The organism is Streptomyces sp. OR43, from assembly GCF_008042275.1.
Classification (GTDB): Bacteria; Actinomycetota; Actinomycetes; order Streptomycetales; family Streptomycetaceae; genus Streptomyces.
The window spans coordinates 4262127-4319797 of the sequence record NZ_RDBK01000043.1; the positions used below are offsets into that span (position 1 = coordinate 4262127).

The window sequence follows — 57671 nt, forward strand, 5'->3', positions numbered from 1 at the left end:
TGGTCGACGAAGGCGGCCTTCTCCTGCGCCGCGACCTCGCCCATGACCCGCGCGTACTGCGAGAGGTTCACCCGGCCCGGCCACTTCGCCGGATCCACCGGGTTGGGCGACTGGAGCACCGGCACGGGGGAGCCGGGCAGAGCGCGTACGGAGCGAACGAGCGAGACGAGGTTGGCCCGGTAGGCGTCGAGGCCCAGTCCGGACGTCGCGATGTCGTTCGTGCCGATCATGATCGAGACGACGTGCGGCGAGAAGGTGGTGACCCGCTCCCCGAACTGCGCCACGAGTTCGGCGCTGGTCGCGCCGCTCACCCCGGAATCGACCATGAAATCGCGGTTCTTCGGCTTGCCCAGCTCCCAGCGCACCCGCTCCATCCAGTGCTCCGGGTAGCTGCGCCAGCCATGGGTGTGCAGCGCCCCGTGGGTGATGCTGTCGCCGGTGACGACCCAGGTGGCCGGGGTGTTGCCGTTGAGGATCGTGGAGATCCGGCCCAGGTCGGCGAGATCGGGGCGGGGGCTCTGCGCGACCAGTTCGGACTCGCTCAGCACCCGGTCCCAGACGGCGGCCCGCTCGATGGTGCCGGTACAGAACCACTCGCCGCCGGGGTGGTCGCTGTCGGTGTTGCGCCCCAGCGCGAGGGCGCTCAACCGGGAGACGTTCCCGAAGAAGGAGTGCTGCGCCGTCTCGAACACGGTGCGCCCGCCCGCGGACAGCCTGGTGCCCGACCCGTCGACGGTGACGGCGACGGTGTGGCGCAGCCCGTCGTCGTACCGTGTCCTGGTCATGACATTAATAAGGACCGCGCCCTTCTCGCGCACGGAGAACTGAAGGGCGCCGCCGCTCAGGTTCAGCGTGATGTTCGAGGAGGGAGCGGTGGGATCCGAGGCGCTGAGCAGCGTCATCGCCTGGTTGTGGCTGGTGGTGCGGAAGGTGACGACGATGGTTCCCGTGGTGAGCGGGGTGAGTGCGCCGACCTGGTTCGACAGATCGACGTACCCGCTGCCGTCCAGGTCCACCGGGGTGTCGTGGTCCAGGACCGGGCCGCTGCCCGGGGTGGCGGCGAAGGCGCGGCCACCGAGCTGGGTGCTCAGGACTGCCGCGCCTGCGGCGAAAAGCATGGATCGTCTGCGCACGGAAGGTGCCTCCGGTCAGGAGTGGCCGGCCTGCCCCGACGGCAGGCCTGCGAACAGTGAGGCCACCCAGGCCAGTTGCTCCCGCTGCTGGTACTCGGCGCCGCCTTCGTGCCCGTTGAACGCGTAGACCGTCACGTCCTTGGGTCCGGCGTAGCCGTTGTAGGCGGTGAAGCAGGTGGAAGGCGGGCAGATGTCGTCCATCATCGCGATGGAGAACAGTGCGGGGGCCGTGGCCCGGGTGGCGAGCAGTGCGGCGTCGAAGTACGACAGGGTGGCGAAGACCGACTCGGTCCGGTCGCGGTGGAGCTTGAGGTATTCGGCGATCTCGGTGAACGGCGGCCGCCCGGAGACCTCGGCCCCACGGCGGAAGTTGCAGAGGAACGGCACGTCCGGCATCACCCCCGCCAGCCCGGGCACGAGCCCCGAGACGGCCAGCGCGATCCCGCCGCCCTGGCTGACTCCGGTCACCACGATCCGCTCCGGATCGATCTCCGGCCGGTCGCGCACCGCGTCGACGCAGCGCACCGCGTCGGTGAACAGCCGCCGGTAGTAGTACGTTTCGGGGCTCTCGATGCCCCGGGTGAGGAAGCCGGGTACGACTCCGGCCGCGCCGCCGTCCGGATCGGCGGTGTCGCCGCCCGCGGCCGACCAGCCCTGGCCGCGGGTGTCCATCAGCAGATGCGCGTAACCGGCCGACGCCCAGAGCAGGTTCTCGTGTGCCAGGCCCCGTCCGCGGCCGTACCCCAGGAACTCCACGACGCAGCCGAGCGGTTCGCTCGCCCCGGCCGGCACCCGCAGCCAGCCGCGCACCGGCTGCCCGGCGAAGCCGGGGACCGTCACGTCGTATGTACGGACCTGGGTGAGCCCGGTGTCCACCGCCGTGAACGAGGGCTTGTCCGCCGCACAGGACCGGGCCTCGTCCAGGGTCCGCGACCAGAAGGCGTCGAAGTCCGCCGGAACGGGAAGCGTGGGCCGGTAGTCGCGGCAGTCCGCGAGCGAGAGGTCCGTGAACGGCATGGAGGTGCCCTCCTGGGGGCGCAGCGGGAAGTGCCGGGTGCGAGGGGGTGCACCGGCCATCAGACAGAAGACGTCAGATGTCCTGTCGGCACACGGACCCTAGGCACCCACCCAGGTGGGCGTCAAGGGTCCGTTCCGCCGGTCCTGCCGACTCCGGATCGTCCGGGCGGGCGGCTCCGGATGGTCCGGGCGGGCGGCTCAGCCCCGGGCGCGGGCCTCGGAGATCCGGCGCCTGACCGGGGCGTAGTGCTCGCCGAGCGCCTTGATGAACCCGTCGATGTCGCCGGCCCGGGCGGCGTCCACGATGGCCTGGTGGGCGGCGATCGTCTCCGTCTCGTCGCTGTGCGTGAAGCCGTCCAGGTGCGGTGCGACGATCGCGTACACGTCCCAGAAGGCCATCGACAGCTGGCCGATCAGATCGTTGTCGAGCGGCGCCACGAGCAGGGCGTGGAAGGCGCGGTCGGCGGCGACGAAGCCGTGCCCGTCCTGGGCCCCGGTCGCCCGCATCGTGGCCACCAGGCCGTCCAGGGCGTCCAGCTGTTCCGCGGTGAGCAGCGAGACGATCCGGTCGGCCCGCCCGCGCTCGAAGAGCTCGCGCACGTCGACCAGGTCGGACATCACCTGGAAGTCGTCGTCGGGCGAGAGCAGCCCGCGGAAGGTGAGGCTCTCCACCAGGGCGGACAGGCTCAGCCGGCCGACGTAGGTGCCGTGTCCGTGCCTGACCTCCACGATGTCCAGCGCGTTGAGGATCTTGACGGCCTCGCGGACGCTGGAGCGGCTGGCGCCGAGCGCCTCGCAGAGGGCGGGCTCCGTGGGCAGCGGGTCTCCGGGACGAAGTCTCTTCTCGAGGATGTACCGCTTGATGCCGTCGACGACTTCCTGCCGGAGCAGCTGTCGCCCGGGCCTCGTTCCGGACATATGTGAACTCCCCACCTCTTGACCCCCATCGATTGTCAAGCTACGTTCCCACGCTATCAAGGCATCAGACATCTGACGTCTGATGCGTAAGGATCCACGGTCTCCCGTGGGCCTGTGCCGGACCCACCGTTCTTACCCCTGACGCCCCACCTCAAGTCCCTGGAGGACCCGTGCCCGAGCTGAGATCAGCCGGTGTCGAGCGCCGCACCTTCCTGCGTTACACCAGTGCCGTCGGTGCCGCGGCCGCCCTCACGGCGGGCCTTTCCGCGTGCGGAGGCCCGTCCTCGACCTCCGACGGCTCGACGGGCGGGGGCGGCGACACCGGTCTCATCGAGGCCGGTATGTCCTACCCGCTGTCGACGGGCTTCGACCCGATGATCACGTCGGGTGCGACGCCGTACGCCGCCAATATGCACATCTTCGAGGGTCTGGTGGATCTCGATCCGGCAACACTCGTGGCACGGCCCGCGCTCGCCACCGAGATGCCGAAGAAGATCAACGCGACCACCTACCGCGCCACGCTGCGCAAGGGCGCGACCTTCCACGACGGCTCGGCCGTCACCGCCGACGACGTCGTGTTCAGCTTCGAACGCATCCTGGACCCGAAGAACGCCTCGCTGATGGCACAGTTCGTGCCCTTCATCGACACCGTCAAGGCCGTCGACGCCGGCACGGTCGAGTTCAAGCTCAAGTACCCCTTCGCGCTCTTCCCGTCCCGCATCGCCGTGGCCCGGATCGTGCCGAAGAAGATCGTCGAGGCGGACGTCAAGGCGTTCGACGCCAAGCCCGTCGGCTCGGGGCCGTACAAGTTCATCTCGGCGACCCGCGAGGACAAGATCGTCTTCGAGAAGTACGAGAAGTACAACGGCGCCCACCCCGCCAAGGCCAAGAAGATGATCTGGCGCCTCATATCCGACCAGTCGGCCCGGGTCAGCGCCATGCAGTCCGGCCGCGTCCAGGCCATCGAGGACGTCCCCTACATCGACGTGAAGGGGCTCTCCGGCTCGGCGAAGACCGAGTCCGTGCAGTCCTTCGGCCTGCTCTTCCTGATGTTCAACACCGCCGACAAGCGGTTCGCCGACAAGCGGGTCCGTCAGGCCCTGCACTACGCGCTCGACACCGAGAAGATCATCAAGACCGCCATGGTCGGCAACGCCGCGGCCGCCACGGGCTACGTCCCCACGACGCACCCGGACTACCACAAGGCCGCCACCGTCTACACGCACGACGTGGCCAAGGCGAAGAAGCTGCTCGCCGAGGCCGGGGTGAAGGACCTCAAGTTCACCGTCCTGACCACCGACACCGGCTGGGTCAAGGACATCGCCCCGCTGATCAAGGAGAGCTGGGCCGCGGCCGGCATCGAGGCCACCCTCGGCATCGCCCAGTCCGCCGCCCAGTACGCCAAGGTCGACAGCGGTGACTTCGAGGTACTCGTCGCCCCCGGCGACCCCTCCGTCTTCGGCAACGACGTGGACCTGCTGATGCGCTGGTTCTACTACGGCTTCTGGCCGGAGAACCGCTACGGCTGGTCCAAGACCGCCGAGTACAAGAAGGTCAAGCAGCTCCTCGACAAGGCCGCCCAGTCCGGCGACGAGGCGACCCGCAAGCAGCTGTGGGGCCAGATCACCGACGTCCTCTCCGACGAGGTCCCGCTCTATCCGGTCCTGCACCGCAAGCTGCCCACCGCCTGGAACGAGAAGGGCCTCACCGGCTTCAAGCCGCTCCCGACCACCGGACTCTCCTTCCTGGACGTGGCCCGCGCCTGACCCGCGGCCGCCGGATGGTACCCACCCACCACCCGGTACCCCCGCACCTCCCGTCCGGACCGGCACAGGCCTACCACCCGGTCCGGTCCGGACGGGAGACCACAGACCGGCGCCGCTCGCCGCGCGCGCCCGATAACCCGGTCCGGGACACCGAGCACCCCCGGTGCCCCGGACCGGATGACCGCCCAACCGCAAGGAACCCGACGATGGTTGCTTTTCTCCGGCTCGCGCTGCGCCGCGTCGCGATGATGCCGGTGATGATCCTCGGTATCGCGTTGCTCGTCTTCGTGGTGCTGCAGTTCTCGCCGGTCGACCCGGCCTACAACGCGCTCGGGGAGAGCGCCAGCCCTGAGGCCCGGGAGGCCTTCGCCGAGGCCAACGGGCTCAACGACCCGTTGATCGTGCGCTACTTCCACTTCCTCGGCCAACTGATCCACCTCGATCTCGGGTCGACCGTCCCGCCGAGCCAGCCCGTGATCGACCGGATCACCGCCGCCTTCCCGCTCACCCTCCAGCTCACCATCCTCGGGCTCGTCATCGCCATCGTCCTCGCCGTCCTCGGCGGCGTTTTGGGCGCGATGTACCGGGACCGCTGGCCCGACCAGCTCTTCCGGGTCCTGTCGATGGCCGGGGTCGCCATCCCGTCCTTCTGGCTCGGCGTCCTGCTCATCCAGCAGTTCGCCCTGAACACCCAGATCTTCCCGACCGGCGGATACACCAACATCGCCGACTCGTTCGGCGGCTGGCTCAAGACGATGATCCTGCCCGCCGTCTCGCTCGCGGTGCCCGTCGCCGCCTCGCTCGCCCGCCTGATCCGCACGTCGATGGTCACCGAACTGGACCGGGACTACGTGCGCACCGCCCAGGGCAACGGCCTGCCGGTGTTCCTGGTCATCCGCTCCGTCCTGCGCAACGCGCTCGTCACCCCGCTCACCGTGCTCGGCGTCAAGGTCGGCTACCTGCTCAGCGGTGCCGTCGTCATCGAAGCGATCTTCGACCTGCCCGGCATGGGCAAACTCATCCTCGAAGGTGTCACCGGAGGCGACATGGCCCTGGTCCAGGGCACCGTACTGACCATCGCCATCGCGTTCCTGGTGGTCAACGTCATCGTCGACCTGCTCTACCTGCTGGTCAACCCGCGCATCAGGACGGTGTGACATGTTCGCCACGGGCCGTCTGGCCAAGAAGCTCTCCCGACCGGGCGTCGCCTTCCGCGCCCTCCCGGTCACCTCCCGCGTCGCCCTCGGCGTCCTGATCGTCGTCATCCTCGGCGCCGTTCTCGCCCCCCTGCTCACCCAGGACCCCCTGACCACGGGCACCCCGGTCCAGGCCCCGAGCGGCGAGCACTGGTTCGGCACCGACCGGGCCGGACGCGACGTGTTCGCCCGTGTCCTGCACGGCTCGCGCTACTCGCTGGTCATCGGCCTCGGCGCGACCGCGTGCGCCCTGGTGGCCGGGTCCCTGCTCGGCTCGTTCGCCGCCACCTCGCGCAAGCTCGGCGACGAATCCGTCATGCGCACCCTCGACGTCGTCATGTCGTTCCCGCCGATCGCGCTCGCGGCCGTCCTCGTCGCCGTGTTCGGCACCAGCATCCCGGTGATCATCTTCACGATCGCCTTCGTGTACACCCCGTCGCTGGCCCGAGTGGTCCGCGCCAATGTCCTCTCTCAGTACGGCGAGGACTACGTCGCCGCGGAGAAGGTCATCGGCGCCCGGCGCGGCTACATCGTGCTCAAGCACGTCGCCGTCAACTGCATGGCCCCGGTCATGGTCTTCGCGACCGTCATGGTCGCCGAGGCCATCATCTTCGAGGCCAGCCTCTCCTTCATCGGCGCCGGTGTGCAGGACCCCGACCCCAGCTGGGGCAGCGTCCTCGCGTACGGCCGGCAGATCCTGCTGGCCGGTGGCTGGTGGGCCACGTTCTTCCCCGGCCTCGCCCTGCTGATCACCGTCCTCGCGCTGAACATCCTCTCCGAGGGCCTCACCGACGCCTCCGCCGCGCCCAAGAGCGCCCGCGCCGCCGTCGACCCCACCGCCGCCACCGCGCCGGACCCGGTCGAGGCCGCCGCCACCGTCGACATCGACGCCGCGCTCACCAAGCTCGCGGAGCACATCAACGCCACCGAGCCCACCATCACCCCGGTCCGCGCCGACGCCGACGAACTCCTCGTCGTCCGCGACCTGGCGATCCGCTTCCCGGACCGCTACGGCGAGATACCCGTCGTGGACAAGCTGAACTTCACCGTCCACGAGGGCGAGACCCTCGGCCTGGTCGGCGAGTCCGGCTGCGGCAAGTCCATCACCAGCCTCGCCGTCATGGGCCTCCTCGCCCGCAACGCCGAGGTCAGCGGCGAGATCCTCTACCGAGGCCGGGACCTGCTGAAGCTCCCGCCCAAGGAACGCCGCGCCCTGATGGGCCCCGAGATCGCGATGGTCTACCAGGACGCGCTCTCCTCCCTCAACCCCTCCGTGCTTGTCGGCACCCAGCTCAAGCAGCTGACCTCGCGCGGCGGCACGAAGACGCCCGCCGAGCTCCTGGAGCTCGTCGGCCTCTCGCCCGAGCGGACCCTGCGCAGCTACCCGCACGAGCTCTCCGGCGGCCAGCGCCAGCGCGTGCTCATCGCCATGGCCCTGTCCCGCAGCCCGCGCCTCCTGATCGCGGACGAGCCGACCACCGCCCTGGACGTCACCGTCCAGGCCCAGGTCGTCGAACTCCTCATCCGGCTCCGCGACGAGCTCGGCTTCGCCATGGTGCTGGTCTCGCACGACCTCGCCCTCGTCGGCGACCTCTCCCACCGGGTCGCCGTCATGTACGCGGGACGGCTCGCCGAGGTCGGCGACACCCGGTCGGTCCTCACCGACCCCACCCACCACTACAGCCGCGGACTTCTCGGCTCCGTGGTCTCCCTGGAGGCCGGCGCCGAGCGGCTCCACCAGATCCGCGGCGTCGTGCCCGCACCCCAGGGCTTCGGCGCGGGATGCCGCTTCGCCGGCCGTTGCGGTGCGGCGACCGACCTCTGCCGCACCACCACCCCCGCACTCACCGCGCGCGGCACGGCGAAGGACCACGGCTTCGCCTGCCACCACCCGGCCGAGGCGGCCGCGAAGAAGCTGGAAGGGAGCGCCCTGTGATCAGGCTCAACGGCGTTCACGTACGCCACAAGGCACGCAGCGGAGGTCTCTTCAGCCGCGACGCCGTGCACGCGCTGACGGACGCCACGCTGGAGGTCAAGCGCGGCGAGATCGTCGGCCTGGTCGGCGAGTCGGGCTGCGGCAAGTCGACGATGGCGCGGGTGCTGACCGGCCTCCAGAAGCCGACCGAGGGCGAGGTCCTCTTCCACGGCCGCGACCTGTGGGAGATGTCGGGCGCCGAGCGCCGGAAGGACTTCGGCTCCGCCGTCGGCGTCGTCTTCCAGGACCCGTCCACCGCCCTCAACCCCCGGCTCACGGTCCGCCAGATCCTGCGCGACCCGCTCGACGTGCACCGCCGAGGCACCCGCGAGGAGCGCGAGGCCCGCGTCGAGGAACTCCTCGACCTGGTCGGCCTCCCCGCCCACACCATGGCCGCGCTGCCCGGACAGCTCTCCGGCGGCCAGCGCCAGCGCGTCGCCATCGCCCGCGCCCTGGCCCTGGAACCCGAGCTGATCGTCGCCGACGAACCCACCTCCGCGCTCGACGTCTCGGTCCGCGCCCAGGTCCTCAACCTTCTCGTGGACCTGCGTGAACGCCTGGGCCTCGGCATGGTGTTCATCTCGCACGACATCCAGACCGTGCGCTACCTCGCCGACCGCATCGCCGTCCTCTACCTCGGCCGCATCGTCGAGGAGGGGCGCGCCGCCGACGTGGCGGGCAGCCCCCGCCACCCGTACACCGAGGCCCTGCTCTCCGCCACGCCCAGCCTGCTGGAGACGACGGAGCGCATCGTGCTCWCCGGCCCGGTGCCCTCCGCCACCAACCCGCCGCCCGGCTGCCCCTTCAGCACCCGTTGCTGGAAGGCCGACGACGCGTGCTCCACGGTCTTCCCGGCGGAGACCTTCGGGTCCGGCGAACACCGCTGGCACTGCGTCCACCCCCAGACCCCCGCGTCCCTCCCACGGCCTCGTCGGGCTCGACCGGCGGCCGGACCGCGACGGCGGGTGTCTCGGCCGCCACCTCGGCGGCGGCGGCCGGACCGCTCTCGCCGATCCCCGCATCGCCCAGCGCCTCCCGGTAGCGGCAGAGCCGGAGCCGGTGCCATCGCCCCCCGCCGCGCCGCCCGCGCCTCCTGAGCCGCCGGCGCCCGCCGAGACACCCGCCGATGCGGCCGCCGAGACACCCGCCGAGGCGCCCGCCGAGGTGGCGGCCGAGACACCCGCCGTCGCGGTCCGGCCGCCGGTCGAGCCCGACGAGGCCGTGCCGCCGCTGCCCCGGCGCCCGGTCGTCGAGCGGACCTCCGACACGGCTCCGCCCGAACCCGACCCGGAGCCGGCCCCCGTCCCCGAGGCGCCGGCGCCTCGCCCGCCGGCCGGCCACGTGGGCGCACGACCGCCCACGTACGACGCCGAGCCCACCGCGCTGCCCGAGAGCGACCCGCGCGCACTGGACGGCCTCGTCGCCGACACGGTGCTCGACGGCGCCCGGTACGGCACGTACACCCTGCGGGCCGCCTCCGTGCGGGGCGACTCCGCCCGCTTCCGGGGCGAACCCCGGCGCGACGCGCTGCTGACCGCACGGTTCGGCACCGCGGAGGCCGCGCTCGTCCTGGTCGCCGTCGCGGGCGGTGCCCGGTCCGCCGAGAACGGGCATCTGGCCGCGGCCGACGCCTGCCGCTGGATCGCCGAAGCCGTCGGACGCAGCCACGCCCGCCTCTCCGACGACATAAGAGCGGGCCGTCGCGCCGACCTCAAATCGGGGCTGCACCGGCTGACCGACCGCGGTTACGGCAAGCTGCGTGCCCGCGCCGCCGAACTCGGCCGTGAACCGCACGAGTACACGGTGGGGCTGCGCTGTCTCCTGCTGTCCGCCGACCCCGAATGCCGCACCCGGGTCTTCTTCGGGGTGGGCGGCGGCGGGCTGTTCCGGCTGCGGGACGGCAGTTGGCACGACCTCGAACCGATCGTGCCGCAGGCGGGCGCGGTCACCGGTGAGGCCGTGGTCGGCTTCGGTTCGCCGGTGCCCGAGAGCGGGCCCGAGGGCGACCGGCTGACCATGGACCTGGGGGTCACCACGGCCCCGGCCCCGTACATCGAGGAACCGGTCCCGCCGCCCGCCGAGCCGTTCCGCTTCCGTGCGTCGGTCGCCCGGCCGGGCGACACCCTGTTGCTGTGCAGCCCGGGTCTCGCCGAGCCGATGCGCGGCGAGCCGGCCCTCGCCGCGGAACTCGCCGAGCGCTGGTCACCGGCCGGTGCGCCCGGCCTCGGGGCGTTCCTCGCCGACACCCAGTTGCGGGTGAAGGGGTACGCCGACGACCGGACGGCGGTCGGCGTCTGGGAGGCGTAACCGCCCGGGCCATGGGTTGATGGACTCCGGAGAACCCGGCCGGCGGGGGTTTCGCGCCACGGGATCCGGACAGCCGATCGTGCACGGAGCACAGGCAGAGGGAGTGCGCACCCATGGCCAAGCAGAACGTGTCGGAGCAGTTCGTCGACATCCTCGCCCGGGCGGGCGTCAAACGCCTGTACGGGGTGGTCGGCGACAGCCTCAACCCGGTCGTCGACGCGATCCGCCGCAATCCCGCCATGGACTGGATCCAGGTGCGGCACGAGGAGACGGCCGCGTTCGCCGCCGGTGCCGAGGCGCAGATCACCGGGGAGCTGGCGGCCTGCGCAGGGTCGTGCGGACCGGGCAACCTGCACCTCATCAACGGCCTCTACGACGCCCACCGCTCCATGGCTCCCGTCCTCGCGCTCGCCTCGCACATCCCGTCGGGCGAGATCGGCCTCGGCTACTTCCAGGAGACCCATCCGGAGCTCCTCTTCCAGGAGTGCAGCCACTACAACGAGATGATCTCCAACCCGCAGCAGATGCCGAGGCTGCTCCAGACGGCGATCCAGCACGCGATCGGGCGGGGCGGCGTCGCCGTCGTCTCGATGCCGGGCGACGTGGCCTCCCGGCCCGCGCCGGAGAAGTCCGTCGAGCACGCCCTGGTCACCTCGCGGCCCTCCGTGCGTCCGGGCGACGCGGAGATCGAGAAGCTCTGCCGGATGGTCGACGAGGCCAAACGGGTGACGCTGTTCTGCGGCAGCGGTACGGCGGGCGCGCACGCCGAGGTGATGGAGTTCGCCGAGCGGGTGAAGGCCCCGGTGGGCCACGCGCTGCGTGGCAAGGAGTGGATCCAGTACGACAACCCGTACGACGTCGGCATGAGCGGACTGCTCGGCTACGGCGCCGCGTACGAGGCCACGAACGAGTGCGATCTGCTGATCCTGCTCGGCACGGACTTCCCGTACAACGCCTTCCTGCCCACCGACGTGAAGATCGTCCAGGTCGATGTGCGCCCCGAACACCTGGGCCGCCGCTCCAAGCTCGATCTCGCGGTCTGGGGCGATGTCCGCGAGACGCTGCGCTGTCTGACGCCGCGGGTGAAGGCCAAGAGCGACCGCAAGTTCCTCGACCGGATGCTCAAGAAGCACGCGGACGCGCTGGAGGGTGTGATCAGCGCGTACACCCGCAAGGTCGACAAGCACGTTCCGATCCATCCGGAGTACGTGGCCTCGGTCCTGGACGAACTCGCGGACGAGGACGCGGTGTTCACTGTCGACACCGGCATGTGCAACGTCTGGGCCGCCCGCTATCTGACGCCGAACGGCAAGCGGCGGGTGATCGGCTCGTTCAGCCACGGCTCGATGGCGAACGCGCTGCCGCAGGCGATCGGCGCCCAGTTCACCGACCGGAACCGGCAGGTCGTGTCGATGTCCGGGGACGGCGGGTTCACCATGCTGATGGGGGACTTCCTGACCCTCGTCCAGTACGACCTGCCGGTGAAGGTCGTTCTGTTCAACAACTCCTCGCTGGGCATGGTCGAGCTGGAGATGCTGGTCGGAGGGCTGCCGTCGTTCGGCACGACCAACAAGAACCCGGACTTCGCGGCCGTCGCGCGGGCCTCGGGGGCGTACGGCGTCCGCGTCGAGAAGCCCAAGCAGCTGGAGAGCGCCCTCAAGGACGCCTTCAAGCACAAGGGCCCGGCCCTCGTCGACATCGTCACCGATCCGAACGCGCTCTCCATCCCGCCGAAGATCAGCGCCGACATGGTGACCGGCTTCGCGCTCTCTGCCAGCAAGATCGTGCTGGACGGCGGCGTGGGCAGGATGGTCCAGATGGCCCGGTCCAACCTGCGCAACGTGCCCCGCCCGTAGGGCGCCGGGACGGCCAGCTGACGGAGCGTCAAAGGACGGTCCTTGACGTCCCCTTGGCGACCTCAGAGCAATGTGACATATTACTGACGTGTTCACGAGACAGCCTTTGGATGTGGTCGTCGTCGGCGCCGGAGTGGTCGGTGCCGCCTGCGCGTACTACGCCGCCCGGTCCGGACTCAACGTCGCCGTGGTGGACGGCGGACCGGTCGCCGGCGGCACCACCGGAGCGGGTGAGGGCAACCTCCTCGTCTCCGACAAGGTGCCCGGGCCGGAGCTGGACCTTGCGCTCCTGTCCGCCGCGCTCTGGCGCGAACTGGCGCAGGAACTGCCCCGCGCGATCGAGTTCGAGCAGAAGGGCGGCCTGGTCGTCGCGGCGGGTCCCGAGTCGCTGGCCACCCTGACCGCGACCGCTGCCGGGCAACTGGCGGCAGGGGTACGGGCCACCGCCGTGGCGGCGGACGAACTCGGCTCACTCGAACCGCACTTGGCGCCTGGCCTCGCCGGCGGCTTCCTCTATCCGCAGGATGCCCAGGTCCAGCCGGCCCTGGCGGCGGCCCATCTCGTCCGCGCGGCCCGCGACGCCGGAGCGAGCCTCCACTCCGGACAGGCGGTCACGGCCGTGCTCAGGAGGCCGACGGGCGCGGTGCGCGGCGTACGGACCGCCGCGGGCGATCTGCTCGCCCCGGCGGTGGTCAACGCGACGGGCGTACGGGGCGGCGAACTGGCGGCCCTGGCAGGCGTGGAGCTGCCCGTGCTTCCCCGGCGCGGCTTCGTCCTGGTGACCGAGCCGCTGCCCCGGCTGATCCGGCACAAGGTGTACGCGGCGGAGTACGTGGCCGACGTGTCGAGCACATCGGCCGCCCTGCAGACCTCACCCGTGGTGGAAGGCACACCGGCAGGCCCCGTCCTCATCGGCGCCAGCCGCGAACGGGTGGGATTCGACCGGACGTTGTCCGTTCCGGTGGTCAGCCGGCTGGCCGCGGCGGCGGCCGCGCTCTTCCCGGTGCTGGCCGACGCCCGGGTACTGCGGACCTACCACGGCTTCCGCCCTTACCTGCCCGACCACCTGCCCGCGATCGGGCCCGACCGCCGGGTGCCCGGCCTCTTCCACGCCTGCGGTCACGAGGGCGCGGGGATCGGACTCGCACCCGCCACCGCCGCGCTGGTCACCGCCGCGATCCGGGGCGAGGAACCAGCCCTGGACCCGGAGCCGTTCCGCCCGGACCGGTTCGACGCGGCGCCCCGGACCGGCACCGGCGGCTGAGGCCGCCGCCGTGCCGCCGTACGCCCCGAGATGCCCGCTGACGGGCCGGACCGACCGGCCGACGACTGAGCAGGAGCCCTGGTGAGACGTCCCCGCATACGCCCGGCCGGACGGACCCCGGCCACCCTGGCCGGAGCCGGCCCCGGCCCCGCCTTCGAGTTCACCTTCGACGGACGACCCGTCCGGGCCCTGCCCGGCCAGAGCATCGCGGCCGCCCTCTGGGCCGCCTCCGTCCTCACCTGGCGCACCACCCGGGTGAACGGACGGCCACGGGGCGCCTTCTGCGGGATCGGCTCCTGCTTCGACTGCCTGGCCACCGTCAACGGTGAGCCCAACCGGCGCGCCTGCCTGCTCCCCGCCCGCCCCGGCGACGTCGTCACCCCGCAGGAAGGGAACGGACATGCCGGCCCCGTCCGCTGACCGGCCCGCCGCCCGGCCGGAGCGCACCGAACTCGCCGTCGTGGGCGCCGGACCCGCCGGTCTCGCCGCTGCCGTCACCGCGGCCGACGGCGGACTCGACGTGGTCCTGCTCGACGCCGCGGACGCACCGGGCGGCCAGTACTACCGCGCCCCCGCACCCGGCCTCGGCGCCACCCGGCCCGAGGCGCTGCACCACGGCTGGGCGCAGTTCGCCGCCCTCGCCGCGCGGCTCGACCGGCACCGCACGGCGGGCCGGATCCGCCACCTCACCGGACACCACGTCTGGGCCGTGGAGCGGAGCGGGGCGGACCGGACGCTGCACGCCGTCACCGGACCCGACGGACGCGACGGCGCCACCACCCTCGACGCACGCCGCCTGCTGATCGCGACCGGCTCCCACGAGCGCCAACTCCCGTTCCCGGGCTGGACTCTGCCCGGCGTCGTCGGAGCCGCCGGGGCCCAGGCCATGCTGAAGTCGGGCCTGGTGCTCCCGGGCCGCCGCATCGTCGTCGCCGGCAGCGGCCCCCTGCTCCAGGCCGTCGCCGTCTCCCTCGCCAGGGCGGGCGCCCGGGTCCCCGCCCTGGTCGAGGCCTCCGGCTACGGGGCGTACGGGCGGGCACCGCTGGTGCTGGCCGCCAACCCCGGCCGGCTCGCGGAAGGCGCCCGCCACGGCGCCGCGCTGGCCCGCCACCGGATCCGGCCGCTGACGCACCGGGCGGTCACCGCCGTGCACGGCACCGACCGGGTGGAGGGGGTCACGGTCAGCCGGCTGGACCGCGACTGGCGCCCGCTGCCCGGGACCGGGCGCCGCATCGACTGCGACGTCCTGGCCGTCGGGCACGGTCTGGTGCCCCAGCTCGACCTCGCGGTGGGGATCGGGTGCGCCACCCGGTGCGGCGCGGACGGTTCGGCAGCGCTGGCGCTCGACGACGAACTGCGCACCACCGTGCCCGGAGTCTGGGCCGCCGGCGAGACCGGCGGCATCGGCGGCGTCCATCTCGCCCTGACCGAGGGCGAACTCGCCGCCCGCTCCGTGATCGCGGACGCCCGCGGCGGCCCGGGCACGGCCCGTACCGCGGCGCTGCTCCGGTCCCGGCGCCGGATGCGCGCCTTCGCCGCACTCATGGGCGCCGTCCACCGGCCCGGCCCCGGCTGGGCCGACTGGACGGCGGCCGACACCGAGGTCTGCCGGTGCGAGGAGGTCACCGCCGGCGCGATCCGCACCGCTGTCGGGGAACTCGGTGCGGGGGACAGCCGCACGGTCAAACTCCTCACCCGGGCCGGCATGGGCTGGTGCCAGGGCCGGACGTGCGGATTCGCCGTGCGCGAACTCGCCGGCTGCGCCACGGACACCGGGGCCCCCGACCGCCGGCCGCTCGCCTGCCCCGTTCCCCTGTCCGTACTCGCCCGTGCCGACCGCCCCGAGGACGCGTGAGCACGCACACCGCGCCCGCGCCCTCGCCGCCCCCTTCCTTCGTCCCACCTATCGAGGAGCTTTCATGACCACGAACACGCCCGCACGCACCAGCCCCTGGCGGGGCGTCATGGTCGCCACCCCGCTCACCCTGCGCGAGGACCGGTCGATCGACTTCGACGCGTACGCCGCACATGTGCGCGACCTCGTCGCCGCGGGCTGCGACGGCGTGGTGCCCAACGGCTCACTGGGGGAGTACCAGACGCTCACGGACCGGGAGCGCGACGAGGTCGTCCGGGTCGCCGTCGAGGCGGCCGGGGACGGGGCCAGGGTGATGCCGGGGGTCTCCGCGTACGACAGCACCCAGTCGCGGCGCCGCGCCGAACAGGCGGCCGAGGCGGGCGCCGGCTCCGTCCTGCTCCTGCCGCCCAACGGATACGCCTGCGACGACGAGGCGGTCCGCGCGCACTACGCGGAGGTCGCCTCGGCGGGCCTGCCGGTCGTCGCGTACAACAACCCGTACGACACCAAGGTCGACCTGACACCGCGGCTGCTCGCCCGGCTCCACGCGGAGGGTTCCATCGTGGCCGTCAAGGAGTTCAGCGGGGACGTCCGCAGAGCCTACGAGATCGCCGAGGAGGCGCCGGGGCTCGACCTTCTGGTCGGCGCCGACGACGTGCTGCTGGAGCTCGCGCTCGCCGGGGCCGTCGGCTGGATCGCGGGCTGCCCCAACATGCTGCCCGCCGGCTGCGTCGCGCTGTACCGGGCCGCCGTGTCCGGGGACCTGGATACGGCGCTGCCGCTGTACCGACGGCTGCACCCGCTGCTGCGCTGGGACTCCAAGCCCGAGTTCGTCCAGGCCATCAAGGCGTCGATGGACATCGTCGGCCGGCACGGCGGCCCCACCCGGCCGCCGCGCACGCCGCTCGACGCCGCCTCCCTGGCCGCCGTGCGGGCGGCCACCGAGAAGGCCCTCGCCGAGGGCCTCGACTGAACCTCCCGCCCTGCCCTTCCCCGCCTTCCGCACCACTCGTCCGAACCTTCCGAACCTCCCGCGCCATCCGTCCGAACCTTCCGAACCTCCCGCACCACCCATCGCCACAGCAGAAGCCGGCCGGCCGCAGTGTCGTCGCGGACCGGCCGGACGACCGAGGGGGACCCATGCGCACGCGTCACATCTTCCACGCCGTCGACTCGCACACCGAGGGCATGCCGACCCGGGTGATCACCGGCGGCATCGGCACGCTGCCCGGCGCCACCATGGCCGAGCGCCGTGCCCACTTCATGGCGCACCGGGACGCGGTGCGCACCCTGCTGATGTACGAGCCGCGCGGTCACGCCGCCATGAGCGGGGCGGTGCTCCAGCCACCGACGCGCCCCGACGCCGACTTCGGGGTCCTGTTCATGGAGGTCTCCGGCTGTCTGCCGATGTGCGGGCACGGCACCATCGGGGTGGCCACCGTCCTGGTCGAGACCGGCATGGTGGAGGTCACCGAACCGGTCACCACCGTGCGGCTGGACACCCCCGCCGGACTGGTGAGCGTCGATGTGCGGGTGGAGGACGGGGCCGCCACCTCCGTCACGCTCACCAACGTGCCGGCCTTCAGCGCCGGCCTCGGGCTCACGGCGAAGGTCCCGGGATACGGCACCGTGCCGTACGACCTCGCGTACGGCGGCAACTTCTACGCGATGGTCCATCTGGACGACCTGGGCCTGCCGTTCGACCGGTCGCGCAAGGGCGACCTGCTGGCCGCCGGGCTGGCCCTGATGGACGCGGTCAACGCCGCCGACCGCCCGGTCCACCCGCTCGACCCGGACATCCACGGCCTCAAGCACGTCCAGCTGATCGCCCCGGGCTCGGACGCCGCCCGCTCGCGGCACGCCATGGCCATCCACCCCGGCTGGTTCGACCGCTCGCCGTGCGGCACCGGTACCTCCGCGCGCATGGCCCAGCTGCACGCGCGCGGGGAACTGCCCCTGGAGACCGACTTCGTCAACGAGTCCTTCATCGGCACGGAGTTCACCGGCCGACTGGTCGCCGAGACCACCGTGGGACCGCTGCCCGCCGTCGTGCCCACCGTCACGGGCCGCGCCTGGATCACCGGGACCGCGCAGTACTTCCTCGACCCGGCCGACCCGTTCCCCGAGGGGTTCCTGTTGTGACCCGTCAAGTCCGGGGGCGGACAACGTCACCTGATTCCTTCGAGGATGCCCGGCCTTCAGGCTGGGGGAATCGGAGTCCTGCGGAGCAGGGCAGAAGAACCGAATCGCCGTCAGGGCGATTCGGCGCCCGCCACGGCGGCGTCACGCTCGACCTCCAGGCGGTAGACGATCTCGGAGTTGAGGGACCGGCGGGCGGACTTGGCCTGAGCGGCCAGCCACTCATGCAGGTCGGCGGGCAGGCGGAGAGCCGGCGTGAAGCTGGCCCGGTACCAGAAGCAGATGGCGAGGCGGAAGCCGGCACGGGGGAAGGCCGCGTCGAAGGGCTACCGGACGGCGTCCCGCGCGGCGGCCAAGGTGCACAAGAAGGTTGCCCGGCAGCGGCAGGACACCGGCCGGAAGTGGGCCAAGACGGTCGTGCGTGACTTCGACCAGCTGGCCGTCGAGGACTTCAAGCCGAAGTTCCTCGCGAAGTCCACGATGGCCCGCAAGGCTGCCGACGCCGCGATCGGCGCGACCAGGACCGCGCTGACCGAGATGGCCCGCAAGCACGGCCGTATCGTGCACCTCGTGCACCCGGCCCACACCACGATGGACTGCGCACGGTGCGGTGCGAGAGCCAAGCACGCACTCCCCCTCTCCGAAAGAACGTACGCGTGCACCGCGTGCGGAGCCGTGTCCCCCCGGGACAAGAACTCCGCCCACGTGATGCTCGTCGGGCAGGTCTCAACCCGGCTGGTGCCGACTCCGGAAGCCCTCCGGGAGCGCCGCTCCCAGAGGCAGCCTGAGCCAGGAATCCCCCTGCTTCAGCTGGGGGAGGATGTCAAATTGTATTCTTGGGCTCCGCACGGTCCTGGAGGAACAGACATGGCCCGCCTGACGTCGCTCAATGTGATCTCGGCGCAGGAGCATCTGCGCGACCAGGTGGCGCACGCGCTGCGGGCCGCGCTCATCTCCGGCGAACTGAAGCCCGGGACCGTCTACTCCGCGCCCGCGCTCGCCTCCGAGTTCGGGGTCTCCGCGACGCCCGTCCGTGAGGCGATGCTCGACCTGGCCCGGGAGGGCCTGGTCGAGGCCGTCCGCAACAAGGGTTTCCGGATCACCGAACTCACCGAACAGGACCTCGACGACTTCACCGAACTCCGCGCCATGATCGAGGTCCCCACCGTGGGCCGGATTGCCCGGATGGGCCTCACCCAGGAGTTGGAGGCACTGCGGCCCGTCGCGCTGGAGATCGTCGAGGCCGCCCGGCGGCACGACATCCTGGGATACCTGGAGGCGGACCGCCGCTTCCACCTCGCCCTGCTGGCGCTGGCCGGGAACCGCCGGCTGGTCGAGGAGGTCGGTGAACTGCGCAAGCGATCCCGGCTGTTCGGGCTGAACCGCCTTGCCGAGTCGGGCCAGTTGATCGCCTCCGCTCAGGAGCACGTACAGCTGCTGGACCTGGTGGCCGCCGGTGACGCGCCGGGGGCCGAGGCCTGCATGCTCGCCCATATGTCGCATGTCCGCTCGCTGTGGGCCGACGAAAAGCCCTGAGCCGTGCGGTGGAGGGTGAAGCGCCGAGCCCCGCGGCGGCAGCTGAAGCGCTGAGTTGTGCGGCGGCGGCTTGAAGCCCCGTGCCGCGCGACGGCGGCTGAGGCACTGAGCCGTGCGACGAAGGCTGCCTCCTCCTGCCCGGGGGCGGCAGCCTTCGCGCGCTCAGCCGTCCAGCAGCGCCGCCATCCAGGCCTCGACCCCGTCCGGGGTGCGGGGGAGCGCGGATGACATGAGGCGGGCGCCGTCTCCGGTGATCACGAGGTCGTCCTCGATCCTGACGCCGTTGCCCCGGAGCGAACGCGGCAGCGTTTCGTCGTCCGGCCGGAGGTACAGCCCCGGACCCACGGTCAGGACCTGTCCCGCCTCCAGGACACCGTCCGGGTAGATCCCGGCGCGGGCCCGCGCGCAGTCGTGCACGTCCATGCCGAGCATGTGGCCGGTGCCGCACAGGGTGTAGCGGCGGTGGAGGCCGTTCTCGGGGGCGAGCGCTTCCTGCGCGGGGACCGCGAGTACGCCCCAGTCGTGCAGGCCCTCGGCGATGACCCGCATCGCGGCGTCGTGGAAGTCGTGGAAGCGGGCGCCCGGCCGCAGCGCGGCGATGCCCGCGTCCTGTGCGGCCAGCACCAGTTCGTACACGGCGCGTTGGACGGGGGTGAAGGCGCCGGACAGCGGGATCGTGCGGGTGAGGTCGGCCGTGTAGAGGGAGTCGGTCGCCACACCCGCGTCCAGCAGCAGCAGTCGCCCGCGCTCCAGCGGGCCGTCGTTGCGGGTCCGGCGCAGCACGCACGCGTGGTCGCCGGCGGCCACCACGGTCGGAAAGCCCGGGCCGTTGCCTTCGAGCCGGGCCCGCAGCCCGAAGACCCCCTCCACCCGGCGCTCCCCGCGCGGGTCGGCGATCGCCTGCGGAAGGCAGCGGACGACGTCCTCGAACCCGGCGGTCGTCGCGTCGACGGCGCGCTGCAACTGGGCCTGCTCCCATGAGTCCTTGACGAGCCGGAGCTCGTCGATCACGGCGTCGAGCCCGGCCGGTGCGGACCGGAGGGCGGGCAGCCGGCGGGCGTCCCCGAGCCACGCGTCGACGGACGGGTCCACGCCGGTGAGGACCCGGGTCGGGGGCTGGGTGCCCGTCAGGAGCTTGTCCCACGCGTCCCGGTGCTCGCACCGGATGCCGGTGAGCGCGGTGGCCTCGGCCAGGCCCGGTCTGCGGCCCACCCAGAACTCCCCGTGCCCGCGGTCGCGGTGGAAGTCCTGGCCGCTGCGGGGCGAGCCGGGTCTCATGTACAGGACCGCCTCGTGGCGCGCGTCCCCGTCCGGCTCCAGGACCAGCACGTGGCCGGCCTGGTCCTCGCCGGTGAGACCGGTGAGCCAGGCGTACGCGGTGTGCGGACGGAAGCGGTGGGCCGCGTCGAGGGAGGGGACGGCGGGGGAGCCCGCCGGAACGACGAGCCGCTCGCCCGGGAACCGTGCGGCGGCACGGGCGCGGCGGGCCGGTGTGAGGGCGTGGGCGGGGACGCGGGCGTCGGCGGGGCGCGGGCCCTTGGCCCAGCCGGTGCGCATGAAGGCGTCCAGGGCCGGGGACACCGGAAGGTCGTGGCTGCCGGTGTACGGGCGAAGTCGGGGCTCGGTCACGAGCGGAACTCCTCGGGCTGAAGCGGAATCGCCCGCAAGCAGAGCGCCCCGGGCGGGAGTTGGCGCGCAGATGAATGTGCGCCCAGCGCCTTCCAAAGAACATGTGACATGTGCCATTGTACAGACGGCCGCGGTTGAGGTCGTGCTCATGTCATGGGTCGGTTCATGGACCGGTCCTCCGTCCCCGACCGCGCCATCCCCCACGCCGCGCACCGTCGCGCGGCACCACACCGCTGGGAGGCGGCACGTGAAGAACCGTTCGGTTCGACAGAGATTCACCGGTTTGTCCACTGTGGTCCTGGCGGCCTGTCTGGGTGTCGGCATGCTGGCCGCACCGAGCCGGGCCGCCGAGCCCCGGCCCTCCGCACCGGCGGCCGTCACCACGACCGCCGCCGCGGGCACGGCCGTTGCTCCCGGGGTGCCCGAGCCGGGCGGCCCCACCGCGCAGGCGCTCACCGCGCCCGTCCAGGACTCCGGTCACATAGGCGAGACGGCCCTGAAGCCCGCCGACCGGGCACCGCAGACCGCGTCCAAGGACGCGCTGAAGCGCGACTACGACGACCCGCGCGCCACCGCGCCGAGCCACCCGGCCCCCTCGATGAAGGCCAAGGCCCGCTCCGCCGCGAAGGCCGCCGGCATCGCCCCCGCAGCCGCCTGCTCCGTCGCCGACTTCACCAGCCGCACCGGCAGCGAACTGGTGCGGCAGATCAAGTCGTCGACGACGGACTGTGTCAACACCCTCTTCTCGGTCAAGGGCAACGACGGCTACCTCGCCTTCCGTGAGGCCCAGATGGTCAGCGTCGCCAACGCCCTGCGCGACGGATCGGCGGCGTACCCGGGTGACAGCAGCACCGGCATGACCCAGCTGGTGCTGTTCCTCCGGGCCGGCTACTACGTGCAGTACTACGACCCCGGCACCGTCGGCGGCTACGGCACCGCGCTCCGCACTGCCATCCAGGGCGGGCTCGACGCCTTCTTCGCCTCCGCGCACGCCTACGACGTCACGGACGCCAACGGAGAGACCCTGTCCGAAGCCGTCATCCTCATTGACAGCGCCGTGCAGAACGCCCGCTACCTGTCCGTCGTCAAGCGCCTGCTCGCCGACTACGACTCCTCGTACGACAGCTCCTGGTACATGCTGAACGCCGTCAACAGCGTCTACACGGTGACCTTCCGCGGTCATCAGGTGCCGGAGTTCGTCAGCGCCGTCCAGGCCGACCCCAGCCTGCTCGACTCGCTCGCCGGCTTCGCCCGCGACCACCTCGGCCTGCTGGGTACGGCCCGCTCCTACCTGACCTCCAACGCCGGGCGCGAGCTCGGGCGCTTCCTCCAGGAGGAGCCGCTGCGGCCCAAGGCGCGCCCGCTCGTCATCGACCTGCTCGGCCGCAGCTCCCTGACCGGTCCCACCGCACCGCTCTGGGTCGGTCTCGCCGAGATGACCGACTACTACGACCGGGCCAACTGCGGCGCGTACAACACCTGCGACCTGGCGGCACGCATCAAGAGCGCCGTCCTTCCCGTCGCGTACACCTGCAGCGCCAGCATCCGCATCCTCGCCCAGCAGATGTCCTCGTCCGACCTCTCGGCGGCCTGCACCAGCCTGAAGGGCCAGGACGCCTACTTCCACGGGATCGCCCGCGACAGCGGACCGGTCGCCAACGACAAGAACACCACCATCGAGGTGGTCGTCTTCGATTCGAGCACCGACTACCAGACCTACGCCGGAGCCATCTACGGCATCGACACCAACAACGGCGGCATGTACCTGGAGGGTGACCCGGCAGCGGCCGGCAACCAGCCGCGCTTCATCGCCTACGAGGCCGAATGGGTGCGCCCCGCCTTCCAGATCTGGAACCTCAACCACGAGTACACGCACTACCTCGACGGCCGGTTCAACATGTCCGGCGACTTCGAGGCCGGCCTCACCACACCGACCATCTGGTGGGTCGAGGGCTTCGCGGAGTACGTCTCCTACTCCTACCGTGACGTGATCTACGACGACGCCGTCGCCCGGGCCGCCGCACACACCTACACCCTGCGCTCCCTGTTCGACACCACCTACGAGAACGCCGACCAGACGCGCATCTACAACTGGGGCTACCTGGCCGTCCGTTACATGCTCCAGTCGCACCGGGCCGACGTGGACGCGCTTCTGGGCCGCTACCGCAGCGGTGACTGGAACGGTGCCCGCACCCTGCTCACCTCCACCATCGGCAGCCGCTACGACGCCGACTGGAACACCTGGCTGACGGCGTGCGCGGCCGGCAGCTGCGGGACCACCACCAACCCGCCGACCGATCCGACGGCCGAGTGCACCGCGAGTGACGTCCGGGAGCTCGGCGAGGACTGTGCCCGCAGCGGACGGCAGGCCACCCGGGGCAACTACTCCTACCTCTACCTGTACGTGCCCGCCGGCACCACCCGGCTCACCATCACCACGAGCGGCGGGACGGGCGACGCCGATCTCTACTACAACGCCAACGGCTGGGCCACCACGGGTGCCTACACCTCACGGTCCACCGGCAGCGGCAACGCCCACACGCTGACGGTCGATCACCCGGCGGAAGGAGCGCACTACATCAGCCTCCACGCGGTGCAGGACTTCGGCGGGGTGAAGGTCTCCACGCAGTACTGACCGGTCCCTGAGGGCCATGGACGCGGCCCGCCGCATCCGTGGCCCTCAGCGCAGTCGCAGGGTGCCGGGGGCGGTCTCGTCCCGGATGATCTCCAGCAGCCGGTCGAACAGCGTCGGCCCCAGGCCGGCCTCCGCCCGGGCCAGTTCCTGCCGCAGCCGCGGCAGGTTGCTCGCATGGGCACGGCCGGCCAGACCGCGGAGAAAGCGCGCGGTCTCGTCGTGGGACAGAGCGCGCGCGGACAGGGTGTGGTCCCGCCACTCGATGACGAAGTCGCCGTCGTCCGGCGTGCCCATCCCGCCTCTCAGACAGTCCGCGAAGGAGTCGAGGCCCTTGCCGAAGTAGCCGCCCGGCCCGTTCACCGCCTCGCCGACCTCGTGCCAGAAGCTGTCCAGGCCGGTGACCCGGGAGCCGTCGATCACATAGGTCACGGTCATGGGGCGAAGCGTACAAGGACGTCGGTCCGGTGATCCGCGCCGCAGGTGGGGGGTGGGGGCCGCGGCGCGGACCGGACCGGGGGAGCGGCTCAGCAGCCGTGGTCGACGAGGTCGAAGGTCTCGTAGTGGTCGGCGGTGTAGTAGTCCTCCTGGACCTCCTCGCCCGTGACGATGCGTCGCGCGCCGCGGGTCGGGGAGCCGGGGGTGATGACGGTGTACTCGTGGTAGTACCCGGTGCTCTGTCCGGGCAGGACGCCTTCACGGTTCTGGAAGACGGTCCCGTCCTGGTCGTACGGGAAGGGGCCGCCGGCGTCGATGAGGTCGAGGGTGTCGTGGGCCTGGGACGGCAGCGCGGAGTAACAGACGCTGCCGACCGAGGTGGTGGCGGCGGTCGCGGTCGCCGTGACCGGCCCGCCGACGAAGAGGACAGACAGGAGGGCGGCGACGCCGCCGAGCGTGGTGATCCGTGGGGGGATTCGCATAACCACCATGATGACGCGCGTAGATACCCTCCCGTCAACGCCAACAAGAGTGAATTTTCCTGGAGTTAACCGAGGAGACGGCACACACCGCGTTCCGTGGGGCCGAGCGCCGCTCAGCGCAGCACGGCCGACAGCAGGTCCGTACCCAGCGCCGCCGTCGCGGACAGGTCGAGGGAGTAGTGCACGTAGCGGCCCCGCCGCCGGGCCGTCAGCAGTCCGGCTCGGCGCAGTACGGCGAGGTGGCGGGAGACCTCAGGGGGTGAGAGTTCCCAGGCATGGGCCAGCTCGCCCGTGGTGTGCGGGCCGCGGGCCAGCGTGCGCAGCAGGCGCAGCCGTACCGGATGCGCGAGTGCCGTCAGCCTCAGCGTGACGGTTTCCAGCGGGACCGGCTCGGCCGGACTCGGCCGGTCCACGGGATACTGCACCACCGGCTGCCAGCCGGGCGCGTGGACCACCACCAGGTGCGGATGGCCGAAGACGCTGGGGAGAAAGGTGGTCCCGGCGCCATGGGCGGCGGTCGCGTTGTCCTGCAGTTTGTCCACGACGATGCTGTCGCCGTCCGGGGCCAGGGTGACCGCGTCGGAGACCGACGCGAGTGCCGCGCCGGGGCCCTGGCGCCTCAGTAGATCGTTCTTCAGCCGCAGGTCGGTGGCGATGCGCACGGCGACGCTCGTCCAGGCGGCGTCGAAGAAGGCGTCGGCGCACTGTTCGAGGGTGCGGCGCACCCGCGCCCGTACGGCGGCCGGATCCGCGAGCAGCCGTTCCGCGAAGGCCTCCTGAAGCGGGCCGCGGGCCTGGGCCAGGTCCAGGGCACGCCCGCGCGCGGTCGCGTCGGCGAGCGGCGACGGCGCGCCGAAGCGGACCCGGTTGCTGCCGCACGTCGTGACGAGCGCGGACCTCACATACGTCTCGTCGTCGATCCGGTCCACGTCGTCCAGTTCCGCGGCGAGCGTCGGCCGGGGACGGGCCGGGACCAGGAAATCGGCTCGTGAGGAACGCCAGAGGAACTCCGCCTCCCCGAGCCGCTCGGCCAGCTCGGGCCGCAGCCGCGCCCGGACATCCCCGGCCCAGCCGGCGAGTCCCGGATGATGCCCCGGCTCGGCCAGCACATGCAGCATCGCGGTCAGCTCGGCCAGCGGGGAGGCGGCGAACCGCAGCCGCCCGGACGGCGGACCGCTGATGTCGATCCTCAACGTCACCCCCTCATCATCACCGAAACGTCATCCCCCAGCGTCACCGGCCCATCGGCCGGGAACCGCGCCGGTTGACGAGGTCCGTCAACCGACGTGCCCGGTGCGGCGGCTGGAACCGACCGTGGGCGCCATGGCAACCACCACGAAGCTCCGGCCGCGCGCCCTCGTCCGGGCCTCCGGAGGCCCCCGCTATGCCGTCGCCCTCGCGGTGGACGCGCTCGGCACCGGTCTGCTGCGGCCCTTCCTGCTGCTCTACGGGGTGACCGTCCTGAGACTGTCCGCGCCCGCCACCGGCATCGCCATGACGGTCGGCGTCGTCGTGGGCCTGGTGTGCATGCCCGCGGTCGGCCGCTGGCTGGACCGGGGCGCACGCAGCACGGTCGTGGCGGCGTCGATGCTGGTGCGGGTGTGGGGCGTGGCGCTGCTGATGATGACCCCGGCGGGAGACGTGCGGCTCTTCGCGGCGGCGGCGCTCTTCCTCGGCATGGGCAACCAGGCTTGGCCGGCCGCCCACGCGGCTCTCGTGGCCACCGTCGCCCACGGCCGGGAACGCGATGCCGCCCTCGCGGCCGGCCGCGCCCTGCGCAACGCCGGCCTCGGCACCGGTGCGCTCCTCGCCACCGCGTGCCTGGCGGGCGGCACCACGGCCTTGCAAGCGCTGGCAGCGGTCACGGGGCTCGCCTACCTCGCGGCGGCGGCCCTGGCGTGGTCCGTCCATGTGCACGCAGGTCCGGCCGCTTCCGCGGCCGAGGAGACGGACGACGGGTCGGCGCCCCGCCTGCGCGTGCTGCTGGGCGCCAACGTGATCTACGTCTTCTGCCTCAACGTCCCCGAAATCGCGCTGCCCCTGGTTCTGGTGACCCAGTTGCACGCGTCCCCGGTGTGGCCGGCGGCCGTCTTCGTGGCGAACACGGTCCTCGTGGTCACCCTGCAGGTCCCGGTCACCGTCCTGATGTCCCGCTTCCCCCGGCGGGCGGTGCTGGCCCTGGCCGGCGTGGTGCTCGCCGCGTCGTACCTCGGTTTCCTCGCGGCCACCACGCTGGGGCTCGGCCGGAGTGCCCCGGCCGTCGCCGCGGTGTCCGTGGTCTGCACCCTCGGCGAGATCATCTACGCCGGCAGCGCCACGGCTCTCGTCACGGCCCTCGCCCCGGCCCACGTCCTCGGACGCTCCCTCGCGCGCTTCCAGCTCTCCACGGGCTTCGGCCTCGCCGTCTCCCCGGCCGTCATCACCGCTCTCGCGCCCCACGGCCCGGGCGCCCTCTGGGGCAGCCTCGCCGGCGCGACGCTCCTCTCCGCGTCCGCCGTGGCCACCGAGCGGCGGCCGCTCCCCGGCAGACCGCTCAAGGACTGACGGAGCGCCAGATACGGTCCGGGACCGTCCGCGCCGCCTCCTCGATGTCGATGTCGCCGACGGAGAGCCAGCGCCGCGCGATGCCCGTCACCGGGCCCAGGATCAGCGATTCCACCACGGGCAGGGGGAGGTCGACGAGCTGCCCCGCCTCCTGGCGGGCTCGCAGCCAGGCGGCGAGGGGGGTCAGCCGGGCCTCCTGCGCGCCGCGGATCTGCTGGGCGCGAGCGGTGAACTCGCGGTCCACGGTGACGGAGTGTATGAGCCGGGCCGCGTCGGGGTGGACCTGGATGAAGCGCAGGTACGCCCGCACGGCGGCGTGGATGCCGCCGCGTGCGTCCTCGGACCGCGTCAGCTCCCCGGCCAGCTCGTCGAGCAGGCGCCCCAGCCAGGACTGTGCCAGCGCGATCACCACCCCTTGGAGGCTGCCGAAGTGGTGGTAGATGCTTCCCGCGCTGACCCCGCCCGCCGAGGTGATCGCGCCGAGGGTGAGTCCGGCCTCGCCGTCCGACGCGTAGATGTCCAGCGCGCAGTCGAGGACATGCGCCGCGGTGGCCTCGCCCCGTTGTTGCTTCGGACTCATCGATGCCACCCCGGTCCACGGTTCGGAAACGGCCTGCACGGCGCGCGGGTAACAGCTTAGAACTATTTCCGGAATTTTCTCCGGAACTGGTTCCAGCCCCGGGGCGTCGTACTCCAGACTGAGTGCCGACTGCACCAAGTCGCTTCAGTTCATGGGTAATTCAGCATACGGATACGGTCCCGCAGGTCTGCGCGGCGGGACACACGGGGAGCGCTCGAAGATGACCGGCGGGCACGAGCACGATCACGAGGACCAACTCCACGGCGGCATCAAGCCGCTGACCGCGACCGATCCGCCGCGCATCGGGCCCTACGTGCTGCTCGGCCGGCTCGGTGCCGGCGGCATGGGCCGGGTCTACCTCGCCCGTTCCGAGGGCGGCCGCACGGTCGCGGTCAAAGTGGTGCACGCGGAACATGTCGCGGACCCGCAGTTCAGGGCCCGGTTCCGTCGCGAAGTGGACGCGGCGCGACGGGTGGGCGAGCGCTACACCGCGCCCGTACTGGACGCGGAGCCCGACGCCGAATCCCCGTGGATCGCCACGGGCTACGTTCCGGGCCTCTCCCTGGAACAGGTCGTCCGGGGCCACGGGCCGCTCCCCACCGCGTCCGTGCTCACCCTCGCGGACGGGCTTCTGCACGCGCTCAAGGACATCCACGACGCCGGCATCGTCCACCGTGACCTCAAACCGTCGAACGTGATGCTCACGGTCGAGGGGCCCAAGGTCATCGACTTCGGCATCGCCCGCGCGGTCGGCACCTCCGTCGAGTCGCTGCTCACCAGCACCGGCATGGTGATCGGCTCGCCCGGCTTCATGGCCCCGGAACAGATCCGCGGGGAGACCGCTGGGCCGAAGAGCGATGTGTTCACCCTGGGCTGCGTACTGACGTACGCGGCGACCGGTGTGCTCCCGTTCGGCGACGGGGTGAGCAATCAGCACGCGGTGATGTACCACATCGTGGAGGCGGAACCCGACCTCGCGCGGGTCCGGGACGAGGGCCTGCGCACCCTGATCGGGCGACTCCTGGCCAAGCGACCGGCCGACCGGCCGTCCGTGGACGACCTGTTGGCCGAGCCGGGCCGCGAGACCGCGGCGGAGTCATGGCTGCCGGCTGCCGTGGTCGGCCACCTCGCACGCCGCTCGGCGCGTCTGCTGGACGCCGAGGCGGCCCCGATACGGCAGGAGGCCGACCGCGCGACCGTGGGCCTCCGGGGGCAGGAGGAGGAGACGCCGGAGGCGGATTCCCCCGCTGAGGAGGGCGGGCCGAAGGCCGTGCGCAAGCGGCGACGGCGCGTGATCGTGGCCGTGCCGCTGGTCGTCGTCCTGGCCGGCGGAGGCGGCACGGTCGTCATGCTCCAGCCGTTCGGCGGCGGCGGCGCCCACGCGTCCCCGCCGGCCACCGCGTCGGCGAGCCCTTCCGCCCCCGGCTCGCCGTCGCCCGCCGGCAGCGCGTCCCCGGCGGGCGAACGGAGCCCCGCGGCCTCCCGCAGCAAGGACAAGGCGGGCGACGGCGGAAAGGACGGCCGGGAAGGGGACGGGGGCTCGGCGGCCTCGGGTGGCTCCGGATCCGGTTCCGGAGGCGCGTCGGGCGGTGGCGCCACCGGAGCGACAGGAGAGGGCAGCCCGGGCGGCACGAGTTCCGGAGGCACCGCATCGGACAGCACCGCGGGTTCCACCAGAGGCTCCGGCGACACAGGTTCGGGCTCGAGTGCGGGCGGCTCGAGTGCGGGCGGCTCGAGTGCGGGCAGCACGGGTTCGGGCACCTCCGGCTCCGCGGGCGGATCGGGCGGCGGCAGCACCGTCCCGGCGTCGTTCGTGGGCACCTGGAAGCTGGGCGAGACGTACAACACGGGCCAGCCCGGCACCATCACCATTTCGGGCGGGGGCGCGGTGCGTCTGTCCGACTACCCCTACAACCCCTGCCCGTACGAGGCCGAGGTGACCTCCACGTCGAACGGTGGCAGTCGTATCGACATCAGCGCTCCGAGGCTCATCGGCGCCAACCCCGGCTACTGCCACATGGCACTCGAAGCGAGCAACTTCACTCTCAACGGCAGTGGCATCGAGCACAACGTCAGCGGTGGCGTGGGCTATTACTACAAGCGGGCCTGAGTTCCGGACGGCCGCGGGCCGTTCGGCCGCACCCGGAATCCCGTCCGGTGACCCGCCGGAAGCGTGACAGCCCGTAGGCGGGGCATGCATTGCGTGAGCACCTTCGAGAACAGGGGGCGATTCACTGTGTGGGCGGGGGAAACGATGGAGCGTCAGGAACTGGCCCGGCTGCATCGCAGAGTCGGCCGCGCCGATGTGGCGGCCGTGTCAGAAGTGCGGGACGCGGTAAGGGAGTTATTGCGGTACCGATGGAAGGAGGAACCCGCGCAGGTGGCCGAGCTGCTGCTCAGCGAGCTGGTGACCAACGCGCTGGTCCACACGGACGACGGAGCGGTCGTCGCCGTGAGCGTGGCACCGCGGAAGCTGCGCGTGGAGGTACGGGACTTCGTCCCGGACATGCCCGTGTCGCACGTACCGGACGCCGACGACGGTACGCACGGCAGGGGACTCGTCCTGGTGGAGAGCCTCGCGGACGCCTGGGGGATACGACCTGACCCCCTGGGCAAGGTGGTCTGGTTCGAACTGGACGGCGAACGGCCCTGACGATCCGKMCGGATCGTCAGGGCCGGGTCCCGCAGGTCCGCCTGCCGCCGCATCAGCCGAACTGCTGCTCCAGATCCTTCAGCTTCTGCTCCAGCGAGTCGAGCCGGGGCAGTGCCTGGGTGTCGTCCTCGACGGTGAGGTCGACGGTTCTCGGATCAGTCGCGTTCAGTTCCGGTACGTCCCTGGATGTGGGGCCGCTCACGGCTTGCAGGGATGGCCGGGGTCGTAGGGGCAGCTGACCCGGCTCGGATATGGCGGGCTCCGCGACGGACTGCGCGGAGCCCGTCGCGGGGGCGATGGCCTGGACGTCGACCTGGGCGCCGCCCCGGCCGACCCGTCCCCAGGCCCTGTTCTGCCGGTTCAGGGCCTTGATCTGCGCCCGGTCCAGTTTCTCCTGGTCCCTCCTGCGGAGACGGTTCTGCTCCTTCTCCCGGCGGTCCTCGCGTACCTCGTCGACCGCTTCGTCCAGCGTGCGTACGCCTTCGAGCAGCATCAGCGACCAGGCGCCGAAGGTCTCCCGGGGTGCGCGCAGCCACCGTACGATCCGGATCTGCGGCAGCGGGCGGGGCACCAGACCCTGCTCGCGCAGCGCGGCCACCCGGGTCTGCTTCAGCGCCCGGTCGAAGAGCACGGCCGCCGAGAGCGACATCCCCGCGAAGAAGTGCGGAGCGCCCGCGTGGTCCAGACCGCGAGGTGCGTGCACCCAGTTGAACCAGGCGGCGGCACCGGCGAAGGTCCATACCAGCAGCCGTGAGCCGAGCGCCGCGTCGCCGTGGCTGGCCTCGCGCACGGCGAGCACGGAGCAGAACATCGCCGCTCCGTCGAGGCCGAAGGGCACCAGGTACTCCCAGCCCCCAGAGAGGCCGAGGTTCTGCCGGCCGAAGCCGACGAGCCCGTGGAAGGAGAGCGCGGCGGCGACCGCCGCGCAGCAGAACAGCAGTACATACGAAGCGGTGGCGTAGAGGGCTTCCTTGCGTCTGCGCCGTTCCTCGCTGCGTTCCCAGGAGTCCTCGGTCGCGGATGTGTCAGAGGCGCGCTTGCCGCGCGCGACCACCGCCACCGCCGCCATGACCCCCGCCAGCAGCACGGCAGCCGGAAGCAGCCAGTCAAGCGATATGTCGGTCAGTCTCATGCGCGGTCCCTTGCGTTGCGATAGGGCGTTTCGGCCGCCATCGTGCCGGGGATTTCCTCGCGTTCAGGCGGTTTCGGGGCAAGAGAACGCCAATGGGGTGGCAGAGTCGACGGATTGCCACGATCTGGTCGAATGCCCGTATGTCGAAGGCAAGTTGTGTTCGATTCGCGCCACCCTTGCGGGCGGTGTGGATCAGGGGCTGTCCCACCTTGATCCACCGCAGGGGCCGGGGGGGTGTCCGGTCTTGATCCACCGCAGGGACCGGGGGTGTCCGGTCTTGGACCACCGCACGGATCAGGAGGGCGTCCGGCCTTGGTCCACCGCACGGATCAGGGGGCGGGCGTCAGCTTCCGGACCCGGTCCGCATCGCAGGTGCGTGGGCAGGTGACACAGGTGTCCTCGGGCCGCAGCGTGTAGAACATGCAGCAGCTCGCCCGGTCCCGGGTGGGCAGCGACTCACCGCCCGGTCCGGTCAGCTCACGGAAGCCCGCGGTGCCGACGTACGGCTTCGTGGTGCCGGGCAGGAGCGCCTCCAGCTCGGCCATCGCGCGCCGCTCCTCACCGAGAAGGTGGGCGATGTACCAGAGGCCCTCGACGATCTCGTCCGTGGCCATGCCCCACAGGGCCCGCTTGCCACGCCGCATCCGCGGGCCGAAGCCGTCCAGCACCGGGCCGAGGTGTTCTGCCACGGAAGCGAGCACCTCGGCGCGCAGCGCGGCCTCGTCGGCCACCACACGCGCGCCGGGCAGCTCCGCCGCCGGATCGCCGGGCAGGCAGGCGAACTCCCTCACCCGTACGGTCAGATGGCCCAGCGCCCGCTGGAAGGCGACGTCCTCGACCGGGATCCTCGGCACCCGCCGGTGCAGAAACCACGGGACCGTCACCAGCAGGCAGGCCGGCCAGGCGTACCGGTGGAGTCCGAAACCGGCGATCACATCGGGGCGGGCCGGCTGCCCGTAGTCCCGCAGCACCTGCGCCTCGTCCCAGGCGAGGAAGGCGTCGAGTCCGCTTCCCCCGGCCGCCAGCTCGTGGGCGCCCACCCAGCCGGCGCCACCGGGGGCCGGCTCGCCGTCGTCGAGCGCCTCGGCACGCAGACCGGGAAAGACCTCGGTCAGACGCAGGTACGCGTCCGTGACCGCCGAGGTCGTCGTGCCCGGAAGGAGAGTGGGAAGGGTCATGCAGGGACCACCGAATCGCGATCGTTTGCAGGTAAGCCTTACCTTACCCGACGCGATCGATGTTTGAACTGCGGCCTCCTCCGCCTATCGTGCACAGGAGGCGCCGCGCATGCGAGCGGCGCCCGCGACCGGCCGAGGAGGTACCCGTGGAGCAGGGCAGAGCCCGCGACGACGTGTGGGCGCCGCATGCGTCCGCTGCCGCGTCCGCCTCCTCGTCGCTCCGGGTGCCCGAGCAGGCCCGCGGCGAGCACACCCACAGSGAGACGCCCGCTCCCCGGGCCGCGGTGCAGCGGCACTCCGTACGTGGTCAGATCCTGGACGCCCTGCGCGCCGCCCTCGTCGACGGCGAGCTGGTTCCCGGGCAGGTCTACTCCGCCCCGGCGCTCGGCGCCCGCTTCGGGGTCTCCGCCACCCCGGTGCGCGAGGCCATGCAGCAGCTGGCCGTGGAGGGCGCCGTCGAGGTGGTGCCGAACCGCGGCTTCCGGGTCGCCGAGCGCGGGCCGGGCGAGCTGGCCGAGCTGGCCGAGGTCCGGGCGCTGATCGAGGTCCCCGTCATGCTGCGGCTCGCCCGCACCGTCCCGCCGGCCGGCTGGTGCGCCCTGCGCCCGCTGGCCGACGCCACCGTCGCGGCGGCGGCCGTTGGTGACCGGGCGAGTTACGCGGAGGCCGACCGGGCGTTCCACGGAGCGGTGCTCACGCTGGCGGGCAACGCCCAGCTGGTCCTGGTGGCCGACGAACTGCACCGCCGCTCCCAGTGGCCCCTGGAGGGCAACCCGGTCACCCGCCGTGCCGACCTGCTGGCGGACGCGGCCGAACACACGGCCCTGCTGGACGCGCTGATCGCCCAGGACCTGGCCGTCGTCCAGTCACTCGTACGCGAACACTTCGCGGGCTCCGGCGGCTGAGCCGGGGCACGGTGGGGGAGAACGCGCCCGGGGACACCGACGCTGCCCCCGGACCCGCGCCCGTCGTCGTCAGTTGGCCTCGGCCGTTTCCGGACCCGGCGGATCCAGATGCGGTGCCAGCCACGTCGGCACGCCGCCCAGCAGCCGGAACAGCCGGCCCGCCTCGGCGCGCAGCCTGGTGGCGGCCTCCGGCTCCGGCTCGGCGTCCGCCATCGCGATGAGCGCCGGAGCCGTACCGACCAGATAGCCCAGCTCCTCCCTTATCCGCAGCGACTCCGAGAAGCCGTGCCTGGCCTCCGCCAGCTCGCCCTCGCGCAGGGCGATCAGGGCCAGGTGGCGCCAGGTGGACGAGAGCAGCAGCGCGTCTCCCTGTGCGGTGGCACCCGCGTGGGCCCTTCGGTACGCGGCGCGGGCGGCCTGCGGAGAGTCCGCGATGTTCTGCGCGATGAGGCCCCGCCGGAAGTCGAGCAGCGGGCGGCCCGCAGCGGCAGGGGACAGGAGCGCCGCGGCGCGGCTCAGCGCCACCCGCGCCTCGTCGGCCCGGTCCCGTACGCCGAGCAGGGTCGAGGCGTAGGCGAGATAGCCGCGCTCGCAGGCGGCGGCCCCCCGCGCGGCGTCGTCCTGGGCCATGGCCTCGGAGATGCGCAGCGCGTCCTCCGCCTCGGTCCAGCCTTGCCCGGTGTACAGACACCGCTCGGTCAGCAGTGCCGTGCGCTGGAGCGCGGCTGCCGGGTCGGTGGCGGCGTCGTGTTCGAGCAGCGCCGCGGCGTCCGTCCAGCAGGCGCGTGACCGCAGCCGCCATACCGCTGTCTGGAGCGGCGGATCGTCATCAGCTGTCGTTCCGGAACCAGACATGGCGGTATCCGCCACATTGCCCTCCCCGAGCGCGCCATCGAGCTGTGGAGAGCGTCCGGCCGAGGGGCCGGATGCTCTGAGTCTGGCCGCATCACAGCACGGAATGGCACGCCGGGCCAAGAGGTCGAGGCAATGTCAGGTGAAACTTTTCACAATCGGCGGGACCCCGTGGGAGCCGTCGTGGCCCCCGGAATTCAGCTCATGCGCAGGGCGAGGAAGAAATCGAGCTTGTCCTCGAGCCGCGAAAGGTCACGTCCCGTCAACTGCTCGATACGCCCGACGCGGTAGCGCAGCGTGTTGACGTGGAGGTGCAGCCGGGCCGCGCAGCGGGTCCACGAACCGTCGCAGTCCAGGAACGCCTCCAAGGTCGGGATCAGTTCCGCGCGATGGCGACGGTCGTAGTCGCGCAGCGGGTCGAGCAGCCGTGCGGTGAACGCGCGACGCACGTCGTCGGGCACGAACGGCAGCAGCAGCACGTGCGAGGCCAGCTCGTGGTGGCCGGCCGCGCAGACCCGTCCCGGCCGCGCCGCCGCCACCCGGCGGGCGTGCCGGGCCTCCTCCAGGGCGCCCCGCAGCCCCTCCGGAGAGTGCACCGAGGCGCTGACACCCAGTGTCAGACGGCCGTCGTCGGCCAGGCCCGCGGAGAGCGGCGCGCGGACGGCGGACAGCAGGGCGTCGGCGTGCAGCGCGGGGTCCTGCGCCGGGCCCTCCCCGTCCGCGTCCCCTTCCGCTTCCGGCCGGGCGTCGGACAGCGCGGGCAGCGGTACGAGCGCGATGGCCTCGTCACCCGTGTGGGCGACCGCGATCCGGTCGGCCGAATCCGGGCCGGTCACCGTCGGGTCGACCAGGATCTCCTCCAGCAGCGCCTGGGCGACCGGGCCGCCCGCGACCCCGGAGCCCGCACCGCCGGGCGCGTCCGCCGCGTCCCACTCCACCCGGGCCACCACCACCTGCCAGTGCGGCGCGGTGCCGACGCCGGGCAGCAGGACCGGGGCGGCCACCCGCAGCCTGGCGGCGATCTCCGCGGGCGGGGCGCCCGCCTGGACGAGCTCCAGCACCTCCTGGGCGAGCCTGCGGCGCACGGTACGGGCCGCGTCGCGCCGGTCCCGTTCCACCGCGATCAGCTGGGTGACGCCCTGGAGCAGGTCGAGCCGGGCGGCCGGCCAGTCGCCCGCGTCGGCCTCGACGGCCAGCAGCCAGTCGGACAGCACCGACTCCCGCACGTCGCGGGAGGCCGGCACGGCGCCCCGGCCGTTGTTGCGGATCGGGAAGAGCGAATACGTCACCCCGTCGACGGTGACCCGGTGCGGTGCACGCCGGCCGGAACGCACCGCGGCCAGATGCTGCCCGGCCAGCTCAGCGCCCGCCGGCCCGGGCAGCGGCGCGCCCGCGCCCGCGATCTGCCGGCCGGTGGGCGAGAGCACCCAGGCGTGCAGGTCGAGGTCGGAGCCGAGCAGATCGAGGACCACCTCGGGGCCACCGCCCGCCGGGCCCGAGGTCATCAGCCGGCGGTGGCGGTCCACCACCGCGGCCAGGTCACCCGCCCGCTCGCCGGACACCTGGCGGACCACATGCTCGGTGATCGTTGCGAACGCGACGGTCTCATGCACGGCGAAGAGCGGCAGCCGGTGGTGGCGGCACGCCTCGACCAGGTCGTCCGGGATGGCGCCGAGCTCCGCCTCGCCCGCCGCGAGCCCGGCGACCCCGGCCGCCGACAGGATCCGTACGAACGGCTCGGAGTCCTTCGCGTCCCGGTGCCAGGCCAGCCCGGTCAGGACCAGCTCGCCGCCCGTGAGGTAGCGGCTGGGGTCCTTCAGGTCGGTGGTCATCACGCCGCGGACCGAGCGGTCCAGCTCCTCATCGCCGCCGAGCAGCCGCAGGCCCAGCGCGTCGGTCTCCAGCAGTGCGCGCAGCCGCATCTCGTCGCCGCCGTTCTCTTTCGTTGGTGCGGGTGAAAACTGGGTATTGCGGTGAGGTCACCGATCCCCGCCATTCGTTCGAATCTACAAGACGAGCGAGGAGACCAGCCAACTCCTTCATGGTTTCGGTGACTGCACCAGGTGGAGCAGGGCTTGTGTACTGAGTCACACACCGCGTGAACAAGACATGAACAAGTCGAGGGCCGGCCGTCTCCAGCCCCAGCGAACAACCCGATTGAGAAGAAGAGAGCCACTCATGGACTTCCTTCGCCCCGCCAGCTGGGAGGAGGCGCTCGCCGCCAAGGCCGAGCACCCGACGGCTGTACCCATCGCGGGCGGCACCGATGTGATGGTCGAGATCAACTTCGACCACCGGCGGCCCGAGTACCTCCTGGACCTGAACCGCATCGGTGAGCTGTCCGAGTGGGAGGTGGGCCAGGAGAACGTACGGCTCGGCGCCTCGGTCCCGTACAGCGCCATCATGGAGCACCTGCGGTCCGAACTGCCCGGACTGGCGCTCGCCTCGCACACCGTCGCCTCGCCGCAGATCCGCAACCGCGGCGGCGTCGGCGGCAACCTCGGCACCGCGTCGCCCGCCGGCGACGCTCACCCGGCCCTGCTCGCCGCGGGCGCCGAGGTGGAGGCCGAGTCCGTCCGCGGAACCCGGCTGATCCCCATCGACGACTTCTACACCGGCGTCAAGCGCAACGCCCTGGAGCCGGACGAGCTGATCCGGGCCGTGCACATCAAGAAGGCCGACGGGCCGCAGCAGTACTCCAAGGTCGGCACCCGCAACGCGATGGTCATCGCCGTCTGCGCCTTCGGCCTGGCCCTGCACCCCGAGACCCGCACGGTCCGCACCGGCATCGGATCCGCCGCCCCGACACCCGTACGGGCGAAGGAGGCGGAGGACTTCCTGAACGCCGCGCTGGAGGAGGGCGGGTTCTGGGACAGCCGGACCATCATCACGCCCTCCGTCGCCAAGCAGTTCGCCACGCTCGCCGCGGGCGCCTGCAACCCGATCGACGACGTGCGCGGCACCGCGAGCTACCGCCGGCACGCGGTCGGGATCATGGCCCGCCGGACCCTCGGCTGGACCTGGGAGTCGTACCGCGGCAACGGCCGCAGCACCGAAGGAGCCGCCTGATCATGCGCGTCAATTTCACGGTCAACGGCCGCCGTCACGAGGCCGACGACGTCTGGGAGGGCGAGTCCCTCCTGTACGTCCTGCGTGAGCGGATGGGCCTGCCCGGCTCCAAGAACGCCTGCGAGCAGGGCGAGTGCGGCTCCTGCACGGTCCGCCTCGACGGCGTCCCGGTCTGCTCCTGTCTGGTCGCCGCCGGCCAGGTCGAGGGCCGCGAGGTCGTCACCGTCGAAGGTCTCGCCGACTTCGCCGCCCACCGTTCCGAGGCCCACCCCGGCACCGGCTGCGCGTCGGGCGCCTGCGGCACCACGGTCGACCAGGCGCAGCGGTGGAAGGCCAAGCCGACCGGCGAGGAGACCCGCGACACCGGGGAGCTCTCGCCGATCCAGCAGGCGTTCATCGACGCCGGAGCCGTCCAGTGCGGCTTCTGCACCCCCGGCCTGCTGGTCGCCGCCGACGAGCTGCTGGAGCGCAACCCGGAACCGTCCGACGCGGACATCCGCGAGGCGCTCTCCGGCAACCTCTGCCGCTGCACCGGCTACGAGAAGATCCTCGACGCGGTCCGCCTCGCGGCCGCCCGCGCGGAAGAGACGGTCTAGACGATGGGCGTTACCGGTTCCCCCAACAGCATCAACCAGGGCACCCGCACCAAGGGCGGCATCGGCGAGTCCACGCTGCGCCCCGACGGGATCCTGAAGGTCACCGGCGAGTTCGCGTACTCCTCGGACATGTGGCACGAGGACATGCTCTGGGGCCACACCCTGCGCTCCACCGTCGCGCACGCCGAGATCGTCTCGATCGACACCTCCGAGGCCCTCGCGACCTCCGGCGTCTACGCCGTCCTCACCTACGACGACCTGCCGACCGCGGTGAAGAACTACGGCCTGGAGATCCAGGACACCCCCGTCCTGGCCCACGGCCGGGTCCGCCACCACGGCGAGCCGGTGGCCCTCGTGGCCGCCGACCACCCGGAGACGGCCCGCCGCGCCGCCGCGAAGATCAGGATCGACTACCGCGAGCTGCCGGTCGTCACCGACGAGGCCTCCGCGACCGCGCCCGGCGCGCCCCTCATCCACGAGGACCGCGACGACCACCACATCGGGCACGTACCGCACCCCAACATCGTCCACCGCCAGCCGATCGTCCGCGGCGACGCCGAGGCCGCGAAAGCCCGCGCCGACGTGGTGGTCAGCGGCGAGTACGTCTTCGGCATGCAGGACCAGGCCTTCCTCGGCCCCGAGTCCGGCCTCGCCGTGCCGGGCGAGGACGGCGGCGTCGACCTGTACGTCGCCACCCAGTGGCTGCACTCCGACCTCCGCCAGATCGCCCCCGTCCTCGGTCTGCCCGAGGACAAGGTCCGCATGACGCTCTCCGGCGTCGGCGGCGCCTTCGGCGGCCGCGAGGACCTGTCGATGCAGATCCACGCCTGCCTGCTGGCGCTGCGTACCGGCAAGCCCGTCAAGATCGTCTACAACCGCTTCGAGTCCTTCTTCGGCCACGTCCACCGTCACCCCGCCAAGCTCTGGTACGAGCACGGCGCCACCCGTGACGGCAAGCTCACGCACATGAAGTGCCGCATCGTGCTCGACGGCGGCGCCTACGCCTCCGCCTCCCCGGCCGTGGTCGGCAACGCCTCCTCGCTCGCGGTGGGCCCGTACGTCATCGACGACGTCGACATCGAGGCGGTCGCGCTCTACACCAACAACCCGCCGTGCGGCGCGATGCGCGGCTTCGGCGCGGTCCAGGCCTGCTTCGCCTACGAGGCTCAGATGGACAAGGTCGCCGCCGAACTCGGCATGGACCCGGTCGAGTTCCGGCAGCTCAACGCCATGGAGCAGGGCACCGCGCTGCCGACCGGCCAGGTGGTCGACTCGCCCGCCCCGGTCGCCGAACTGCTGCGCCGGGTCAAGGCCAGGCCGCTGCCGCCCGAGCGCCAGTGGGAGAGCGCCGGCGAGCACCCCGACGTGCGGGCACTGCCGGGTGGACTCTCCAACACCACGCACGGCGAAGGCGTCGTGCGCGGGATCGGCTACGCGGTCGGCCTGAAGAACGTCGGCTTCTCCGAGGGCTTCGACGACTACTCCACGGCCCGGGTGCGCATGGAGGTCATCGGCGGCGAACCCGTCGCGACCGTGCACACCGCCATGGCGGAGGTCGGACAGGGCGGCGTCACCGTGCACGCCCAGATCGCGCGTACCGAACTCGGCGTCTCCCAGGTCACCATCCACCCGGCCGACACCCGTGTCGGCTCGGCGGGTTCGACCTCCGCCTCCCGGCAGACGTACGTCACCGGCGGCGCGGTCAAGAACTCCTGCGAGGCCGTCCGGGAACAGGTCCTGGAGATCGGCCGCCGCAAGTTCGGGACGTACCACCCGGCCTGGGCCACCGCCGAACTCCTCCTGGAGGGCGGCAAGGTCGTCACCGACGGCGGCGAGGTGCTCGCCGACCTGGCCGACGTGCTGGAGGACGAGGCGGTCGACGTCGAGCTGGAGTGGCGCCACCGGCCCACCGAGGCCTTCGACCTGCGGACCGGACAGGGCAACGGCCACGTCCAGTACTCCTTCGCCGCGCACCGCGCGGTCGTCGAGGTCGACACCGAGCTCGGCCTGGTCAAGGTCATCGAACTGGCCTGCGCCCAGGACGTCGGCAAGGCGCTCAACCCGCTCTCCGTCCTCGGCCAGATCCAGGGCGGCACCCTCCAGGGCATGGGCATCGCCGTCATGGAGGAGATCATCGTCGACCCGAAGACCGCGAAGGTGCGCAACCCGTCCTTCACGGACTACCTCCTGCCCACGATCCTCGACACCCCGACCATTCCGGTCGATGTGCTCGAACTCGCCGACGACCACGCCCCGTACGGGCTCCGTGGCATCGGCGAGGCCCCCACCCTGTCGTCGACCCCGGCCGTCCTCGCGGCGATCCGGAACGCGACCGGGCTGGAGCTCAACCGGACCCCGGTCCGCCCGGAGCACCTCACCGGCACCTGACCGGAGCTCCCCCTCCGCTCTCCGGGCGGTGCGTGGCCACCAGGGAACGTCACACCTCCTTCGCCCGCACCGCCCGGAGACCCCAAGTCCCGCACCACTAGCGGCCCTTGACCTGATGTACGCAGTTCTCGTTCCTCATGCATGAACCAGTTCGTCTCGGGCCGTCCCCCGGGTCGTGCAGCCAGAGCATTCATCCCAAATCCCGCATCTCCACTCACCATCGCGGGTGCCCCTGTGAACCTTGGGAGTCAGGCATCATGACCCAGCAGTCAGTGGAACCGAAGACCGGTGCGGAGGACGCGGGCCCAGGCTCGCGCGTCCCCGCGGGCAGATCGTGGCTCGACCGGTACTTCCACATATCCGAACGCGGATCGACCGTGGCCACCGAAGTGCGCGGTGGCGTCACGACCTTCATGGCCATGGCGTACATCCTGCTGCTCAACCCGCTGATCCTCGGCGGCAAGGACGTCGACGGCAACCTCCTCAGCCAGCCCGGCCTGATCACCGCGACCGCGCTCGCGGCCGCGGCGACCACCCTGCTGATGGGCTTCGTCGGCAAGGTCCCCCTCGCGCTCGCCGCGGGACTCAGCGTCTCCGGTGTCCTGTCCTCGCAGGTCGCGCCGGAGATGACCTGGCCGCAGGCCATGGGCATGTGCGTGATGTACGGCCTGGTGATCTGCCTCCTGGTGGTCACCGGTCTGCGTGAGCTGATCATGAACGCGATCCCGCTCCCGCTGAAGCACGGCATCACCATGGGCATCGGCCTGTTCATCGCCCTGATCGGCCTCTACAAGGCCGGCTTCGTGGGGAAGGGCACCGCCACGCCGGTCACCCTCGGCCCCGCCGGTGAACTCGCCGGCTGGCCCGTCCTCGTCTTCGCGGTGACCCTGCTGCTGATCTTCATGCTGCAGGCCCGCAACATCCCCGGCGCGATCCTCATCGGCATCGTGGTCGGCACGGTCGTCGCCGTCGTGATCAACAAGGTCGCGGACGTCGACCCGAAGATCTGGAGCAGCGGCCCGCCCGAGCTCAAGGGCTCCGCGGTCTCCTCACCCGACTTCTCGCTCTTCGGCGACGTCGAGTTCGGCGGCTGGGGCGACGTCGGCGCGATGACCGTCGGATTCATCGTCTTCACCCTGGTGCTGGCCGGATTCTTCGACGCGATGGCCACCATCATCGGGGTCGGCACGGAGGCCGAGCTCGCCGACGACAAGGGCCGGATGCCGGGCCTGTCCAAGGCGCTGTTCATCGACGGCGCGGGCGGGGCGATCGGCGGCGTCGCCGGCGGCTCCGGCCAGACGGTCTTCGTCGAGTCGGCGACCGGGGTCGGGGAGGGCGCCCGGACCGGGCTCGCCTCCGTCGTCACCGGACTCTTCTTCGCCGCCTGCCTCTTCTTCACCCCGCTCACGGCGATCGTGCCCGCCGAGGTGGCGTCCGCCGCCCTGGTCGTCATCGGCGCCATGATGATGCAGAACGCCCGGCACGTGGACTGGAGCGACCGCTCCGTCGCCATCCCGGTCTTCCTGACCGTGGTCCTGATGCCGTTCACGTACACCATCACCACCGGTGTCGCCGCGGGCGTCATCAGCTACGTCGCCATCAAGGCGGCCCAGGGCCGGGCGCGTGAGGTCGGCGCCTTCATGTGGGGGCTGACGGTGATCTTCGTCATCTACTTCGCCCTGAACCCGATCGAGAGCTGGCTCGGCGTCAGCTGACGCCGCCGCTCCACACATCCGCCAAGGAGACCGAGATGCTGGACATCGCCGAGGAACTCGACCGGTGGGCCGTGCAGGGACGCGACTTCGCCGTCGCCACCGTCGTCGCCGTCGGCGGCAGCGCGCCCCGCCAGCCGGGTGCGGCACTGGCCGTCGACCGTGACGGTACGGCGATCGGATCGGTCTCCGGCGGGTGTGTGGAGGGCGCGGTGTACGAACTGTGCCAACAGGCCCTCGACGACGGCACGACCGTACGGGAGCGGTTCGGCTACAGCGACGAGACCGCCTTCGCGGCCGGACTGACCTGCGGGGGCGTCATCGACATCCTGGTGACCCCGGTCCGGGCGGACGACCCCGCCCGCCCGGTGCTCGCCGCCGCGCTCGCCGCCGCCTCGCGCGGGCGGGCGGCGGCGCTGGCCCGGATCACCGAGGGACCGGCCGAACTCCTCGGCCGGCCCCTGCTGGTCCACCCCGACGGCGGGCACGAGGGCGGGCTCGGCGGACACCCGGCACTGGACCGCACCGCGGCCGCCGAGACCAGGGCCATGCTGGACGCCGGGCGCACCGGCACCCTCACCATCGGCGCGGACGGCTCGCAGTGCGGACAGCCGCTGACCCTGCTCGTCGAATCCAGCGTCCCGCCACCCCGGATGATCGTGTTCGGGGCCATCGACTTCGCCGCCGCGCTGGTGCGGGCGGGGAAGTTCCTCGGCTACCACGTCACGGTGTGCGACGCCCGCCCCGTCTTCGCCACGAAGGCCCGGTTCCCGGACGCCGACGAACTGGTCGTCGACTGGCCGCACCGCTATCTGGCCACCACCGGCGTGGACGCCCGTACCGTTCTGTGCGTCCTGACGCACGATGCCAAGTTCGACGTCCCGCTCCTGGAGGCGGCCCTGAAGCTGCCGGTCGCGTACGTCGGCGCGATGGGCTCGCGCCGCACCCATCTGGAGCGCAACGACCGGCTGCGCGAGGTCGGCGTCACCGAACGGGAACTCGCCCGGCTGCACTCGCCGATCGGCCTCGACCTCGGTGCCCGTACGCCCGAGGAGACGGCCCTGTCGATCGCCGCCGAGATAGTCGCCTGCCGCCGCGGCGGCAGCGGCGTCCCGCTGACCGGCGCCCACACCCCGATCCATCGCCGCGCCACCCCGGCAGCGGCCGGGCGCATCGCCTCCGCGGCCTGAAACCGGCTCGCCGGAGCCCTCCCCGCGACGGCGGTTCTCCGCCGCGGCGGCTTTCCGCCAGTGATGGCCGATGACGAACGGGTGCGTCAACCGGTAGATCAGCTGCATGACATCCACACCCTCCACCGCCACCGGCCGGGCGAGACCCGCTCGCGCGCGGCGCCGAGCCCTCCTCATAGCGACCTCCGTCGCCCTCGTGAGCGGCGCGCTGCTGCCCGTCACGGGTGCCGCCTCCGCAGCGACCGGGACCGCCCAGCCCACCGGCCGCAACGCCCCGGTCCACACGTACGACATCACGCTGATCACCGGTGACGTCGTCCACTACGCCGACGGCGCGGGCAAGCAGGACACCGTCACCGTGGACCGCCCCGACGGCGCGGTCGGCGGGGTCCACGTCCAGCAGGCCGGGGACGACCTCTACGTCCTGCCCGACGAGGCCGGCAGCCTGATCGCCGCCGGCAAGCTGGACCGCCGCCTCTTCAACGTCACCGCCCTCGCGAAGATGGGCTACGACGACGCGAAGACCGGCGGCATCCCGCTGATCGCCACGTATCCGGCGAGCAAGGCCCGCTCGCTGCCCGCCGCCCCGCGCGGCAGCAAGGCGGTTCGGGCGCTGGAGTCCATCCACGGCGCGGCGCTGAAGGCCACCAAGGACACCGCGCGTGCCTTCTGGGACGACATCGCGCGGACCTCCACGGCCCGTTCGCTGGACAACGGCATCGCGAAGCTCTGGCTCGACGGCCGCGTCGAGGCCGCGCTCAAGGACTCCGTCCCGCAGATCAACGCCCCGCAGGCCTGGGCCGAGGGGTACGACGGCAAGGGCATCAAGGTCGCCGTCCTGGACACCGGCATCGACGCCGGCCACCCGGACGTCAAGGACCGCGTCCTGGAGACCCGGAGCTTCGTCCCGGGCGAGGAGGTCGACGACAAGAACGGCCACGGCACGCATGTCGCCTCCACCATCGCCGGTTCCGGCGCCGCCTCCGACGGCGTCAACAAGGGCGTCGCCCCGCAGGCCGGTCTGCTCGTCGGCAAGGTGCTGAGCGACGGCGGTGAGGGTGCCGACTCCGGCATCATCGAGGGGATGGAGTGGGCGAAGGCGCAGGGCGCCGACGTCGTCTCCATGAGCCTCGGCTCCCCGATCCCGGACGACGGCAACGACCCGATGGCCCAGGCCGTCAACTCCCTCTCGGCCGACGGCGGTCCGCTGTACGTGATCGCCGCGGGCAACGCGTACGGAGCGGGCACCATCGGATCGCCCGGCTCCGCCGAGAAGGCGCTCACCATCGCCGCCGTCGACAAGCAGGACGGCCGGGCGGACTTCTCGTCCATGGGCCCCCTGGTGCGCTCCTACGGCCTCAAGCCGGACCTCTCCGCCCCGGGCGTCGACATCAACGCGGCCGCCTCGCAGTCCGTCCCGGGCGTGGAGGGCATGTACCAGTCGATGTCCGGTACGTCGATGGCGACCCCGCACGTCGCGGGCGCCGCGGCGATCCTGAAGGAGCGGCACCCCGACTGGTCCGGTCAGCGCATCAAGGAAGCGCTGATGACCTCGTCCAAGGTGCTGCCCGCCTACACCCCGTACGAGCAGGGCACCGGGCGGCTCGATGTGAAGGCCGCGATCGACACGACGATCGAGGCCACCGGTTCCGTCGAGGTCGCGACGTACGCCTGGCCGCACAGCGCCTCGGACCCGGTCGCCGAGCGGACGATCACGTACCGCAACAGCGGCACGGAGGACGTCACGCTCGACCTGGCGACGGACAGCGCGGCGGACGCGTACACGCTGTCCGTGAAGCAGCTGACGGTCCCGGCCGGTTCGACCGCCGAGGCCGTCCTCTCGCTGGACCCGTCGAAGGTCGCGAACAACACCACCTTCTCCGGCCAGGTGATCGCGAAGGACGCCTCCGGCACGGCCGTCGCGCACACCGGGTTCGCGCTCAACAAGGAGCAGGAGCTCTACGACCTCACGCTGGAGCTGCGTGACCGCGCGGGCAAGCCGATGGACGGAGTCGTCGTCCTCGCCGCGCTCGGCGACCCGAACCTGACCCCCGTCCAGGTGTCCGGGACGACCACGCTGCGGATGCCCCCGGGCAACTACACCGCCTGGTCCGCCGCCGACATCAAGGGCGACACCGCCGACTCGCAGGCCCTGGCCTTCCTGGCGGCCCCCGAGATCATCCTCGACAAGCCCACCACCGTCACCCTCGACGCCTCCGAGGCCCACAAGGTCGCCGTGCGGACGCCGCAGGAGACGGAGACCCGTCAGCTGCGCTACGACATGGCCCGCACCGCACCGGACGGCACCGTCCAGCGCGACGCGTACCAGATCCCGCTGACGTACGACCAGTTGTGGGCGAGCCCCACGAAGAAGGTCACCCAGGGCAGTTTCTCCTTCCTCACCCGCTGGCGGCAGGGCGAGAAGCTGATCGACCTGACGGCCGACGGCCATGACGTTCCCGTGGCGGTGCAGGGCGGTTCGCCCGTCGCCGAGGACAGCAAGGAGCGGTTCGGCAGTGTGTTCGCCGGCAACGGCGCCCACGCCGACTACGCGGGCCTCGACGCCAGGGGCAAGGCCGTCGTGATCCACAGCAGCGACACGGTGGCCCCCGCCGACCGGGCAGCCGCCGCGATCGCCGCGGGCGCCGAGGCCCTGTTCGTCGTCAACAGCGGCGACGGCGTGCTGATGGAGTCCTACGCCGACTACGGCACCACGCTGCCCATCCCGGTCGCCTCCGTCCGGCGCCTGGCGGGAGAGGGCCTCGTGAAGGCCGCCCAGCGGGGCAGGCCGCTGACCGTCGACCAGCACAAGTACGCGAGCTACGTGTACGACCTGGTCGACCGCCACGACGGTACGATCCCGGACCGCTCGCTGGCGTTCGCCCCGGCCACCCGTCAGCTGGCGAAGGTCGAGAACACCTTCTACGGCCACCGGGACGTCGTCGGCGGCGGCTACCGCTACGACATCCCGGACTACGGATTCGGCATCGGCTTCGCCGAGTACGAGAAGTACCCCGCCACCCGCACGGAATGGGTCAACCCGCTGCCGGGCGACTCGTTCTGGTACGAGGACCACGCGGTGTACAACGAGACCGGTACGGACACCTCACTGGAGGAGCGCAGCGCCGATCTGGACTACACGGCGGGCCGTACCTACCCCGCCGACTGGTTCGCGCCGATCACCCGGCCGCGTCTGGGTACCGGATTCTGGGGCCCGTTCCGCTCGCAGTGGGGCGACATCCAGTACAACATCACGCCGTGGACGGACGGGGGCGCCGGTCACTCCGGCTCCATGCCGGACAAGGAGTACGACACCGGGACGGTCGCGGTGTACCAGGGCGACAAGCTGCTCGACGAGTCCCCGGGCCGCGCCGGCTACGTCGGGAACCTGGCCGCCGAGGAGCTGCCCTACCGGCTGGTGCTCGACGCCACGCGCGACGCGGACGTCTGGAAGACCTCCGTCCGCACGCACTCGGAGTGGTCGTTCGTCTCGGGCGCACTCGACCCCGAGGGCCCGTACCAGGTCGACATCCCGATGCTTCAGCTGGACTACGACGTCGCGACCGACCTGGCCGGCGACGTGAGAGCCGGGAAGTGGACCGAGATCGGGCTGTCGTCCACCACGCAGGAGTGGCTGAAGGGCGCCGTGAAGGCGACGAAGGCCTCGCTGTCGGTCAGCTACGACGACGGGAAGACCTGGAGCGCGGTGCAGCTGAAGAAGGACGGGGCCGGTTCCTGGACCGCCCGGTTCAAGACCCCGAAGCAGGGCGCCACCGCCGTCTCGCTCAAGGCGCACGCCGAGGCCGGCGACGGTCTCGCGGTGGACCAGGAGATCATCCGGGCCTTCGGCCTGAAGTGAGCTGCTGAGAGCTCCGCTTGAGGCGGCCGCGCACCCCGTTCGCAGGGTGTGCGGCCGCCTTCTCATTGCCCTCCGGGTGACCAAAATTTGTCTGCTTTGCCCGTATATGGCAGGCGATAACGCCAGAAAGGGACTTTTTGCGGTGCGGTGCAAGTTGCCACGGTTCCACCCGGAGGCTTATAAGAGGAGGGTGGCCGAGGCGATTCCGGGAATTCCGGGGGACTGCCGCCATGGAGGTTTCCCATGTTTCTGACTCCGTCCGACACGGAGAAATTGCTGCTGAGTGTGGCCGGAATGGTCGCGCGTGACCGGCGGGAGCGGGGCGTTCGCCTCAACTACCCCGAGGCTGTCGCGCTGCTCGCCTGCTGGGCGATGGAGCGGGCCCGGGAAGGGGCTCGCGTCGCCGACCTCATGACGGCGGGACGTTCCGTGCTCACCCGTGCTGACGTGCTCGAAGGTGTTCCGGAGATGCTGCACGACGTCCAGGTCGAGGCGACCTTCCCGGATGGGCGCAAGCTTGTCACGATCACCTCGCCGATCCCGTGATCCCCGGCGAGATCCGGACCGGATCCGGCGTACTGCACATCAATTCCGACCGTCCGAAAATTCAGCTGACCGTGGTGAACGACGGGGACCGTCCCATTCAGGTCGGATCCCATTTTCATTTCTTCGACGTCAATCCCGCGCTTTCCTTCGACCGGTGGTCGACGAGGGGATTCCGGCTCGATATTCCCTCCGGTACGTCGCTGCGCTTCGAGCCCGGCGTCGGCGCGGAGATCACGCTCGTCGCGCTCGGCGGACACGGGACGGTGCCCGGCATCGTCGTGTCCGTCGCACCCCGGACGGACGTCGCGGCAGAGGAGGCCGTGTGACATGGCACAACTGACCCGCGCCGCCTACGCGTCGCTCTACGGACCCACCACCGGCGACCGCATCCGGCTCGCCGACACCGACCTCTGGATCGAGGTCGAGGAGGACCGCTGCTTCGGCGGCGAGGAGGCCGTCTTCGGCGGTGGCAAGTCGATCCGCGAATCCATGGCCCAGGCGACCACCTCGCGCGCCGACGGTGCCCTCGACCTGGTCATCACCAATGCCGTGGTCCTCGACCACTGGGGCGTCGTCAAGGCGGACGTCGGCATCCGGGCCGGGCGCATCGTCGCCCTCGGCCGCTCCGGCAACCCCGACATCGCCGACGGGGTCCACCCGGACCTCGTCATCGGGCCCGGCACCGACGTCGTCTCCGGCGAGGGCCGCATCCTCACCGCCGGGGCCGTCGACACCCACGTCCACTTCCTGATGCCGGAGACCCTCCACGAGGCCCTGGCCACCGGCACCACGACCGTCATCGGCGGCGGCACCGGAGCCACCGAAGGATCCAAGGCCACCACGGTCACGCCCGGCGCATGGAACCTCGCGATGATGTTCCGGTCCCTGGAGAACGTCCCGCTCAACGTGATGCTGTTCGGCAAGGGCTCCACCGTCGGCGAGGAGGCCCTGCGCGAGGCGGCCCTCGGCGGCGCGGGCGGCTACAAGGTCCACGAGGACTGGGGCGCGACCCCCGCCGCCATCGACGCCGCCCTGAAGGCGGCCGACACCTACGGCCTCCAGGTCGCCCTGCACGGTGACAGCCTCAACGAGGCCGGCTACGTAGAGGGAACCCTCGACGCCATCGCGGGCCGCTCCATCCACGTCTTCCACGCCGAGGGCGCGGGCGGCGGCCACGCACCCGACATCATCACCGTGGCCTCCCACCCCCACATCCTCCCGGCGTCCACCAACCCGACGCTCCCGCACACCGTCAACACCGTCGACGAACACCTCGACATGCTGATGGTCTGCCACCACCTCAACCCGCGGGTCCCCGAGGACCTCGCCTTCGCCGAGTCCCGCATCCGCGCCACCACCATCGCGGCCGAGGACATCCTCCACGACATCGGCGCCCTCTCCATCACCTCGTCCGACGCCCAGGCCATGGGCCGCATCGGCGAGGTCATCTGCCGGACCTGGCAGGTCGCCCACGTCATGAAGCAGCGCTTCGGGGACCGCGGCAGCGCCCTGCCCGCCGACAACGAACGCGCCCGCCGCTACGTCGCCAAGTACACCATCTGCCCCGCCGTCGCCCATGGCATCGACCACGTCATCGGCTCCGTCGAACCGGGCAAGCTCGCCGACCTGGTGCTCTGGGACCCCGCGTTCTTCGGCATCCGCCCCGCCGCCGTCATCAAGGGCGGCATGGTCGTGTACGCGCCCCTCGGCGACGCCAACGCCGCGATCCCCACCACCCAGCCCGTGCTGCTGCGCCCGACAGCCGCCGCCGGAGCGGCCCCTCACCTCTCGGTCGCCTTCGTCTCCCCGGCCGCCCTGGACGACGGGCTCGCCGAACGGCTCGGTCTCGTACGCGAACTGGTCGCCGTGCGCCCGACCCGGCACCTCACCAAGGCCGATCTGCCGAACAACACCGCGCTCCCGGTCATCGAGGTCGATCCGGAGACCTTCGCCATCCGGATCGACGGAGAGCTCGTCGAGCCTTCGCCCGCCACCGAACTGCCGCTCACCCAGCGGTACTCCATGTTCTGATGGCCTCGCTCGCCTCTCTCCTGCTCGGCGACGGACGGCTCCCGGTCGGCGCGTACACCTACAGCGCGGGACTCGAACCCGCCGTCGCCGCCGGCCTCACCCGCGACCGGATCCCCGCACTGCTCCGGGCCCGGCTGCACACCACCGCCGTCACCGAGGCGGCCGCCGCCGTCCTCGCGCTGCGGGCCGCCGGCCAGGACCCGGCCGACTACGGACCCGTACAGCACGCCCTGACCGCACGGACCCCGGCCGCGCCCCAGCGCGAGGCGTCGGCGGCGCTCGGCCGGGGTGTGCACCGGCTGGCCCGGCGGCTGGCGCCGGACCACCCGGCGGTCACCGCGCTGGCCGGACTGCGGCCCCGGCCGCTGCGCCCGGTCGCGCTCGGCGCACTCGGAGCCGTACTGGAGGTCTCCGAGGAGGAACTGGCGCACGCCGTCGTCTACGACGAGCTCCAGACCATCGCCTCGGCCGCGCTGAAACTCCTGCCGGGCGACCCGCTCGACTCGGTCGCCTGGATCCTCGCCGCCGCACCCGACGCGGCACGGGCGGTGACCGCCGCCCTCGCCGTCACGGGCCCGGACCGACTGCCGGCCCGTACGGCCCCGCTCACCGAACAGTGGGCGCTCGAACACGCACGACGCGAACGGAGACTCTTCCTTGCCTGACAACGCCCTGCCCGACAGCCACACCACCCCCGCCCCGCAGCCGAACCCCCACTTCCACGAGCCGCTCAACCAGCCGCGCGCGCTGCGCCTGGGAGTCGCGGGTCCCGTCGGTACCGGGAAGAGCTCGATCCTGGCCACCCTGTGCCGCGAGCTCGCCGGTGAACTGTCCATGGCGGTCGTCACCAACGACATCTACACCGACGAGGACGCCCGCTTCCTGCGCTCGGCGGGCGTCCTGCCCACCGAACGGATCCGGGCGGTCGAGACCGGCGCCTGCCCGCACACCGCGATCCGCGACGACGTCAGCGCCAACCTGGACGCCGTCGAGGACCTGGAGGAGGCGTACGGGCCCCTGGACCTGGTCCTCATCGAGAGCGGCGGCGACAATCTCACCGCCACGTTCAGCCCGGCCCTCGCCGACGCGCAGCTGTTCTCCATCGATGTCGCCGGCGGCGGCGACGTCGCCCGCAAGGGCGGCCCCGGCATCACCGGCGCCGACCTCCTGATCATCAACAAGACCGACCTCGCGCCCTACGTGGAGGTGGACGTGGCCGCGATGGTGGCCGACGCCGAAGCGGCCCGCGGCGGACTCCCCGTGCTCGCCCTGTCCCGGAAGGACCCGGCCTCCGTCGCCGAACTCGCCGACTGGGTAAGGTCCTTGCTCGCCCGTCACCGTGCGGGCAGCCATGTGCCCACGGACCCGGGCCCGATGGCGCCCCACAGCCACTCGTGAACGAACCGGTCGTGGTCGGCGTCGAGCGCGACGCCTCGGGCCGCCACCTGGCGCGCGAGCTGCGGCCCGGCGCGTTCCTCGCCCCCCGCCCTCTGGCGCCGGCCCCCGACCGGATGCGGATCGCCCTGGTCGGCACTCGGGCGGGGCTGCTGGCGGGCGACGACCTCGGACTGCGGATCTCGGTCGGCCCGGGCGCGCGTCTGGAGCTCGTGGAACCGGCCGGTCTCGTCGCCTACGACCACCGGGGCGGCAGCTCCCGCTGGCAGGCCCGGGTGGACATCGCCGAGGGTGGTGAACTCCTGTGGAACGGACTGCCGTTCGTCGTCTCGGACGGGGCGGACGTTGTCCGTACGATGGATGCCCGGCTCGCCGCCGGGGCCCGGATGCTGTGGCGCGACACCCTGGTCCTCGGTCGCTCGGGCGAACGCGGCGGCCGTCTGCGGGCCACCACCCGGGTGACGTACGAGGGGCGTGAGCTCCTCGTCGAGGACCTCGACCTGACCGATCCGGACCTGCGTGAACTGCCCGGCGTCCTCGGCCCCCACCGGGTCATCGGCGCCGTCACCGCACTCGGCGCGACCCCGGCGGGCCCGCCGCATCCCTACCGGACGGACCTGGCGGGCCCGGGTGCTCAGGTGCGGCTGCTGGATACGGGGGCCCCGGCCGTCGAGGCGGAGCTGAGCGCGGTCTGGGAGTCCTGGCTGCACCCTTGATATGCATCATGCATATGGGCTGTATGGTGCATATCAACGGTCGCGGTGTGCGGAGCCGCGCCCGACCCATCGAGTCGGAGGAACAGCGCAATGACACTGGAGAACAAGGTCGCCGTCGTCACCGGAGGAGCCTCGGGCATCGGCGAGGCCGTCACCCGGCTCTTCGTCGAGCGGGGCGCCCGGGTCGTGGTCGTCGACCTCCAGCAGGAGGCCGGGGACGCCGTCGTCGCCGATCTCGGAGACGCGGTGACGTTCCTCCGGGGCGACGTCTCCGACCGGGCGGTCGCCGACCTGGCGGTGGCCACCGCCGTCGAGCGCTTCGGCGGCCTGGACATCCTGGTGAACAACGCCAGCGCCTCGCGCGTACGGCCCTTCACCGAGCAGACCGAGGACGACTGGAAGCTCGCCCTGGACTCCGGGCTCTTCGCCACCCGCAACTTCATGCTCGCCGCGTACCCCGAGCTCCGCAAGAACCGGGGCGCGGTGATCAACTTCGGCTCGGGCGCGGGCATCGACGGCCAGCCGAACCAGGCCTCGTACGCCGCCGCGAAGGAGGCGATCCGCGGACTGAGCCGGGTCGTCGCCAACGAGTGGGCGGCCGACCAGATCCGCGTCAACGTCGTCGCGCCGATGGCGAGGACCGCGGGCGTCGCCGCCTGGGCCGAGGCCAACCCCGAGCAGTACGCCCTCTCCGCCGCCAAGGTCCCGCTCGGCCGCTTCGGGGACCCGCGCACGGACGTCGCCCCCGTCATCGCGTTCCTGGCGAGCGACGACGCCCGTTACATCACCGGCCAGACCCTGATGGCCGACGGCGGCGCGATCAAGCTCCGCTGACCGCGTCCGGGCCCGCCGCCTCCGCGACCCGGGAGCGGCGGGCCCCGGCGCGCGCCACCGCCCCCGCGCACACCAGTGCCGGGGCCGCCGCCAGTGCGAAGCACAGGGAGAGCGGCAGCCGGTCCACGAGCAGGCCGACCACGGCCGTACCGCCCGACGAACCGGCGTTGAACGCGGTGTTCACCCAGGCGCCCGCCTGGGTGCGCCGGGCGGCGTCCACGGACTCGTCGGCGATCAGATACGCGGTCGTGAGCGCCGGGGCGACGAACAGCCCGGCGACCGCGACGACGGCGACCAGCACATACAGATGCGGCGACACACCGGCCACCATCAGCGCCGCGCCCAGCGCGGCGGCCACCACCGGAAGCCGCACCCCGCTCGCCGACTTCCACCGCACCGCCCCGTAGGCCAGGCCGCCGACGGCGCTCCCGGCCGAGAGGGCCGCCAGCACCCAGGACACCGCCGCCGGACGCTGGAGCTGCTCGGTGAACGCCACCACCAGCAGATCGAGCGCTCCGAGGCAGAGGCCCACGGCGGCCGTCACCACGACCGCGTGGCGCAGCGCGACGATGCCGTGCAAGCGCAGCCGGGGTGCGGCCGGCCCGTCGGTCGGGGGCCGCACCGTGCGGGCGCGGGACACCGCGGGTGACGACACCAGCGCCGACGCCCCCACGAACACGAGCACCGCACCGGCCAGGACGCCGACGGCCGGTTCGGCGGTCGTCACCACGATCCCCACCAGCAACGGGCCTGTCACATACAGCAGTTCCTCGGCGACGCCGTCCAGGCTGTACGCGCGCTGCAGCAGCTCGCGGTCGGGAACGAGGGCGCTCCACAGCGTCCGCATCACCGGCCCGAGCGGCGGCGTGCAGGCCCCCGCGGCGACGGCCAGGGCACCCAGGACGAGCGGCGGCACCCCCGGCCGCCAGGCGGCCAGCGCGATCACGGTGAGCAGCGCGGCGTACAGCCCGGCCATCGGCGGCAGGACCCGGCGCGGCCCGTGCCGGTCGATCAGCGCGGCACGCGCGGGGGAGAGGGCGACGCTCGCGGCCCCGAACACCGCCATCGCCCCGCCGGCCGCGGCGTACGAGCCGGTGGCGTCCTTGATCGTGAGCAGGAGGGAGAGAGGGACGATTCCGTACGAGAGCCGCCCCAGCAGCGCGGCCCCGAAGGTGCGGGCGGCGTGCGGGGTGCGGAGCACGGCGGCGTACGAAGGCGCGCGCGAGGGCGCGGAAGGAGCGAGCACGATGACTTTCCTCGTGAAGGCGGCGCGAGGACGCGGCGCCGCGGGCATGCGGGGACACCGGAGTGCCGCACCCGGGACGAGGGGTGCGGTCAGTGCGGGGTCCTACGCACGAGGAAGGAGCATGCGGGCAAATTAGCAGAGCGCGCGACGCGGCGGCAGGGGCTCCCTAGCCGGTGATGTCCTCATTGGCCGCCAGTACGGCCTCCGTGGCCGCGTCCAGCCGGGGCAGGAACCCGAGGACGGCCGAACGCCGCTCCAGCAGATCGGCGGTACCGGTGATCCCGGTGAGTCCGGCCAGGGCCGCCTCGAACGCCGGCAGCCGCGCCCTGTGCAGCGCGGGAGCGTCCACGGCCAGGACCGCGTGGCAGCGGGCCAGCGTCGCGATGATCCAGAACACCGCCTCGCGGTGCTCACCGCGGTCGATCAGCTCCAGGCTGCCGTCGACGGCGATGGGCCGCGCCTGCCCGGTGAGGTCGCTGCTGAAGAAGAACGGGGTGCGCGCCACCGGGACCGTGGCGTCGAACGTCCGGGTCAGCTCGTCCACATGCCGGCGCACCACGCGCTCGGAGACATCGGCGCAGCCGAGGAGCGCCAGCAGCTCCCGGTAGAGCTCCGGCTGTCCGTACGCGGTGAGGACGTCGCGCGCGGCGCGGTAGCGCAGCCGGACGGTGGGGTTGCGCAGTGCGGCGACGAGCAGGACGTGGGTGGTGACCCCGGTGGGGAACATCCAGGCCGGCACCTGTTCGTGAAGGGGCGCGGACGCGTCGAACGCGGCGAGGCGGCCCACGACGCGGCGCCTGGCGTCCAGGCACCGGCGGCGTACCTGGCTCCGCTCGGCGAACCGGGGCGCGACGGCCGCGTACAGGGCGCGCAGCCCGCCGGTGGGATCGTCGATGACCGTGTCCGTACGGAAGCTGCCCGCCAGATGGTACGAGCCCAGCACGGCCTCCGGGTCGCGCAGCTCGGCCCACGGTACGTAGGTGATCTCCAACAGCGCGTTCCCGTAACGGAGTTTGCCGGGCTTGGCCGGTGGCGCGTCCTGCTCCGTGACGACCACGACGTCGACGTCGGACGAGGCGGGCAGCTCGGCGTCGTCGGGCCGGCCGACGGTCGACCCGCTGAAGTACGCCCCGCGGTAGCCCGGGGCGGGACGGGCGTGGGCGGCCACCCAGCGGACCGCGGCGGCGCGTGCGGTCCCGACCTTCACGACGGGACTCCCCGGGACCGGTCCGGCCGGGCGGGTCCGGGGCCGTGGGCGAGGACCGTCGCCCCGACCCGGTCGCGCCGTCCGGCTTCGGCCCGGCCGGCGGCGGCCCCGCAGGCCGTCGCCATGTCCCGCGGGTCGTCGGTCGCGGCGGCGGATCCCGCGCGTGCGCTGCCCTGGGCGTCGTCGATCAGCGCGCTGAGGCTCATCGTCGTCCCTCCTCGTCGTCCTGCCGCACGGCGGGTACCGCGGTCAGGGGAAGCCGGACCAGGGTAGGCGTCCGGGCCCCTCAGGACAGGCGGCCCGGCCGGCTGTCCTGAGGGGCCCGTTCCAGATCATGACCGGGAGTGGGGCATGGCCGGGCGTGGGGCCGATGTCCGTTCCGGTCCGCGGGAAGGGCCTCCCTCTCGTGCTCGGTCAAGCGCATACAGTGAATCTATGAATTGCGAAATTCGGCAATTCACTACATGCTGTGGTGGCTGCGCCGGCGGGTATCCGCGGGCACAGCGCCGAGGGCGAAGGGAGTCCGTGACCGTGCCGGTTCCGCTGTATCAGGCCAAGGCCGAGTTCTTCCGGATGCTCGGGCACCCCGTGCGGATACGGGTTCTGGAGCTGTTGCAGGACGGCCGGATGCCGGTCCGCGACCTGCTGGCGGCGATCGGGGTGGAGCCTTCGGCGCTGTCCCAGCAACTGGCGGTGCTGCGCCGTTCGGGCATCGTCTCCTCCGCGCGGGAGGGCTCGACGGTGGTCTACGAGCTGGCGGGCGGCGACGTGGCGGAGCTGATGCGTGCGGCGCGGCGGATCCTGACCGAGATGCTGGCCGGGCAGAACCAGCTGCTGGCGGAGTTGCGGGAAGCCGAGGTCCCGGCGCGGTGAGCCTGTTGATGGCCCGGTCATGGCACCGGGTGCGGTCACTGCTGCCCGCCCGCGCGGACTTCGCCGTCATGGCCCGCGACCCGCGGCGCGATCTGCTCGCCGGCCTCACCGTGGCGATCGTGGCGTTGCCGCTCGCGCTCGGCTTCGGGGTCTCCTCCGGCCTGGGCGCCGAGGCGGGACTGGCCACCGCTGTCGTCGCCGGTGCGCTCGCCGCGCTTTTCGGCGGCTCCCACCTCCAGGTGTCCGGGCCGACCGGCGCGATGACGGTGGTGCTGGTGCCGATCGTCGCGGAGTACGGGCCGGGCGGCGTGCTGACCGTCGGGCTGATGGCCGGCGTGCTGCTGATCACGCTGGCCCTCCTGAAGGCCGGCCGCTCCATGCGCTACATCCCGGCGCCCGTGGTGGAGGGCTTCACCCTCGGCATCGCGTGCGTGATCGGATTGCAGCAGGTCCCGAACGCCCTCGGGGTGCCCCAACCCGAGGGCGACAAGGTCCTGGTGGTGGCGTGGAGGGCCGTCGAGGCGTTCGTACGGACACCGGACTGGACCGCGACGGCGCTGGCCCTCGCGGTGGCGGCCGTGATGCTGCTCGGTGCCCGGTGGCGGCCCGCCGTCCCGTTCTCGATCGTCGGCGTCGTCGCCGCGACGCTGGCCGCCCAGATCTTCCACCTGGACGCGGCCCCGATCGGCGACCTGCCGTCCGGGCTGCCCGCGCCGTCGCTCGCCTTCCTCGACCTGTCCGCACTGGGCTCGCTGCTCGGCCCGGCCGTGGCGGTCGCCGCGCTCGCCGCGCTGGAGTCGCTGCTGTCGGCCACGGTCGCCGACGGCATGACGGTGGGCCAGAAGCACGACCCGGACAAGGAGCTCTTCGGGCAGGGCGTCGCGAACCTGGCCGCCCCGCTGTTCGGCGGTGTGCCCGCCACCGCGGCGATCGCCCGTACCGCCGTCAACGTCCGCAGCGGTGCCGGCTCCCGCCTCGCCTCCCTGACCCACGCCGCCGTCCTCGCGGTGATCGTGTTCGCCGCCGCCCCGCTCGTCTCCAGAATTCCCCTGGCCGCGCTCGCCGGGGTGCTGCTGGCCACCGCGATCCGCATGGTGGAGATCGGCGCGCTCCGGGCCATGGTCAGGGCGACCCGTTCGGACGCGGTCGTGCTGGTCCTGACGGCCGTGGCCACCCTCGTCCTCGACCTCGTCCACGCGGTCGTCATCGGCCTGCTCGTCGCGGGCGCCCTCGCGCTGAGGGCGGTCGCCCAGCACGCCCGGATGGACCAGGTCGACTTCACGGCCGATGTGCCGGGCCAGCACAGCGACGAGGAGCACGCGCTGCCGGCCGAGCACGTCGTCGCCTACCGCATCGACGGACCGGTGTTCTTCGCGGGTGCCCATCGCTTCCTCCTGGAGCTCTCCGAGGTCGCCGACGTCCGCGTGGTGATCCTGCGCATGTCACGGATCTCGACGATGGACGCCACCGGGGCCCTGGTCCTCAAGGACGCCGTGGAGAAGCTGGACCGGCGCGGCATCGCCGTACTGACCTCGGGCATCCGTCCCGGCCAGCGCCGCGCCCTCGCCTCGGTCGGCGCGCTGGACCTGCTGCGCCGGGACGGGCGCGAGTACGCCACCACACCGGAGGCGATCGCCGGGGCCCGCGCCCATCTGCGTCAGGCCGGGCTCCTGCCCGCCGTGCCCGCCACCGCACTCGTCACCGAAGAGGCCTCCTGATGCCCACGCGCCGGCCGTACGACATCCCGGTACGCATCCGCCCGCAGACCGCCGCGGCGTCGCGCCCGGCCCACGCCGGGGCCGCCCGGTGAGCAGCCGACTCCAGGGTCTCCCGTTGCGGCATGTACTGACGCTGCCCGCGATGGGCTCCGCCGTGCGGATCGCCCGCGAGACCACCGAACAGGTCCTGACCGAGTGGGGCGTCAGCCGGCATCACCCCACGGTCGATCCGGCGCTGCTGATCCTGTCCGAGCTGGTCACCAACAGCGTCCGGCACGCCGCCGCGCTGTCCCCGAACGTCACC

General features: G+C 72.2%; 49 protein-coding genes and 1 pseudogene (2 of these 50 cut by a window edge). 34 read left to right on the top strand and 16 right to left on the bottom strand.

Annotated features, from left to right (window positions below; translation table 11 throughout):
* The 3 genes from EAO72_RS38265 to EAO72_RS38275 form a co-directional block, all read right to left on the bottom strand.
* A protein-coding gene (locus tag EAO72_RS38265; RefSeq protein ID WP_148021589.1) for a GDSL-type esterase/lipase family protein crosses the window boundary here: on the bottom strand, positions 1-1118 show its 5' portion. Its footprint begins 166 nt before the window's first position; the window shows 1118 of its 1284 coding nt (coding positions 1-1118); its start codon is at positions 1116-1118; its stop codon lies beyond the left edge, outside the window.
* A 30-nt stretch (positions 1119-1148) separates the two neighbouring features.
* Positions 1149-2150, bottom strand: coding sequence for an acetylxylan esterase (locus EAO72_RS38270; RefSeq protein WP_148021590.1), 1002 nt, complete (start codon positions 2148-2150; stop codon positions 1149-1151).
* A 198-nt stretch (positions 2151-2348) separates the two neighbouring features.
* Entirely contained in the window at positions 2349-3068 is a 720-nt protein-coding gene (locus EAO72_RS38275) for a FadR/GntR family transcriptional regulator (protein WP_148021591.1), read from the bottom strand.
* A 170-nt stretch (positions 3069-3238) separates the two neighbouring features.
* On the opposite strand from EAO72_RS38275, the gene EAO72_RS38280 reads away from it, so the two are divergent.
* From EAO72_RS38280 to EAO72_RS38330, 11 genes are all read left to right on the top strand, one after another.
* The gene (locus tag EAO72_RS38280) at positions 3239-4834 is read left to right on the top strand and encodes an ABC transporter substrate-binding protein (protein WP_148021592.1); all 1596 of its coding nucleotides are present in this window, start codon (positions 3239-3241) and stop codon (positions 4832-4834) included.
* 206 nt (positions 4835-5040) lie between these two features.
* Positions 5041-5991 (top strand): ABC transporter permease, encoded by a 951-nt coding sequence (locus EAO72_RS38285; protein ID WP_148021593.1) that lies wholly within the window; start codon positions 5041-5043, stop codon positions 5989-5991.
* A gap of 1 nt (position 5992) precedes the next feature.
* Positions 5993-7966 (top strand): dipeptide/oligopeptide/nickel ABC transporter permease/ATP-binding protein, encoded by a 1974-nt coding sequence (locus EAO72_RS38290; protein ID WP_148021594.1) that lies wholly within the window; start codon positions 5993-5995, stop codon positions 7964-7966.
* On the top strand, positions 7963-9102 hold the full coding sequence (locus EAO72_RS38295; RefSeq protein WP_261991769.1) for an oligopeptide/dipeptide ABC transporter ATP-binding protein: 1140 nt from the start codon (positions 7963-7965) through the stop codon (positions 9100-9102). The genes EAO72_RS38290 and EAO72_RS38295 overlap by 4 nt, the downstream gene beginning before the upstream one ends.
* Positions 9065-10312 carry a protein phosphatase 2C domain-containing protein gene (locus tag EAO72_RS38300; protein ID WP_148021595.1) on the top strand — a complete coding sequence of 416 codons (1248 nt, stop codon included), beginning with the start codon at positions 9065-9067 and terminating at the stop codon, positions 10310-10312. Before EAO72_RS38295 ends, EAO72_RS38300 begins: the two co-directional genes overlap by 38 nt.
* A 113-nt stretch (positions 10313-10425) precedes the next feature.
* Positions 10426-12168 carry a pyruvate dehydrogenase gene (locus EAO72_RS38305; RefSeq protein WP_148021596.1) on the top strand — a complete coding sequence of 581 codons (1743 nt, stop codon included), beginning with the start codon at positions 10426-10428 and terminating at the stop codon, positions 12166-12168.
* 88 nt (positions 12169-12256) lie between these two features.
* Positions 12257-13432: an NAD(P)/FAD-dependent oxidoreductase gene (locus EAO72_RS38310; RefSeq protein ID WP_148021597.1), complete on the top strand. Its 1176-nt coding sequence runs from the start codon at positions 12257-12259 to the stop codon at positions 13430-13432.
* A gap of 81 nt (positions 13433-13513) precedes the next feature.
* Positions 13514-13852: a (2Fe-2S)-binding protein gene (locus EAO72_RS38315; RefSeq protein ID WP_148021598.1), complete on the top strand. Its 339-nt coding sequence runs from the start codon at positions 13514-13516 to the stop codon at positions 13850-13852.
* On the top strand, positions 13833-15287 hold the full coding sequence (locus tag EAO72_RS38320) for an FAD/NAD(P)-dependent oxidoreductase (protein WP_148021599.1): 1455 nt from the start codon (positions 13833-13835) through the stop codon (positions 15285-15287). The genes EAO72_RS38315 and EAO72_RS38320 overlap by 20 nt, the downstream gene beginning before the upstream one ends.
* 64 nt (positions 15288-15351) lie before the next feature.
* Positions 15352-16260 (top strand): dihydrodipicolinate synthase family protein, encoded by a 909-nt coding sequence (locus EAO72_RS38325; RefSeq protein WP_148021600.1) that lies wholly within the window; start codon positions 15352-15354, stop codon positions 16258-16260.
* A 167-nt stretch (positions 16261-16427) separates the two neighbouring features.
* Positions 16428-17429, top strand: a complete 1002-nt coding sequence (locus tag EAO72_RS38330) for a proline racemase family protein (RefSeq protein WP_148021601.1) — start codon at positions 16428-16430, stop codon at positions 17427-17429.
* Between the two features lie 110 nt (positions 17430-17539).
* Here the strand turns inward: EAO72_RS38330 and EAO72_RS38335 are convergent, their stop codons facing one another.
* Complete coding sequence (locus EAO72_RS38335) at positions 17540-17710, bottom strand: Arc family DNA-binding protein (protein WP_148022276.1); 171 nt, start codon at positions 17708-17710, stop codon at positions 17540-17542.
* Between EAO72_RS38335 and EAO72_RS38340 the strand changes: the two are divergent.
* Both EAO72_RS38340 and EAO72_RS38345 read left to right on the top strand, forming a co-directional pair.
* Positions 17670-18214, top strand: a pseudogene (locus EAO72_RS38340) (RNA-guided endonuclease InsQ/TnpB family protein); the annotation flags it as partial. The gene EAO72_RS38335 and the pseudogene EAO72_RS38340 sit on opposite strands and share 41 nt — an antisense overlap.
* 79 nt (positions 18215-18293) lie before the next feature.
* The gene (locus EAO72_RS38345; RefSeq protein WP_148021602.1) at positions 18294-18962 is read left to right on the top strand and encodes a GntR family transcriptional regulator; all 669 of its coding nucleotides are present in this window, start codon (positions 18294-18296) and stop codon (positions 18960-18962) included.
* 162 nt (positions 18963-19124) lie between these two features.
* Here EAO72_RS38345 and EAO72_RS38350 read toward each other — a convergent pair whose 3' ends face one another.
* Positions 19125-20591: an aminopeptidase P family protein gene (locus tag EAO72_RS38350; RefSeq protein WP_261991770.1), complete on the bottom strand. Its 1467-nt coding sequence runs from the start codon at positions 20589-20591 to the stop codon at positions 19125-19127.
* Positions 20592-20838: 247 nt separating this feature from the next.
* Here EAO72_RS38350 and EAO72_RS38355 point away from each other — a divergent pair, with 247 nt between their 5' ends.
* Complete coding sequence (locus tag EAO72_RS38355; RefSeq protein WP_148021604.1) at positions 20839-23226, top strand: M9 family metallopeptidase; 2388 nt, start codon at positions 20839-20841, stop codon at positions 23224-23226.
* A gap of 45 nt (positions 23227-23271) precedes the next feature.
* Here EAO72_RS38355 and EAO72_RS38360 read toward each other — a convergent pair whose 3' ends face one another.
* The 3 genes from EAO72_RS38360 to EAO72_RS38370 form a co-directional block, all read right to left on the bottom strand.
* On the bottom strand, positions 23272-23661 hold the full coding sequence (locus EAO72_RS38360) for a barstar family protein (protein ID WP_148021605.1): 390 nt from the start codon (positions 23659-23661) through the stop codon (positions 23272-23274).
* An 89-nt stretch (positions 23662-23750) separates the two neighbouring features.
* Positions 23751-24143: a guanyl-specific ribonuclease gene (locus tag EAO72_RS38365; RefSeq protein WP_148021606.1), complete on the bottom strand. Its 393-nt coding sequence runs from the start codon at positions 24141-24143 to the stop codon at positions 23751-23753.
* A gap of 113 nt (positions 24144-24256) precedes the next feature.
* On the bottom strand, positions 24257-25342 hold the full coding sequence (locus EAO72_RS38370; RefSeq protein ID WP_148021607.1) for a helix-turn-helix domain-containing protein: 1086 nt from the start codon (positions 25340-25342) through the stop codon (positions 24257-24259).
* Positions 25343-25466: 124 nt separating this feature from the next.
* On the opposite strand from EAO72_RS38370, the gene EAO72_RS38375 reads away from it, so the two are divergent.
* Positions 25467-26687, top strand: a complete 1221-nt coding sequence (locus tag EAO72_RS38375; protein ID WP_148021608.1) for an MFS transporter — start codon at positions 25467-25469, stop codon at positions 26685-26687.
* Here the strand turns inward: EAO72_RS38375 and EAO72_RS38380 are convergent.
* Complete coding sequence (locus tag EAO72_RS38380) at positions 26677-27267, bottom strand: TetR/AcrR family transcriptional regulator (protein ID WP_148021609.1); 591 nt, start codon at positions 27265-27267, stop codon at positions 26677-26679. The two genes, EAO72_RS38375 and EAO72_RS38380, sit on opposite strands and share 11 nt — an antisense overlap.
* 220 nt (positions 27268-27487) lie before the next feature.
* On the opposite strand from EAO72_RS38380, the gene EAO72_RS38385 reads away from it, so the two are divergent.
* Positions 27488-29377: a serine/threonine-protein kinase gene (locus EAO72_RS38385; protein ID WP_148022277.1), complete on the top strand. Its 1890-nt coding sequence runs from the start codon at positions 27488-27490 to the stop codon at positions 29375-29377.
* 144 nt (positions 29378-29521) lie between these two features.
* Positions 29522-29920: an ATP-binding protein gene (locus EAO72_RS38390; RefSeq protein ID WP_148021610.1), complete on the top strand. Its 399-nt coding sequence runs from the start codon at positions 29522-29524 to the stop codon at positions 29918-29920.
* Positions 29921-29972: 52 nt separating this feature from the next.
* Here EAO72_RS38390 and EAO72_RS38395 read toward each other — a convergent pair whose 3' ends face one another.
* Positions 29973-31052 (bottom strand): DUF2637 domain-containing protein, encoded by a 1080-nt coding sequence (locus EAO72_RS38395; protein WP_148021611.1) that lies wholly within the window; start codon positions 31050-31052, stop codon positions 29973-29975.
* A gap of 329 nt (positions 31053-31381) precedes the next feature.
* The gene (locus EAO72_RS38400; RefSeq protein ID WP_148021612.1) at positions 31382-32230 is read right to left on the bottom strand and encodes a (2Fe-2S)-binding protein; all 849 of its coding nucleotides are present in this window, start codon (positions 32228-32230) and stop codon (positions 31382-31384) included.
* A gap of 146 nt (positions 32231-32376) precedes the next feature.
* Here EAO72_RS38400 and EAO72_RS38405 point away from each other — a divergent pair, with 146 nt between their 5' ends.
* Positions 32377-33135, top strand: a complete 759-nt coding sequence (locus tag EAO72_RS38405; RefSeq protein ID WP_148021613.1) for a GntR family transcriptional regulator — start codon at positions 32377-32379, stop codon at positions 33133-33135.
* Positions 33136-33204: 69 nt separating this feature from the next.
* Here EAO72_RS38405 and EAO72_RS38410 read toward each other — a convergent pair whose 3' ends face one another.
* A complete protein-coding gene (locus EAO72_RS38410) occupies positions 33205-33990 on the bottom strand; it encodes a hypothetical protein (RefSeq protein ID WP_148021614.1) in 786 nt (261 codons plus the stop codon).
* 194 nt (positions 33991-34184) lie between these two features.
* On the bottom strand, positions 34185-35909 hold the full coding sequence (locus EAO72_RS38415) for a PucR family transcriptional regulator (protein ID WP_148021615.1): 1725 nt from the start codon (positions 35907-35909) through the stop codon (positions 34185-34187).
* Between the two features lie 256 nt (positions 35910-36165).
* Between EAO72_RS38415 and EAO72_RS38425 the strand changes: the two genes are divergently transcribed.
* The 13 genes from EAO72_RS38425 (at position 36166) to EAO72_RS38485 (ending at position 52323) form a co-directional block, all read left to right on the top strand.
* Entirely contained in the window at positions 36166-37056 is an 891-nt protein-coding gene (locus EAO72_RS38425) for an FAD binding domain-containing protein (protein ID WP_148021617.1), read from the top strand.
* Between the two features lie 2 nt (positions 37057-37058).
* The gene (locus tag EAO72_RS38430; protein WP_148021618.1) at positions 37059-37652 is read left to right on the top strand and encodes a (2Fe-2S)-binding protein; all 594 of its coding nucleotides are present in this window, start codon (positions 37059-37061) and stop codon (positions 37650-37652) included.
* 3 nt (positions 37653-37655) lie between these two features.
* Entirely contained in the window at positions 37656-40040 is a 2385-nt protein-coding gene (locus EAO72_RS38435; RefSeq protein ID WP_148021619.1) for a xanthine dehydrogenase family protein molybdopterin-binding subunit, read from the top strand.
* A 257-nt stretch (positions 40041-40297) separates the two neighbouring features.
* Complete coding sequence (locus tag EAO72_RS38440) at positions 40298-41755, top strand: NCS2 family permease (protein ID WP_148021620.1); 1458 nt, start codon at positions 40298-40300, stop codon at positions 41753-41755.
* A gap of 35 nt (positions 41756-41790) precedes the next feature.
* Positions 41791-42942, top strand: a complete 1152-nt coding sequence (locus EAO72_RS38445; protein ID WP_148021621.1) for an XdhC family protein — start codon at positions 41791-41793, stop codon at positions 42940-42942.
* Between the two features lie 106 nt (positions 42943-43048).
* On the top strand, positions 43049-46801 hold the full coding sequence (locus tag EAO72_RS38450; protein ID WP_148021622.1) for a S8 family serine peptidase: 3753 nt from the start codon (positions 43049-43051) through the stop codon (positions 46799-46801).
* A 243-nt stretch (positions 46802-47044) separates the two neighbouring features.
* Entirely contained in the window at positions 47045-47347 is a 303-nt protein-coding gene (locus EAO72_RS38455) for an urease subunit gamma (protein WP_148021623.1), read from the top strand.
* Positions 47344-47673 carry an urease subunit beta gene (locus EAO72_RS38460; RefSeq protein ID WP_148021624.1) on the top strand — a complete coding sequence of 110 codons (330 nt, stop codon included), beginning with the start codon at positions 47344-47346 and terminating at the stop codon, positions 47671-47673. The genes EAO72_RS38455 and EAO72_RS38460 overlap by 4 nt, the downstream gene beginning before the upstream one ends.
* Position 47674: 1 nt before the next feature.
* Positions 47675-49378: an urease subunit alpha gene (locus tag EAO72_RS38465; protein ID WP_148021625.1), complete on the top strand. Its 1704-nt coding sequence runs from the start codon at positions 47675-47677 to the stop codon at positions 49376-49378.
* On the top strand, positions 49378-50043 hold the full coding sequence (locus EAO72_RS38470) for an urease accessory protein UreF (protein WP_148021626.1): 666 nt from the start codon (positions 49378-49380) through the stop codon (positions 50041-50043). The genes EAO72_RS38465 and EAO72_RS38470 overlap by 1 nt, the downstream gene beginning before the upstream one ends.
* Positions 50044-50050: 7 nt before the next feature.
* A complete protein-coding gene (gene ureG, locus EAO72_RS38475; protein ID WP_410090559.1) occupies positions 50051-50776 on the top strand; it encodes an urease accessory protein UreG in 726 nt (241 codons plus the stop codon).
* Entirely contained in the window at positions 50773-51489 is a 717-nt protein-coding gene (locus EAO72_RS38480) for an urease accessory protein UreD (protein WP_148021627.1), read from the top strand. Before ureG ends, EAO72_RS38480 begins: the two co-directional genes overlap by 4 nt.
* Before the next feature lie 90 nt (positions 51490-51579).
* Positions 51580-52323: an SDR family NAD(P)-dependent oxidoreductase gene (locus EAO72_RS38485; protein WP_148021628.1), complete on the top strand. Its 744-nt coding sequence runs from the start codon at positions 51580-51582 to the stop codon at positions 52321-52323.
* On the opposite strand, the gene EAO72_RS38490 is transcribed toward EAO72_RS38485, so the two are convergent.
* The 3 genes from EAO72_RS38490 to EAO72_RS38500 form a co-directional block, all read right to left on the bottom strand.
* Positions 52310-53569 (bottom strand): MFS transporter, encoded by a 1260-nt coding sequence (locus EAO72_RS38490; protein WP_410090534.1) that lies wholly within the window; start codon positions 53567-53569, stop codon positions 52310-52312. The genes EAO72_RS38485 and EAO72_RS38490 overlap by 14 nt on opposite strands.
* 166 nt (positions 53570-53735) lie before the next feature.
* Complete coding sequence (locus EAO72_RS38495; protein ID WP_148021630.1) at positions 53736-54776, bottom strand: hypothetical protein; 1041 nt, start codon at positions 54774-54776, stop codon at positions 53736-53738.
* Positions 54773-54982: a hypothetical protein gene (locus EAO72_RS38500; protein WP_148021631.1), complete on the bottom strand. Its 210-nt coding sequence runs from the start codon at positions 54980-54982 to the stop codon at positions 54773-54775. Before EAO72_RS38500 ends, EAO72_RS38495 begins: the two co-directional genes overlap by 4 nt.
* A gap of 325 nt (positions 54983-55307) precedes the next feature.
* On the opposite strand from EAO72_RS38500, the gene EAO72_RS38505 reads away from it, so the two are divergent.
* From EAO72_RS38505 to EAO72_RS38515, 3 genes are all read left to right on the top strand, one after another.
* Complete coding sequence (locus EAO72_RS38505; protein WP_148022279.1) at positions 55308-55649, top strand: ArsR/SmtB family transcription factor; 342 nt, start codon at positions 55308-55310, stop codon at positions 55647-55649.
* A gap of 8 nt (positions 55650-55657) precedes the next feature.
* Complete coding sequence (locus EAO72_RS38510; protein WP_187285429.1) at positions 55658-57367, top strand: SulP family inorganic anion transporter; 1710 nt, start codon at positions 55658-55660, stop codon at positions 57365-57367.
* A 142-nt stretch (positions 57368-57509) separates the two neighbouring features.
* A protein-coding gene (locus tag EAO72_RS38515) for an ATP-binding protein (RefSeq protein WP_261991845.1) crosses the window boundary here: on the top strand, positions 57510-57671 show its start. 210 nt of this gene lie beyond the right edge of the window; 162 of the gene's 372 nt are visible here — the first part of the coding sequence; its start codon is at positions 57510-57512; its stop codon lies off the right edge, out of view.

Coding starts and splice junctions, on each gene's coding strand:
- EAO72_RS38375 (WP_148021608.1), top strand. CDS start 25,467: ATGGCAACCACCACGAAGCTCCGGCCGCGCGCCCTCGTCCGGGCCTCC.
- EAO72_RS38395 (WP_148021611.1), bottom strand. CDS start 31,052: ATGAGACTGACCGACATATCGCTTGACTGGCTGCTTCCGGCTGCCGTG.
- EAO72_RS38440 (WP_148021620.1), top strand. CDS start 40,298: ATGACCCAGCAGTCAGTGGAACCGAAGACCGGTGCGGAGGACGCGGGC.
- EAO72_RS38435 (WP_148021619.1), top strand. CDS start 37,656: ATGGGCGTTACCGGTTCCCCCAACAGCATCAACCAGGGCACCCGCACC.
- EAO72_RS38400 (WP_148021612.1), bottom strand. CDS start 32,230: ATGACCCTTCCCACTCTCCTTCCGGGCACGACGACCTCGGCGGTCACG.
- EAO72_RS38305 (WP_148021596.1), top strand. CDS start 10,426: ATGGCCAAGCAGAACGTGTCGGAGCAGTTCGTCGACATCCTCGCCCGG.
- EAO72_RS38410 (WP_148021614.1), bottom strand. CDS start 33,990: ATGTCTGGTTCCGGAACGACAGCTGATGACGATCCGCCGCTCCAGACA.
- EAO72_RS38455 (WP_148021623.1), top strand. CDS start 47,045: ATGTTTCTGACTCCGTCCGACACGGAGAAATTGCTGCTGAGTGTGGCC.
- EAO72_RS38415 (WP_148021615.1), bottom strand. CDS start 35,909: ATGCGGCTGCGCGCACTGCTGGAGACCGACGCGCTGGGCCTGCGGCTG.
- EAO72_RS38510 (WP_187285429.1), top strand. CDS start 55,658: ATGGCCCGGTCATGGCACCGGGTGCGGTCACTGCTGCCCGCCCGCGCG.
- EAO72_RS38465 (WP_148021625.1), top strand. CDS start 47,675: ATGGCACAACTGACCCGCGCCGCCTACGCGTCGCTCTACGGACCCACC.
- EAO72_RS38345 (WP_148021602.1), top strand. CDS start 18,294: ATGGCCCGCCTGACGTCGCTCAATGTGATCTCGGCGCAGGAGCATCTG.
- EAO72_RS38450 (WP_148021622.1), top strand. CDS start 43,049: ATGACATCCACACCCTCCACCGCCACCGGCCGGGCGAGACCCGCTCGC.
- EAO72_RS38360 (WP_148021605.1), bottom strand. CDS start 23,661: ATGACCGTGACCTATGTGATCGACGGCTCCCGGGTCACCGGCCTGGAC.
- EAO72_RS38290 (WP_148021594.1), top strand. CDS start 5,993: ATGTTCGCCACGGGCCGTCTGGCCAAGAAGCTCTCCCGACCGGGCGTC.
- EAO72_RS38500 (WP_148021631.1), bottom strand. CDS start 54,982: ATGAGCCTCAGCGCGCTGATCGACGACGCCCAGGGCAGCGCACGCGCG.
- EAO72_RS38325 (WP_148021600.1), top strand. CDS start 15,352: ATGACCACGAACACGCCCGCACGCACCAGCCCCTGGCGGGGCGTCATG.
- EAO72_RS38285 (WP_148021593.1), top strand. CDS start 5,041: ATGGTTGCTTTTCTCCGGCTCGCGCTGCGCCGCGTCGCGATGATGCCG.
- EAO72_RS38430 (WP_148021618.1), top strand. CDS start 37,059: ATGCGCGTCAATTTCACGGTCAACGGCCGCCGTCACGAGGCCGACGAC.
- EAO72_RS38445 (WP_148021621.1), top strand. CDS start 41,791: ATGCTGGACATCGCCGAGGAACTCGACCGGTGGGCCGTGCAGGGACGC.
- EAO72_RS38270 (WP_148021590.1), bottom strand. CDS start 2,150: ATGCCGTTCACGGACCTCTCGCTCGCGGACTGCCGCGACTACCGGCCC.
- EAO72_RS38380 (WP_148021609.1), bottom strand. CDS start 27,267: ATGAGTCCGAAGCAACAACGGGGCGAGGCCACCGCGGCGCATGTCCTC.
- EAO72_RS38330 (WP_148021601.1), top strand. CDS start 16,428: ATGCGCACGCGTCACATCTTCCACGCCGTCGACTCGCACACCGAGGGC.
- EAO72_RS38390 (WP_148021610.1), top strand. CDS start 29,522: ATGGAGCGTCAGGAACTGGCCCGGCTGCATCGCAGAGTCGGCCGCGCC.
- EAO72_RS38320 (WP_148021599.1), top strand. CDS start 13,833: ATGCCGGCCCCGTCCGCTGACCGGCCCGCCGCCCGGCCGGAGCGCACC.
- EAO72_RS38385 (WP_148022277.1), top strand. CDS start 27,488: ATGACCGGCGGGCACGAGCACGATCACGAGGACCAACTCCACGGCGGC.
- EAO72_RS38425 (WP_148021617.1), top strand. CDS start 36,166: ATGGACTTCCTTCGCCCCGCCAGCTGGGAGGAGGCGCTCGCCGCCAAG.
- EAO72_RS38275 (WP_148021591.1), bottom strand. CDS start 3,068: ATGTCCGGAACGAGGCCCGGGCGACAGCTGCTCCGGCAGGAAGTCGTC.
- EAO72_RS38470 (WP_148021626.1), top strand. CDS start 49,378: ATGGCCTCGCTCGCCTCTCTCCTGCTCGGCGACGGACGGCTCCCGGTC.
- EAO72_RS38365 (WP_148021606.1), bottom strand. CDS start 24,143: ATGCGAATCCCCCCACGGATCACCACGCTCGGCGGCGTCGCCGCCCTC.
- EAO72_RS38485 (WP_148021628.1), top strand. CDS start 51,580: ATGACACTGGAGAACAAGGTCGCCGTCGTCACCGGAGGAGCCTCGGGC.